Genomic DNA, 57,671 nt, shown 5'->3' with positions numbered 1-57,671 from the left:
CTTCTTTTCCCGCAGCGCTTTATAGGAACTGCAGTTTTCGCACTTACCATTTTTCTTCCAGAAACTGTAGCACGGACATCCATCCTGCACATTTTCGCACGTTCCTTTCCCTTGCTGGTAAAATGTCCGCTCAACATCCTCTCCTTTTAACAGACGTACTACCTGAAAAATCTTCTGATAATATTTGATTTCCTGTTCTGCTTCCTGCATGGTCATCCCGTTACCGGATTGCATTACACCTCATCCTCCTGGCATTAGAAATTCAAGTCAATTTTAATCCCCTTCAGATCCTCGTTTACGAGATTGTTCTTTTTAAGAATCGTCTGGATGTGCTGCTGCGCCTCCTCCAGCTTACTCGTACCAGTCTGATCCACCGTTACATCTGCCTCCAGCCTGTCTGCCTCGACAGAACCCTCAATCATCTTCTCCTGCTGCTGTTTTTCCTCTTTCTTTTCGTCAATCTTTTCCTGCTGCTCGTCGCGCTTCTCCTGCGCTTCCTCTGCTTTCTCTTTCTCTTCTTCCTGTTTCTCGTCGATGTGATCTACCGCATCCTGTATCAGCATGCCAAAAGCATCTTTATCGGAAGCATCCAGCAGTTCATCCGCTGCATCCTGCGCTTTTTGCATATCCTGTGATTTCAGCTGGTCGAGCTTTGCATCTGCCGCTGCCTCAGTCAGAGAAGTCACGTTACGCTGCGCCCGGTCTTTCTTGTTCAGAATGACATCCCTTTGTGCATTCAGCTGTAATGCCCTGGTCTGATAATCGGTCAGAGGGGTATTCTGCAGTTCTTTCAAACGGTCTATCTCTTCCTTGGAAAAGTCATCCGTCTGCACACCTTTCTGATAATCCTGATATTTTTCCAGCAGTTCTAAGTCTTTCTGCTCCTGGGAATCCGAATCCACCCCATAACTCTGCCGCGCGATTTCTTTACTCTCGCGAATCTGTTTCAATTCCTCATTACACTCACGGACTTCTTTGAGTTTTTCCTCTTTCTGCTGTGCTATCTGATCTCGCTGGCTTACCGCCTTGTTATCACTGTCCCATGCATCCCGGATCAGCTTCATCGCCTGTTTCCGGGCGCTCTGTTTCTTGTCGCTTGCAGCATTGCCAGTGGTCTGGGCAAACTGCAGATCTCCGGCATATATGGTTCCTTTGTCGGATACTTTGTTTTTGCGCGTTTCATCGTCTCCGATTTCGTATGCATTCATGTTAGCATGTGGTGCCTGAATCGTCAATGACATATGATAATTCCCCCTTTATTTTTACATAATATCATCTTATATATCGGACATTTTCTGGAATTTCTCCATATATCCGGCTAAATATTGTTAATAGGAACTGCTGTCTTTATACTGCTGCTCATCCACCAGATTCTGTTTTAATGTCTTAAATGCCTCATCCCAGGTCTGCCCTGATTCATTTTTTCTGTTAAATTCGTTTTCTTTATCCCTGACATAGTTTTGTATCGGCAGATCGATCCGGTAAACCTTTTGTTCAAACGCCCAGTAATCGTCCTCCGAAGCAAAACCCGAGAGCAGTTTTTCTTTTTGCTCCTTTGTCCAGATACCATCCAGATTCTGTTTTAATTCCTCTACATATGCTTTTACCTGTTCATCGGTTACCTGATATCCATTCTGCATTGCCGCAACATACAGTGCGTTGCGTTCCTTGGCATAAGCAATTGCTTTCTTTTCCGACAATGTCTTATCATATGTAATTTCATAAAACTTCGTATACATCTGTACCTGTTCCCGGGTTACAATCGTATGATTTCCAATGGCACAGATTTCCTCTTTGTCGATACTCTTTGTCACACGCTCTTTGTCGGAAGACGCAAAATAATATACCGAAGCATCCGACTTCTGCAGTGTTTTCAGATAATCGCCAATCTCTTCACAGACATCTTCCACCACCTGTTCAAATGCATCCAGATCCGTCTGCTTTGCACCGCTTTCATATGCCTCCTGTTTGATTTCTTCCTCCGTCTGCGTTCCTGTCTGGCTGTCTATATACTTGCGCACCGCAAGATTCTGACGAATAACCGGCTCCATATTCTTCCAGTAAGCACTCTCGCCACCGAATCCCGCATAAAAATCGCGGATTTCTTTCCGGTTCTCCGCTTTGTTCATCTGTGTCTTCAGCAGTTTTGCATAATCATCATATTCCTGATCCGACACAGTACATCCGTTCTTTTTTGCAAGTACATACAACGTCTTTTTTGTAATAATATCTTTTATAACCTCTTTTTTTGCGGTTTTTACCGTTTCTCCGTTTTCCACACGCAATGCCACTCCTGCCTGGATTTCCTGCTGTGTTACCGGAATTCCCTGGATACGGTAAACCACCTTTGCAGCCTTCCCCGTAAATCTGGAAACAATTGTTCCAAGCCGGAAAAAGGAAGTTCCTCCCCCTACGGACACACCGACTCCCGCCAAAACAAGCATGGCAAGAACTGCTACAGCTGCTCTCCATTTAAAAGAAGCCTTTCTTTGGTGCATGTCATGTTTTGGCTTATATGTATACGCTTCCTCTATAATGTCATCACTGATTTCACCGATTGCATCGGATAATTTTTCGGATTTTCTCATAACACTACACCCTCCTTCTCCAGTTTCTTTCTCAGCTTTTTGCGCAGACGCATCAGTTTTACGGACACACTGTTTTCTTTCATCCCAAACGTTTCCGCAATCTGTGCGACAGACTCCGCATACCAGTACCGTTTGACGAACATCACGCGGCTGCCGGTATCCAGTTCCCGTAAAAAGCGTTCCAGGACTTTCGTCACCTCCTGTTCTTCCCACGGCTCCTGCTCCTGCGCTGCCGGAATACATTCTTCCAGTTCCGCAAGCGATACATCGTAATAGCTGTTGCGCTTTGCCGCCATGTTATGCCGCAGCCTTTTGACGGACAGATTGCGGGTAATCCTGCAGACATAGGAGACCAGCGGATTCGGGGTCTGCGGTGGGATACTGTTCCACACACCAAGCCACGTATCATTAACACATTCTTTTGCATCCTCTTCGTTATTTAAGATCCGGCGGGACAGGCTCTGACAGAGTTTTCCGTATTTCTGCGACAATTCGGCAATTGCCTGCTGTGACCGCTCCTGAAATAAGCGGATGATTGCAGTATCTTCCATGATGATTCCTCCCTTCTGTTGGATGCCAGTCCTTTTAAAGCCACCTGCGGCGGGGACTGGAGCATCTCTTATCTGTATACTACCGGTTTCTGGCGGGATGTGACGGGCAGATGTGTTTTTGTAAAAAAAATAGCATCTAACATTTCTGTTAAATGCTATTTGGACACCAATTTAAATTATATATTACACTGACTTCTTTTTTACAATCTGTAATTCATACCCGAGAGCATCTAAGATACGACTAAATGCCCGAATTGTCGGGATACTTTCTTTCCTTTCAATCCTTGATATAACCTGTTGTTTATTCCCTGTCAGCAAAGCTAATTCCTTTTGTGTAATTTTTTTCTTTTTACGTAAAGAAATCATTTCACCAATCAATCTATACTCTGCACGGGACTCATCCCATATTTTTTTAAACTCCGGATCGTTCTCTCTTTGCTTTTGAATTTCCTGCTCTACATTTACTTGCAAAAAAGGCATATTGACCACTCCCTCTAAATAAACTTCCTGCCTAACATATTTCCTAATTCTTTTGCCCGCTTCCGTACTATATTTGCATCCTTTTTTTCTGTTTTATTTTTCTGTTTTCGACAGGAATGGAGCAGATATATATTTTCCTTATCTACTGTAATATAGAATACACGGTTATTTTTCTGAAAATATACCTCATACACTTTCTTTTCCCATCTTTTAAAAAGAATTTTATCAAATTCTCCTTTTTCCATATGCTGCAGTACGGTATAACCATCAATTTTTTCAGCTTCCGGAAGACTATTAATGTATTCATATATTAAATCTCTTCCCGAATTCGAAAGATAATTGTGTAATATCATATGCTGTCTCCACTTTTGTTTTGTAATTACAAAATACAGCATATATGTTGTATTGTCAAGAGTTATTCTCTGTCTTATATATCTTTTTCACTTAATCTACTACGGTTCATCATTTCTCCTTCGAACAGTTATTCCTAATCAAGTCCTTCCCCAAGAAGTCCCAGCCCCTTGCGGTCCGCAAGACTCTGTGCGCCTTCTTTGACTTCCTCCTTCGAATAATCGTGCTCTTCAAGAAATTCCTCCGGAAGTTCATTCAGATAATCGTAAAATCCGAGTGCTACTTCAAATGTGCCCTCTTCATCTCTTTCTAATTCTTCATACAAGCGATTTTCCGCTTCATTGATTTTTCCTGCATCGACCAGCGCAATCAGCCGGGCATATAAACTGTCCGTTGCTGTATGACGATCCTCTTCCTTATATTCATAGGTCGCGGTGTTTTTCCCAAATAAAATTTTTGCAAGCATGCGGGTCATGTCACGTACCTGCCGCATAATAATATCATTCTCGTATGCCATGATTGTTGATTTCCTTTCTTTTTTGCTGTTGTGCTTCCGGTTATTGTGCCTTTTTAGTAGCTGTATATTTTTCAGAAAACAGCACCTTTTCTATCGCTATATCTTTTGGGCTATTATAAGTTTCCTGTAATTATAAAATTCACGATGTTTGTGCTGGCAAATGGCAAATATGTTTTTTGCTGGTTGATTATGTCCTGCTTTTACTGGCTGGTGGGACATATAGCCTTTTGCTAGTTCCCTATGCCCCGCATAGTCTGATCGGTGGGACATATAGCTTTTTACTGACTTCCTATGTCCCACATAGTCTGGTCGATAGGACATATAGCTTTTTTCTAGCCTACTATGTCCCACCCACACTGCCTCATGGGACTTTTCGCGCCACTTTTCTTGCATATGTCCCTCTCGCACTGTATCATGGGACTTTTTGCAACACTTTTTCTGCATATGTCCTGCTCTTGCTACCTCGAGGGACTTTTCGCGCCACTTTTCCTATATATATCCCACACCCCTCATATTCTTGAAAACCCGGCTTTGATAACCACACTTATTCACTCTTTCTCATCTTATTATACACACTCTCTATATATTATCAATCATCCTACATACTTTGATCTATATATTTATACTGTTGTCCCAATCATATAGAAAAAACACTTTTAATCTTTACAAAAAATATGACCCACCTATTTATGTGAAGCCCAGCAAAAGAGATTTTTTTGCAAAAACCGATACAGTTCCTCATCGCTCCGTATATTTACCCGTTCTGCCCGCAGATACTCCGGCAGACTGTTTTCCTCCGGATACATCCCACAAATATCCACTCCGATCACATCATATTCCGTAACCAGCGTTTTTAATATCTGTTCCAGCATTCCCATTGACATTTTTCCCTGGTCCCAGTTTGTCACTGCATATTTTTCGTCCAGCACATCCTTGTCAATGGAAATATAAACAGGAACTTCATCCGGCAGTTCTTTTATTTTTTCATGTGCCTTTCCGTTTTTTAATTCCTCGTAACTGATTTCAACAAGCTTTCCATCTGTCTCCTGCTGTCTGGCTCCGGACTGTAACTTATCAAGCATTTTCTTCTCCTGCCCGATCAAAACCAGCCTTTGCAGATACGGATTTTCCTGCAATACCTTTTTCGCCCAGTTTCCGCAACTTAAGATATCTCCGCCCAGACTTGCATCCTGCATATCCGTGTGATGGTCAATTAACACCAGCGTAAACGGCTCCTTGATAAAATCCGTCATAATTTTGGAAATATAATGATAATCCCCCGAATCTATAAAATGAATTCCGGATACTCCAGCCGGCGCAATCAGCGCTTTTATTTTTTTTCCCGCATCTCTGCTGCAATACAGACGGCTGCCTCCGATCGCACTGCAGTCATGCCACTCCAGTCCCGGTTCTTTTCGCTTTGGATAACATTGTGTAAAATCAAAGACCATGTTTCGGTTTTTCAAACTTTTATCCTCCCTTTTTCACAGACATTGCAAAACACGTGCGGCACATGCGCATTCTTTGCAATGGCCTGCGATATATTATAAGAAAAAGGGGGGACAGCCTCTCGACTGTCCCCCCTTCTGAATAATTAGCCTTCAATAGAAATATACTTCTTTTCTTCTACCTTCGGTGCTTCCTCTTTCTTTGGAACTTCCAATGTCAGAACACCGTTTTCAAATTTTGCCTTCACGTCATCCTGCGTTACTGCATCGCCGACATAAAAGCTTCGGCTGCAGCTTCCGCTGTAACGTTCCTTGCGGATGTACTTGCCATCCTTATCCTTCTCATCGTTATTCTTACTGGTGGTTGCGGTTACGGTTAAATAACCATCCTTTACCTCACCTTTGATATCTTCCTTCTGGTATCCCGGAAGATTCATTGTTACTTTGTATCCTTTATCTGTCTCAGACACATCCGTCTGCATTGTTCCGTTTGATTTGTATGGGAAACCACCAAAGAAATCATTCATAAAATCGTTACCAAAAATACTAGGCATTAACATAAGTCATCTCTCCTTCCAAATCTTAATCATCTATTTTATTATCAAAGTTTCAAGAGATTATTCATTTCTCTCAACCTCTTTTCCCTTTGTTCATGATATGTTATACCACCGTTTTTAGCACTCGTCAAGTAGGACTGCTAACAATTTTTGTGAAGATTTTGTGAATTTTCTAAATTATTCTGAAAATTATATTATTTTAGCAGAAAGAGCCATCGTTTTCATAGCTCATTTTCATGTAAAATATGCTACATTTATGTTACATTATATAAATATATGAAAAAAATAAAAAATGCTGTAACGAAACACCGTATTTTTACATCAATAAATGTAACCCATATAAATTCCAGAAAAAAGGAGGTCGCACATGCAGGATATGGACGCAGTCTACCGTCAGCATTTTCGCATGGTGTATCAGTACCTGATGTCACTGACACACCAGCCGGATGTTGCGGAAGAACTGGCACAGGAAACTTTCTGCCAGGCTGTCAGCAGTATCCACCGCTATGACGGAAGCTGCAAGATCACCACATGGCTTTGTGCCATTGCCAAAAATCAATATCTGTCCTATCTGCGAAAACACCCACTGCACGAGGATCTGACAGACACCGAAGCGGAACTTCCGCACACACCGTCTGCAGAGCAGGAGGCGCTTTCCTCCGCCGTAAAAATGGAATTGCTGCAATGCCTGCACCAATTCCAGGAACCTTACCGGGAAGTGATCTATCTGCGGGTATTTGGAAATCTCTCGTTCCGGGAAATCGGACAAATTATGGGACAGAGTGAAAACTGGGCGCGCGTGATGTTTTATCGCGGCAAGGAGCGCCTGCGAAAGGAGCTGAACAAACATGAAAAATGATTTGACCTGTGAGGTCGTACAGGATCTGCTGCCAAGCTATGTCGATCACCTGACGAGTGACGTCACAAATACGGCGATCGAAACACATATCCGGGAGTGTACCGACTGTCGCCGGATACTTTCCGATATGCAGACTCCGGAACCCGTGCCCGCAGAAACGGCAACGGATGCTTCAACTATCGACTTTTTAAAAAAGAGCAACAAAAGGAACAAACGTCGGATTCTTGCCGCCATCCTGATCGTGACACTGTTGCTCGGCAGCATCTGGGGATATCGGACGTATTTCTACCCTGCACCGCTGAAAAATACCGCACTGATCGACTATGCGGTTACCGTAAAAGACAATAAAACCATTCAGATCAAAGGATCTTTAACCGATCAGACACTTGGTGTTGCCGGAATCGACTACTCCTGTGATCCGGATCACCCGGAAACCGTCACAATCAATGTCAGAACCAACCGCATATCGGCAGCCGGGCACAATACATTTTCCGATAAAAAGACAGAAACCCATGCCGTAAAAAAAGTATATGTGAACGATCAGATTGCATGGGAGGACGGCACCTCTATTCTGCCGAAAGCAGCACAGATTTATGCCACGATCCATCCATACATCGGTGATATGTCTGCCAATGAAAAAACACTTGCGGCACTTGGCATCTCCAATGTATTTTCGATTGCAAACTTCAAACTGCAGACCACGGAAACCCCTTACGGCTGGACCATATATCTGGATGACGCATTTACAAAAAAACAGCAGACCACAGTTGAAAAAACCATGAAAAACTATGCCATGGTCATTCTCGCCTGCACCAAAAATCTGGGAAGTGTAACGTTTTCCTACACATTGGATGGAAAAACGACAGATTTTACTTATACGAAAGAACAGGGAGAAAATGAATTTCTTGGCACCTGTAACTACTTCCGCAGTTCTGCCACAGAGTTTCAGACACTGCTTGCAAAAACCGGCATCTTAAGCGATCCCGTCTTTTCCAGACTGTCCGGAAACCAGGGATACCGCCTGACGGAGCAGCTCAACAATGTTCCGGATGCGGAAATTACCGGGACGATTCAAAACGAAAAACAAAATATTATTAAGCAATATGAAAGTTATCTGCCGACCAACAGCTGGTCGCCGGGATCAATCAACAAATCATTTTCTTCCGAAAAAGATGCACTCGCTTATATCGGATACAAAAATCTGCGGTCATTTGCCCTCCCACAGAAAGCAGACAGCATTTCCGTCAACGCAACCGCGGATAAAAAAGGAAACATCTGCTACATCTCGCTTTCCGAACTATACAGTTGTGCAGACGGACAGATCAATGTGACGGCCGCCGCCGATCTCTATACAGAATCGTCCAACACCGGTTCCTATATCGATATGGACTACCCATCGTATGAGGAAACGCCGGATGCCGTATCCACCAACGAACTGTACACCACGGTTTCCGGCGATACCTGGCAACTGATTACGACCACCTCTCAGGGTGATGATTTCAATGATTCCATAGACGCTTACCGGACCGAAGACACGATTTTATATGGCATTCACATCAGTTACCCGTCGAACCTGAAAGAAAGCGCACAGGCAGAACTGAAAAAAATTTTAGAAAACGGCATCGGCCAGAACTAAGGGATTTATAAAAAATTAAGAAACCTTTTTCAAAAAGGTATTGAGCCAGAAGAAAATGTTCATTATAATCCATTATAAAACAATAAGGTGAATACCCCGGCCGTATCCGGGAGAAAGGAAACATCCCATCCAGTCTGACTGGATGGGATGAACATTGATAAACATGAAATGGATGATAGCATCTGATATCCACGGCTCTGCATACTACTGCAGACAGCTGTTAAATGCATACAACCGGGAACAGGCCGACCGTCTGCTGCTCCTTGGTGATCTTTTATACCACGGTCCGCGCAATGATCTGCCGGAAGAATATGATCCAAAACAGGTGATTGAACTGCTCAACGCAAAAAAACAACATATTCTCTGTGTCCGGGGCAACTGCGATGCCGAAGTCGACCAGATGGTACTCCAATTTCCCATTATGGCAGATTACTGCGCCATTGCAGACAGTGATACGCTGATTTATGCCACCCACGGCCATACGTATAATGAACAGAACCTGCCTCCACTGCATCGCGGGGACATTCTGCTGCACGGACATACCCACGTCCCGGCATGCGTCCCACACGACACATATACCTGCATGAATCCCGGATCTGTTGCTATTCCAAAATCCGGAAACTGGCATGGCTACATGATTATGGAAAATGGCCGTTTCCAGTGGAAAACAATGACTAACGAAGTTAAAATGGAGTTTGCAGACGGAAAACGCATTCTCTAAACAAACTCTTTTACGGAAGCATAAATGCCTTCTGCATTCAGACCATACTTCTCAAGCAGTGCCACTGCCGGACCGGACTCGCCGAAGCAGTCCTGTACACCGATGTTCTTTACCGGTGTCGGTGCCTTTCTCGAAAGTGTCTCGCATACGGCGGAACCGAGTCCTCCGATGACGGAGTGTTCCTCAACAGTCACGACTTTCCCGCATTCTTTTGCTGCGGCAACGACAAGATCCTCATCGAGCGGCTTGATCGTATGGATGTTGATCACTTTTGCATCAATGCCGTCTGCTGCAAGTTTTTCTGCGGCTGCGAGCGACTCGGACACACATAAACCGGTCGCAATGATTGCCACATCTTTGCCTTCCCGCAAGGTGACACCTTTACCGATCTCAAATTTGTAATCCGGACGGTCATTGATGATCGGAACTGCCAGACGGCCAAAACGCATGTAAACCGGGCCTTCGTGTTCATATGCGGCTTTTACTGCTGCTTTTGCCTCGATATCATCACTCGGATTTAAGATGACCATGCCCGGGATGGTGCGCATGAGCGCAATATCCTCATTACACTGGTGCGTTGCACCGTCTTCACCGACGGAAATTCCGGCATGGGTTGCACCGATTTTTACATTCAGGTGCGGATAACCGACCGAGTTTCGCACCTGCTCGAATGCACGTCCTGCTGCAAACATGGCAAACGAACTTGCAAACGGAACTTTACCGGTTGCGGCAAGGCCTGCTGCAATGCCGATCATGTTACATTCTGCGATACCACAGTCAATGTGGCGCTCCGGAAATTCCTTTTTGAAGATTGCAGTCTGTGTTGCCGCTGCAAGATCTGCGTCTAAAACATATACATCATCATGCTCCTTTGCCAGCTCTACGAGAGCGTTTCCGTAGCTGACACGGGTTGCGATTTTTGTTACTTCTGACATAATGCTTCACCTTCTTTCTTCAGATCTTCCATTGCGATCGCATATTCTTCATCGTTCGGCGCTTTTCCGTGCCATCCTACCTGATTTTCCATGAAAGAGACACCCTTTCCTTTGACCGTATGCGCAATGATTGCGGTCGGCTGTCCCTTGGTGTTTCTTGCCTCTGCAAATGCAGCGGCGATCTGATCCATGTCATTGCCGTCTGCAAGGTCAACCACATGAAAATTGAATGCTTTGAATTTCTCGTTGATCGGGTACGGAGAGCATACCTGATCCACCGGTCCGTCGATCTGCAGTCCGTTGTTATCCACGATCACAACGAGGTTATCCAGTTTGCGGAATCCGGCAAACATGGCAGCTTCCCATACCTGTCCTTCCTGAATCTCTCCATCTCCGAGCAGTGTATACACACGGTAATCGTCCCCGGAAAGTTTGGCGGACAATGCCATGCCGACTGCTGCGGAAATTCCCTGTCCTAAGGAACCGCTCGACATATCCACACCCGGAATGTGCTTCATGTCCGGATGTCCCTGCAGATACGAACCGAGGTGACGCAGTGTCTTTAAATCCTCGACCGGGAAATAGCCGCGCAGTGCCAGTGCGGAATACAGTCCCGGTGCAGTATGGCCTTTGGACAGTACAAAACGGTCTCTGTCCGGTTTCTTCGGATCTTTTGGATCGATATTTAATTCTTCAAAATATAAATAAGTAAAAATATCAGCTGCGGAAAGCGATCCGCCCGGATGTCCGGCTTTGGCTGCATGGACGGCAGTCACAATGCCTTTGCGTACTTCATTTGCCTTCAGCTGAAGCTCCTGTTTGTTCATGTTCGTTCCTCCGTATGCGTGAACATCAGCCCATGAAAATTGCCTGCGGCAATGGGCTGACGCTACATTTCAGATTTTCTTCGAAAATCTGAAATATTACTCCCCAAAAACTGCCTTATAGTCTGCCTGGAATTTTTCGATTCCCTGATCGGTAAGCGGATGCTTTGTCATCTGCTCGATTACCTTGTAAGGGATGGTCGCAATATCGGCACCTGCAAGTGCGCAGTCTGTTACATGGATCGGGTTACGGATGGATGCTGCAATGATCTCTGTGTCATATCCGTAAATATCAAAGATCTCTGCGATCTGGCGGATCAGTTCGATACCTGGCTGGCTGATGTCATCTAATCTGCCAAGGAATGGGGATACATAAGTAGCTCCTGCGTTTGCTGCAAGGATTGCCTGATTTGCGCTGAAAATCAGGGTAACGTTTGTCTTGATGCCCTCGGAAGAAAGTACCTTTACGGCTTTAAGTCCCTCTACGGTCATAGGAATCTTTACAACCATGTTTGGATGGATGGCTGCAATCTCACGTCCCTCTTTGATCATGCCCTCTGCATCTACCGTTGTTGCCTTTACCTCGCCGCTGATCGGTCCGTCAACGATGGATGTAATTTCTTTGATGACTTCTGTAAAATCTCTTCCCTCTTTTGCGATCAGGGATGGGTTTGTGGTAACTCCACAGATAACACCCATATCATTTGCTTTCTTAATATCCTCTACATTTGCTGTATCCACGAAAAACTTCATAATAAAATACCTCCATTTTTATTTACGTTTGTTTTTATCTGTCAGCCTTAATATAGCACAGTTCAAAAGCAAACGCAAGTATAAAACAAAAGAGAATAAAAGTTAGTGCAAATAAATAAAAGGCACGGATACGGTTCTCTGCCTTTTGACAGAAAACGTATCTGTGCCTTTTTATATCAAAACAGCTTTCTTTATGATGGAAACCTTTTATATTCCAAGCACTCCTGCAGCACTGCGCAGTTCCTCGGCTGCCCGCTGCAGCTCAGCCGCCTGCTCTTCGGACACATTTCCCGGCTTTGTACGGCTGACCAGTTTCTTTACATAAGAAAGGCTGCTCTTGATCTGGTGACGCGCACCACTGTCGATGGTCTTTTTCTTCTCTTTATAAGCTACTTCCACCTGACGGATCAACGTGTCGGCCTCGCTTCGCGCATCAATATAAGCTTTTCTCTGCCCGTCTGTTGCTTCATATTCCGCGGCTTCTCTTATCGCGCGGTCAATCTCTGCGTCTGACAAATTAGAACTTGCCGTGATTGTGATCTCCTGATGCCGTCCGGTTCCCAGATCCTTTGCGGAAACCTGTACAATACCGTTCGCATCAATATCAAACGTTACCTCTATCTGCGGCACACCCGCCGGCGCCGGTTTAATGCCCCGCAGCTGGAACCGCCCAAGCAGCTTGTTGTCTCTGGCAAACTGACGCTCGCCCTGCAGTACTTTGATATCCACAGATGTCTGGAAATTTCCGGCAGTTGTAAACACTTTACTGAACCGTGTCGGAATCGTGGTATTCCGGTCAATCAGCTTCGTTGAAACACCTCCTACCGTCTCAATGGAAAGCGAAAGTGGTGTGACATCCATCAGGATAATCTCTGCCGCCTGTGATCCTGCCATCAGCGCACCGCCAAGTTTTCCACCCTGCACAGCCGCTCCCAGTGCCACACATTCATCCGGGTTTAAGTTGCGTGAAGGTTCTTTTCCTGTCAGTCTGCGCACTTCCTCGAACACCGCCGGTACACGGGTAGACCCGCCTACGAGAAGCACCATGCCAAGGTCTGCCGCCGTGATTCCGGCATCCGAAAGCGCCTGCTGCACCGGCCCTGCCGTGCGCTCAATGAGATCCATCGTCAGTTCCTCAAATTTTGCACGCGTCAGGGTCATTTCCATGTGCTTTGGCTCACCCTTTACGGTCGCAATAAACGGCAGGTTGATGCCCGTTGTGGAAGAGGAGGACAATACCTTTTTTGCCTTTTCCGCCTCCTCACGCACACGCTGCATGGCCGTCGCATCTTTCCGCAGATCCACACGCTCCGTGCGCTGGAATTCCGATACCAGATACTCCGTGATGCGCGCATCGAAATCATCCCCACCGAGGTGATTGTCTCCCGCGGTGGCAAGTACTTCGATGAGGTTGTCCCCGATTTCAATAACCGATACGTCAAATGTGCCGCCACCAAGATCATACACCAGAATTTTCTGTGGCTCCCCGTGATCCAGTCCGTATGCCAGTGCCGCAGATGTCGGCTCGTTGATAATCCGAAGAACATTTAATCCGGCAATCTTTCCGGCATCCTTTGTCGCCTGTCGCTGGGAATCACTGAAATATGCCGGTACGGTAATCACCGCATCCGAAACTGTTTCCCCCAGATATTCCTCCGCATCTTTTTTGAGTTTGCGCAGGATCATCGCGGAAATCTCCTGCGGCGTATACTGTTTGCCATCTATTTTTGCCCGGAACGCACTTCCCATCTCACGCTTAATGGAGAAAAATGTCCGGTCTACATTGACAGCTGCCTGTCGTCTGGCAGCATCTCCCACCAGACGCTCTCCGTTTTTGGTAAATGCCACAACCGATGGTGTGGTCCGCGAGCCTTCCGCGTTTGTGATCACAACCGGCTGATCATTTTCCAAAACAGCGACACAGCTGTTTGTGGTTCCTAAATCAATCCCAATTACCTTACCCAAGGTCTCTTCCTCCCTACACTTCGTGATATATACAACTGTAAGGCTGGAAATGCCATGCGTCAAGGTTTCCGGCAGATATTTCACTTATTGTTTATACTTTTCATAATTCCTTCTGAATTACCACATCTCCGTGATACATCAGGAAGCGAAGCCCCACGGTCTTTTTGAGATCTCCATGTCCATGGTGCTTCATGTTTCCTGCCACAACTGCAATATTGGCATCTCCCTCTGTATTTGTACGGTCAAATGTAAACAGCGTGGAATTATGGTATTCCACCACCTCCGTATCCACTCCCAGATAATCCGACAATTCCGCACGCGCCCCGATCCGCAGGATATGTCCTCCTGCAATTGCGACACCCCCGTCAATTTCTTTTTTGCTCTGTGGGATTACCACACCGTCGCAGAGTATGATCATTTCTGCATCCATAGATTCGCCTCCTTTTTGACTCTTTTTTCGTTATATAAAAGAAGAGCTTCCTCTTATCCGAGAAAGCTCCTTTGCTAATCACCTGTTCTGTTTACGCCTACTGTAGCAGAAAACGATTGGAAACGCAAGTACACTCCCGTACCTTTTTCATACTACAAAAATACCAACTGCCAGTATTCTTCCTGTATACTCTCTGTTCCCGGCAATCTTTGGTACAAACCTGAGTGCATACTTTTTATCTTTTATTTGTGCAATAGCCTCATCCGGTGTATGATCTACCTTTAATTCCAGAATCATACAATCAGCAGTTTTATCACTTCTGTGTTATGGGCAAATTCAAGTATTTTTTCCATCACCTGAATCCGGTATCTTTTGAAAAAAAGAGCTGATCATGTTCGCCATAATTGTCTTTCCGAATCTGCGTGGTCTGGTGATACAGATATGACGATTTCCCGCACTTACATACGGAAACAGTTCCCTGAGCATAAGTGTTTTATCCACAAAATACGCGCTTAAGCACTCACTTTTATACAAAGTATATGGAGTTATGCTGTTCAAATATGTTCCCATAGTGTTGGCTCCTTTTCAACATAATTATCTTTTTCTGTATATTTTATTATACATGATGGCAGATATTTTTACGAGCCAATTACAAAATTTACTGCAACTGAATATGTCCACTCTTCATCCAATATACCTCATCACACAGTGAATACCCAGTCAGTCTCTTCCGTCACTACTTTATGGTATGTGACTGTACATGCTTCTTTTACCTATAACGGAACTTTACAGTAAAAAGAAAGCCGTGATGCATCCTGATATGCACCACGGTTTTTCATACCCGTAAATATCATAAATCTCCGGCATATAATTTTATTGTGTCAGGCACCACATGTTTCACAACTTTTCGATGTCCGTAACCAGCATATCAACCTCGTCCTCCGTTGTTGCCCAGCTCGTACAGAAACGCTGCGTATCACCTTCGTCTTCAAAATAATACTTTTGCGCAAGCTCCTGCTTCTGCTGCTCCGTCAGAATAACAAACTGCTGGTTGGTAAAGCTCTCCACCGCAAACGGAACACCCTTGTCCTCAAACGCTTTCTTAATCTGCATCGCAAGCACATCGGCGCGCTTCGCAGCCTCAAAATACTCGCCGCTCTCCAGCATCGTTGCAAACTGCAGTCCCATCAGCCAGCCTTTCGCAAGTACTGCACCATTCTGCTTCATGTAGGCCTTAAAGCGATACTTCAGATCCTGCGCAGTAATAATGAGCGCCTCGCCGAACAAAGCGCCACACTTTGTTCCGCCAATATAAAATACATCCGTCAATTCCGCAAAATCCTTCAAAGTAAGATCATTTTTCTCCGATCCAAGTCCATATCCCATGCGCGCGCCATCCACGAAAAGATACATCCCATATTTTGTGCACACATCATGGATCTCCTTAATTTCCTTCTTCGAATAAAGTGTACCTTTTTCTGTCGGGAAAGACAGATATACCATCTTCGGTTCGGTCAGATACTCCGGCTCGTCCTGATCGTAATACGCCTTGGCGCAAGCGGCGATCTGCTGCGCGGTAATCTTGCCATCTGTATTCGGAAGTTCCAGAATCTTGTGTCCGGTGTTCTCGATGGACGCCGCCTCGTGACAATTGATATGTCCGGTATCTGCAGCGATCACGCTTTGCACCGAAGATAATGCAGCAGCGATCACGACATAATTCGCCTGCGTGGCTCCCGGAATGAATTTGATCAATGCATCGTCATTATCGACCAGCTTCTTTATGATGGTTTCCGCTTTATCGCACCACTCATCTTCCCCGTATCCGGCGTAGCTTGTGCTGTTCGTTGCGCCAAGTTCCTTCAATATGGATGCAAATGCTCCATGGTTGTAATCGTTATTAAATCTTATCATTTCTTACATACTCCTGTTCAATTAGAAAAGGCATCAAATAAAATGGTTTCAGTAACAAGTTTTCTTCCTTTCCAACATCCTTCTGCGACAATAAATATATATCATGCACATTTTTCGAAAACTTTTTATCGAATACCTTTATCGACTCATGTTTTCCAGATCCAGATGATTTAATTTCGAAAGCGTTCACTTTGCTTCCTTCCGAGATCAGGAAATCCACTTCATAATAATGCGTACTGCCTGACTTTTCCCATGTGTGATAGAAAAGCTCTCTGCCAGATGCCGCGATCATTTGTGCAACCAGATTTTCATATAAGAATCCGAGATTAGCCGGTAATTTGTCAGAAAGCAGCTTTGCGTACACATCATTTTCTGTCACCGGTCGATCCATAAACATCAATGTAACAAACAATCCTGTATCTGCGAGGTAGAGTTTGTAACTGTCAAAATCCTTTGTGTCTGCTAAACTCACACGTGGATCGGTTGAATTATAACACGGCAAAATTGTTTTTGAATCAATCAGCTCATATAATAATTCCTCTGTTTTTGCTTTACTCTTCTTCCCGATTGCTGTTGAAATCCGATATTTTTTTGAATCTTTGGCGAGCTGCGCCGGAATCGAATGATACAATGCAGAAATTCTTCCAGACGCATCAATTTTCTTAAAATCATCTTCATACAATGATATGATCTGTCTCTTGACCATATCAATTTCCGAGAAATTCTTACCTTCCGTGTATGCTTCTACCGCCTGCGGCATTCCCCCAACAGCCATATAAATACGCAGATCTCGCATTAATTTTCGATTCGTTGCCTGTCCGATTGCAGATCCTGTACCATAAATCTGGCGCAAGAGTTCATAATTACCTCCTGTGGCATCACAAAATTCTTCATAGTCCATCGGATATACCTGTATCTTCATCTCCTCCGACGGAATCAAAATGTCTTTTACATTTTTCTTAATCGAGATTAGAGATCCCGTTTCCAGATAACTATATCTGCCATCTGCCACCAGATGCTTGATAGCCTGCCTTGCCTGTGGAAAAAGCTGTACTTCATCAAATATGATCAATGATTCATGTTCGTATAAAGTCACTCCTGTTTCGGCCTGAAGACGCAAAAAGAACATATTTAAATTTCCCACATCCTCAAAACAACTGCGTATATTGTCCGTTGTCTTTGAGAAATCAATCAAAAGATAAGACTTGTATTCATTTTGCCCAAAAGACTCCGCGATCGTTGATTTACCGACTCGTTTGGCCCCCTCTAGCAAAGCCGCATATTTGTCTGAGTATTTTGCTTTCCATTCTAACAATCTGTCATATGCTTTCCGTTTAAAATACATCATTACCTCCCAAATATATCCTTGTTATAACATGAACCGGGCATTTCTTCAAGATTATATTTTGCGTTTTTGTCCGTTTCTTCAAGATTTTCATCAAAAAAAGCACCCTTGTCTGATATGATACCTCTAAAGTAGACAGATTAAATATTTATTGTGTCAGGCACCTCTGATTTCTGATTTCAGGTGCTTATTACCTGAAAATGAATATTTTTTAAAAAGTGGGAATAGAATAATGACAGAAGATACAGATTGTGTTAATATTTGTTTGAAAATTATATTACCGAAAAATAGAAAAAATTCGAAAAGTGGGAATAGGGGATGGCACCATGCAGCTTATAGTAAGAAAAAAGTATTTAGATGAACTGATTGAATTGTATGGGACACCAGATATAAAAGTTATCACGGGGATCAGACGAAGCGGCAAATCCGTATTGCTGCAAGAGTTTGTTACATACTTGCAGTCATTAGAGGAACCGATAAATATTGTAATGATAAACCTTCAGGAATTAGAGTTTGATTATTTGTTAGAATATCACGCACTGCATAAGTACATTCTCGATCAATACAAAGAGGGAATGACGAATGTTTTATTGATAGATGAGGTTCAGTTGTGCCCTCAGTTTGAGCTTGCAATCAATAGTATTTACGCCAAAGGAATCTATGATATTTACATTACCGGTTCAAATGCATTTTTGCTGAGTTCAGATTTGGCAACACTTTTTACCGGAAGAACGATGGAAATAAAGGTATATCCATTTTCTTTCATGGAATATCTAACTTATTATGAAATTACAGATGGATATGACGATGCATTTGATCAGTATGTCCGAACTGGTGGCATGCCGGGGGCTTATGTATATAAGACTGAGGATAGACAGTATGACTATGTTAGAGATGTGTATTCAACCATTCTTGTCAGAGACTTGGTAGAAAAGTATAAGATAAGAAATAAATCAGAGTTTACCAATATATCAGAATTTATGATGGATAATATTGGTAACTTACTTTCTCCAAATAATATCAGCAAAACCTTAAACAATGACCGAAGTGAGATAACCCGAAAGACGGTATCGAAATATATTGGTTATTTGGAAAATGCTTTTCTGTTCTATGAGGCAAAACGGTATGATTTAAAGGGGAAAAAATACCTAGCGAACAATAGCAAGTATTATCTTTGCGATTCATCATTCCGTTATGCAGTCAATGGTACACGAAACATGGATTTTGGAAGAGTTTATGAGAATATTGTTTATCTAGAGTTACGCAGAAGAGGATATGAGGTATATGTTGGCAAACTCTATAAAAGAGAAGTGGACTTTGTAGCTAAGAAACGTGAGGCACAAATATATATTCAGGTAAGCGATAATATTTCGGATGAAAAAACATTTGAAAGAGAACATTCACCACTGCTTGCAATAAGGGATGCATATCCTAAGATGATAATTGCAAGGACGCATCATGAAACCTATGATTATCAAGGTGTGCAAGTTGTTGATATTTGCAGATGGTTACGGGAATAATATCATTTCCTAGCGGAACAGCGCTCCGCTCATGCGGAGCGAGTGCTCTGTTTTTGCGGAATATGCAGCTATCGAACAAAACTTCGAACAACTGGCTTAATGGCATTGCCTCTGACAACAATGTGATCATTTCTGCACCATAGATTCGCCTCCCTGATCCTTTATGATTTATACAGCAAAAAGAGCTTTCTCTTATCCCGAGAAAGCTCCTTTGCTAATCATCTGTTCTGTATAAGCCTACTGTAGCAGAAAACGATTGGAAACACAAGTACACTCCAATACCTTTTTCATACTACAAAAATATGCCATTTCTTATTCTTTTTCTGATAACTTTGACATCATTTATTTTCCTTCGACGGTAAAACATGTCCATTCTTCATCCAATATACCTCATCACACAGTGATTGGATATCCTCCGGATAATGGGATGCAATAAGAACCAGCTTTCCACGCTTCTTTTCCTCCAAAATGCGCTTGCGGGCCTCCTGCACCGAATCTGCATCCAGCGCGCTGAGCGGTTCATCCAGTATCAATACTTTCGGATCTTCCAGAAAAGCCATGGAAAGTGCAAGCTTTTGCTTCATACCGAGCGAATACTTCCCCACCGCCTTCTTATCCGACGGGTCTAAGCCAAACATCTCCAATACCGTGCGAATGCGCTGATCATCTGCGACTTTCCGATAGGCCGCAATGATTTCCAGATTCTTTTTTGCTGAATAATATGGTATGTACTCCGGACGCTCAATGATGAAACCAACATCCTGCATCAGATCCTTCTGTTCCCTGCCATCTACCAGAATGGTCCCGGAAGTCTTGTGCATCAGTCCCAATAATACCTTGAACAATACCGTTTTTCCACTGCCATTATCTCCGACAAATCCATAGATATGACCGGATTCCAGTGCCAGGTTAATGTCTGTCAGAAGCGATACACCCTTTATTGTTTTGTTAATATTATTCATCTCGATCCTCATCGCCCAAATCCCCTTTCCTGTAATAAAGCATAATTCCTGCTCCGGTGATGACACATAAAAGAATGCCCGCAATAATACCATAGCGCATCCATGGCATAAATTCATCCGATTTTAGACAGGTTGTAAACAATGGTGTTATGGTAGCCTTTGATATACGAATATAACTGCGTTTATTTCCAATCGGATGTGCTGAATTCCAATAAGTAAATACATCATTCATATATAGTTTTACATAGCCTGCAATCGCTGCCAAAAGAATAACAATCCCCATTCCATTGCGCGTTTTACCAGTAATTAATGTTACCAGTAAAGCCAGCAATCCCAGAAAAATAAACCCAATCGTACTTCGCAAACAGATTAATCCTGCTACAAGCAGTGTTGGATATTTGCCTGCTCCAACCGGTATATTAATCCATGTAATTGTAGATAATCCATTGGCTGCAAGCTGTCTTTGCTGGATATCCATAAATTTAGGCCATGCCAATGAAAAGTCATGAAACCAGATCCCCCCAACAAGGATGGTAAGCATTACAAACCAAATAACATAAAGAATCGAAAAGGCTATAATTTTTCCTATGGCATACTTTGCCGCCCGCATACGGGACTGACACCGCATCATGGTCTGCCTTTCTATAAATGCATCCTTAACGATATCTGGAATCAATAATATATATCCAACAAAAAAGACTGAAAGATAAAATGAAAAATAACTGAATGTATGCATTAACAATAAAATAACCGTCATTCTTCCCACTTGTTGCCCGGATGACTGAATATAGTTATTGGATACCTGTTCAATCAACGAAACAACGAAAAGTAGCGAAATAGCAATTAATTTTATTCGAAACACCGGTTTGCGAACAACCGCCCCTATAGTTTCTCTCATACCTGTCTGATCTCCTCTCCGAGATAATACCGAACTACTTTAGATTCCATCCCTTTTCCAATACATAGCATTAAAATAATCAAAAAGATCACAATGCACCGGCTTAATAAGTTTCCAAATGAAATATATGCTCCTGTTATGTTATAAAAATATGCCAGCACATTTGCGGCAACAGAATCTCTTCCAAACAACAGGGAAATTGCATAAAGTCCCCCACACCCGGTCTCCATAATGATCATTGGCATTGCATATACAAGAACCCGTGCATCTGATACAAATGCAATTATCGCTCCTAACAACCCAAACAAACATCCCGTCAAAAAGAAGCTGACCATTCCCAACAATACAAGTTCAACGTGTCCTGCTGATTTTGTAAGAATATGGATGCCAAAATAAACCGTCTCGCTTTCCGATCCAAATTCGGGTGTAAGATACACTTGCATTGCATCTTTCCATAATGGATTTTGTCCTATCCCAATGTCTGTCAACAGATATAAGCTTATCAGAATAGCTACCGCAAGAAGTCCCCCAAGCAGTCCACTTGCGACAAAATGACTCCAGTAATAGGAATGAAACCCTCTTTTTTGTATAATCTGATAACAATATCCGTCTTTTCGCTCATCTATTATCGTTCCAGCATATGCTATTACTCCAATAAATGGGAAAAAAGTAATAAACAGATCCATTGATAAAATACCGATACGAACAGCAAATGGAGCCATCGAAATTGAGTCCAATTTCCAGTCAAACGTTCCATATCCATTATAATATTTTTGTAATGGATATATGATGTCAAGTGTAAGAAACACTACAAAAACAATTGTAACTACCCCAACAATGCCCCAAAACCGCTTACTGCAAAATCCCCTACGGATATCCAGCCACAGCATAGAAGCAGTGGAACCTTCTTTTTTCATTATTATTCTCCTGTGTTTGAATATTTAATTACTTGTTACATTTTCACGTTAGCATATTCGATTGTGTATGTCAACTATATTTTAGTTTTTCTATATATTGACTTATTATCTTATTTAATTTACAATACACTCAAAATAAGGAAAAGCCTATGAACAACAAAAGTAACTTCCGGCGCGGTTCCGTCGAATTGTTAATTTTGCATCTGCTCAGCCAGCAGGACTATTATGGTTATGAAATATCCACCCTGATCCGGGAACAGACCGATGGATACCTGAATATTCCAGTTGGTTCTTTGTATCCCGCCCTCTACAAATTAATAGATGCCGGATATATTTCAGACTACAAAAAACAGGTGGGACGCCGTCAGGTGAATGTTTATTATCATCTGGAAGACAGTGGCCGCACGCATCTGCAACAACTTTTGGAGGATTATTACGCGACTGCCAATGCAATCCAACAGGTATTGAAATATACGGTTACACAGTAGAAAAAAGGGGGATACAATGACCAAGGATAAAATTACGGATGAATATATAAAGGCTGTGCAGAAACAGTTTAAGCACTACCATGCCGCAGACACAAGATTTATTTCTGATTTGAAAGACGCTGTCATTTCTTATGCAGCGCAACAGGATTCTCTCGATTATGAACAGCTTGTCTCACAGTTTGGAGATCCACAGGAACTGGTAAACGATTATTTTTCGGAGCAATCAATTGATAAGCAAAAAAGAAGCCTGCGCTTTTCACGAAATGTCAAAATAACCTGTACCATTGTAATTTTGATTGTCTTGGGGTGTACTGGCATTTTCTTTTATACTCTCAATCATTTAGCCCAAGAAGAGAGAAATGCTTTTATTCACCGAGAAATCATTATTTTAAAGGAGGATGATACCCAATGAAAAACCAGTTAAATTCTTCATCTCTTTATTACGTTCTCCTGCCAACAAAAAACCGTGATGCATCCTGATATGCACCACGGTTTTTCATACCTGCAAATTATAAATATCTGGCATATATCCCCCCCCGGCTCTGATTTCATATCCCTGAGACAATGGAATCATGGCTCCATGCATATTCTACCGATAGATATACCTTTTCCCCTTTATATTCATAAAATTTTTGTTCTTTTCCATCCAGAAACAATCTGTCATAGTCTGTATCAGCTGCACCGCTTGAACCTCTGATAATTCCCATATCACTGATTCCCTCAATTGCACGGGCCGTAAAAGCATGCGCATACACTTTCTTATTTGACGCATCAAAAATTCTGCAGTCATTATAATCCGTACTGTTTTTTATATAAACAGCTAATTCATATTCTCCATCATTATCCCAGTCTGCCACCAGAAATTCTGCCCACTGGGGCCGATACCCTTCTTTTGTCAATGTTTTTATAAAAGAATTCTTATCATATTCTTTTCCTTTTTCCACATCAAAGAATGTTTGATTATCTGAAAAAATTTTCTGTATCTTCTGCGGAAGTTTTTCCAGATCCTTTTGTGTAGAATGAACCTGTTTCCAATCCTCTTCCTGTGTTTCCGTAGATAAGACAGCTGTTTCTGTATTATTTTTCTGTTCTTGATCTGCAGGAGCTTTGCAACCCGCAAATAATAAACAGACCGTTATAATAATTACCGGTAATGCTTTCTTTGACATTATTTATCCCTTCAAATCCAATTAAAAATTTTTTAGAGCATCATATATTTTTTTTGAATATGCTCGTCTTTGTGCATATTCTTTTTGTTTTGGCTTCTCTACATTACCTAAAAATGCATCTGACACTTTATTATCATATGTACTTAAATATTTTAGAATTTGAAGCTTTTGGCCCACTCAATCATATCTTCCTTTGTATAGTTCCGAGTATTCAACGCTAATATATATCCTGTTTTTTTATTTTCCTTTACTAAATAAAGTACCCAATACTGCCCAGTCTGATCAATTTCTAAAATATTTGTTCCGTTATTTTTTTCCTTTTCCAACGCGGCAGCTGAATATAAATCATAATCTACTTTAATTAAATATCCCGGAGCACACAGTCCATCAACTTGCCCATAATCTTCTACATTTGAATGATTATTGAAATATACCTGTTGTATCTTCCCATCTTTTATCTTTCCCCAATCATCTGATGTGTTGAACTTTTGAATATATCCTGCTGAAATCATATATTTAGCACAAGTCGCCTCTGAGCCAACCTTATATGCATTTGGTGTAAAAAACAAAGTATTATCCACCTTATTTTCAACCCAACCGTCTAACAATTGATATTCAAAATCAGATTTTTGATCACTTGTTTTACCACAACCACAAAGACATAAACTTAATAATAGTCCAAGTATAAATAATTTATGTTTATTTTTCATCATCGTTCTCCAACGTTCAATATCTTATATTGCATCCTTTTGATCCTTATGCTACCTTATATCCTACCACAGCTATTATCTTTCGCCCTTTCTTAATAAATGCAATCTTCTTTCCTTCATTCTGTAAATCTTCAACCGCTATTTTTATATTTTTCTCTAACTCATGGATTTGTTTATATTTTTCGACGTAATAACCATTCGTTGCTGCATTTACATTGTTAATTTCATTAACAAATATAGTTTCCAACTGTTCCAAGTCAATTTTCTGCTTTGGTACATAAGAAAAAATATCTAATACACTATATTCTTCCATTCATCCTCCAAGATATCATCATTGCTTGTTATGTTTTCACGTTAGCATATTCAATTATCTATGTCAACTATATTTTAGTTTTTCTATACATTGTTTTATTATCTTGTTTGTTTTATAATACGTTTATCTAATTAGATAAGGAGAAACCTATGAACAACAAAAGTAACTTCCGGCGCGGTTCCGTCGAATTGTTAATTTTGCATCTGCTTAGCCAGCAGGACTATTATGGTTATGAAATATCCACCCTGATCCGGGAACAGACCGATGGATACCTGAATATTCCAGTTGGTTCTTTGTATCCCGCCCTCTACAAATTAATAGATGCCGGATATATTTCAGACTACAAAAAACAGGTTGGACGCCGTCAGGTGAATGTTTATTATCACCTGGAAGACAGTGGCCGCACGCATCTTCAACAACTTTTGGAGGATTATTACGCGACTGCCAATGCGATCCAACAGGTATTGAAATATACGGTTACACAGGAGGAAGAAGGGGGAGACAATGACCAAGGATAAAATTACGGATAAATATATAAAGGCTGTGCAGAAGCAGTTTAAACACTACCATACCACAGACGCAAGATTTATTTCTGATTTGAAAGACGCTGTCATTTCTTATGCAGCGCAACAGGATTCTCTCGATTATGAACAGCTTGTCTCACAGTTTGGAGATCCACAGGAACTGGTAAACGATTATTTTTCGGAGCAATCTATTGATAAGCAAAAGAAAAATGTGTGTTTTACATGGAATATAAAAACGATCTGTATCATCATTACCGTTTTCGTTTTGATATTCTCATCCATATATATCTACAACATAAATGTACAACACAAAAAGGAATTAGATACTTTTATACAAAAAGAAGTAACTATATTAAAGGAGGACCCTCAATGATAAAATCAGGTAAATTTATTTCTGCTTTATTACTTTCTTCTGCACTTATATGTGCCACAATACCCAGTCAGTCTCTTTAGGCTCAAACCGTCACAGTTACAAAAGAAGCCATTTCCGATGATCTCTACTGTGTGACAGAAATTGTTGAAACGTCAGGTTCTGGAATTCAGCCTTTTTCAGCTACCCAGACCAAAAGTGGAAGTAAAACACAACGTTATGTAAATTCTTCCGGCACTACTTTATGGTATGTGACGGTACATGCTTTTTTTACCTATAACGGAAGCACTTCTTCCTGCACAAGCGCTGATGTTACCGCAGAAAGTAATTCTTCGGCATGGAAAGTTACCAATAAATCGAGTTGGAAATCCGGGAATACCGGATATGCTTCTGCAACAGGCTCCCATATCCTTTCCAATTCCGAAATCACTTCAACTACGCGTACTGTTTCCATTTCCTGTACCAAAAACGGAACTTTACAGTAAAAAGAAAACCGTGATGCATCCTGATATGTACCACGGTTTCTCTACATAATTATCTAAAATTTTTAATCACACAGGAATGTTTCTTTGTCTTGGTGCTATAATTGATTCCAACCAGAAGAACCTCCCCATCATATCCCAATTTTTTCACCAACTGCGTATAATTCTTTTCTTTGATCTGTGTAATCGCTTTTTCTGCAGATTTGTCCCATTTCAACTCGATCAGTAATGCAGGTTTATTGTTGCCTTCAACAAATGATCTGACAGCTGAATTGCTTTCACCAGTTCCTGACGTCTGCCGTTTTTGATTGCACGAATAAACTCTTCCCTGATTTCTTCGTTTGGAATATACACCTCTTTATTGTCTGCATCATATCCCAGATATCCCAGATGCACCAGTAAAGTAAGTACATCATCCCGGCTTTTCATGGAAGTCATGTCATTCTGAAACGACCCGATATCGACCCGGCAACGCTTTCCTCCAAGCATATCGACCAGACATTCCTTCAGACCATCAAAATTTAAATCTATATAAATTCGCAGTGATTCATAAGTTTCTGTCTGTGTCCAGTAATTACTGTATTTTCCGCAAAAAACTGCCTTTATCACCGAATTTGGATTATACACATGCCCGATCTCATCAAAATAATACCCATCGTACCATCTGCGCATTTCCTCATAATCCATGTGATGACCGGTACACAGCTTTTTTACCTCATCCTCTGTAAAACCAACATAGGGTGCCAGCGGTCCCGGCTCAAGCATCGTAAATTCGGTAAAATCGGTAAGGGCCGACTGCGTTCCATATTTTTTGATCGGTAAAATTCCCGTCATATAAGCTCCACACAAAAAACGGGAAACCTGAATTCCCTTGAACAATGCGCGCAACAACTGAATATATGTCTTTTGCAGTTCTGTATTTTCCGGCGCTTCACGGAACAACGCATCCCACTCGTCAATAATAATCAAAAATTTATGCCCGGTTTTTACACTGATTGTAAGTAATATTTCCGGCAAAGAAACGACTTCCTCTGTCACACAATCCGGAAAGGCTTCCCGTAATTCCTTTCCAATGTCACGCTGCAGATTCAAAATTGTATCCTCTATATTCTGTGCATTGGAAATAAACCACGCCATATCCCAAAACAGGACGTCACAATTATTACGATATTTATTGTACCACTCTTTCTCTTTCTCCTTTGTCTCCTCCGGCGGATTGGCTACGCGCAAATGTGCAAACAGTTCCCCCGCATCTGCTCCCTTAGAATAAAATGCGGAAAGCATCTGTGCAGCATAAGATTTTCCAAATCTTCGTGGTCTGCTTGAACACAGCATATTTCTGGAAGAGTTTAATACCGCATTCATATAGGTAATCAATCCGGTTTTATCCACATAATCTCCGGTTTTCATAATGGATGCAAATCCATCCGCAGATGGATTCAGATAAATTCCCATACCACGCACTCCTTCCTAATATCCGTAAATATCATAAATCTCCGGCATATATACCCCCGGCTCTTTGTATACAATGAGTGGTTTTTCCACCGTCAGACGGGATTTGCCGCCCCGCAGCCCCTCTATCAGCACCATATTCGGCTCCTTATCCACAAACGGATAGACCAGCCGCATGCGCTTCGGCTCGATATGATATGCCACCATCTTACTGAAAATTTCCGCAAGGCGGAAGGGTCTGTGTACCATGTAAAATCGTCCGCCCTGCTTTAACATCTTTGCGCTTTCACGCAGGATATCATCCAGATCGCAGAGAACCTCATGCCTTGCAATCGTCTTGGCATTGGCATCATTCTGGATTCCATGCTGCCCGATCATATACGGCGGATTCGTTGTGATTACTTCAAACGATCCGGCTCCGAAACGCGCAGAAGCCTCCTTGATATCTCCGGTCACAATCGTAATTTTCTCTTCCAGATGATTGTAGGCGACGCTTCGCGCCGCCATATCTGCACTCTCCGGCTGAATTTCCAGCCCGGTAAAATGTTCCCCTTTGGTCTTTGCCTCCAGCAGAATTGGTATGATCCCGGTTCCGGTACCCAGATCCAGTGCCCGTTCCCCGGGCTTTACTTTTGCAAAGCCGGACAGCAGCACTGCATCCATGCCAAAACAGAACCGTCCCGGATCCTGAATGATCCAGTATCCGTTTCTATGAAGTTCATCCAGTCGTTCATGACTGTGGATTGTCACCTCGTTTTTGTTCTCCACGTTCGTTGTTTCCACCCTGATAATTCTTTCTGTCGTAGTTTCGATGCCGCCGGAAATTCCGCTCTCCGCGGTATTCGCGTTTTTCTCCGCCCTCGCCACTATTTTCACGGTCGGCATTCTCTCTGCGGTCACGATTATAGTTTCTGCCACGGTAATTGCTGCGTTCCCGGTACTCGCGTTTCTCACCGTTGTCATTCCGGTCTCGGTATTCGCGCTTTTTGCCGCGATAGTTACTGCGGTCACGATACTCGCGTTTCTCGCCGCTATCGTTTTTCTCACGATTCTCACGGCTTTCGCTTCCGACATCCGTCTCCGGTGACGCATCGTTTTGCTCTCTGCGGTATTTGCCACGGTTGTTTTCCCTGCGGTTCTCCCGCTGCGGACGTTCGTTTTCTTCCTCCGTGCTTCCGTTATCCTCAAGCCCTTCCAGCTCTTTCATTTCCTCATCCGTTACACGGACATCCCTGCGGCGCCGCGGTGTAAACTTCAGATCATCTACTGCATATTCCTGCAGTTCTTTTTCTTCTCCGTTATCCACAACAACCTTAACCAGCTGACGCAGTACATTAACACCGGACACTTCTCCATGCATTCCGGTCGGTGTGATTACCGAATCTCCCACCGACGGCAGACGGCTGTTTAAGTATTCGTATGTTTCCTGCTCGTTCTTCAGACAACACATGAGTCTGCCGCATACACCCGAAATTTTTGTCGGATTTAAGGACAGATTCTGTTCCTTTGCCATCTTGATGGATACCGGTACAAAATCGGTCAGATAAGATCTGCAGCACAGTTCCCTCCCACAGATTCCGATACCGCCAAGCATCTTTGTCTCATCGCGCACACCAATCTGCCGCAATTCGATACGGGTGCGGAACACCGAAGCCAGATCCTTGACCAGCTCACGGAAATCAATTCGTCCGTCTGCCGTAAAGTAGAACAAAAGCTTATTGTTGTCAAATGTATATTCCGCTGCAACCAGTTTCATATCCAGCCCGTGCTTTGCAATTTTTTCCTTGCAGATCACGTAGGCTTCCGCTTCTTTTTCTTTATTTTTTTCTATAACTTTTTCGTCATCGTCTGTCGCAATACGGATCACCGGTTTCAAAGGCTGGACAACCTTATCGTCATCCACCTCTTTGGGTGGGATCAACACTGTTCCCATCTCTATGCCACGTGCCGTTTCCACGATGACGTGCATCGCCGTCTCCAGATCATAGTCCAGCGGGTCAAAATAATAAATCTTTCCCGCACGCTGAAAACGGATTCCTACCACTTTTATCATATTAATTCTCCTTAATTGTCAGTAACAGCAGCTCAATCACAAGATCGAAATTTACATTTGCCGAAATCCGGACTTTCGCTGTCTCGAGTGCACGGATGATCGTCTCAATTCCCTGATACGACCGCTTTGCTGCCTGTTTTTTTATGTCATAAACCTCATCCTTAAAAATGAGTCCGTTTACATCATTGGTTGCTTTCATGTAAAGTACATCGCGGAACCAGATCATCATGAGGTCAAAATAATCATTGACCGTCAGCTTATACTCTGCAATCTGCTTTACTGCTGCTGTCATTTCATACAGATCAATATCTTCCAGACGCTTCATCAGCTGCAGCACCGATGCTTTCAGTTCCCCAAATTCTTCGGAAGATGCCAGCTGAATGGCTTTCCCTACATTTCCCTGGGAAAATGCGGCACAGACATCTGCCTGGTAATCCGGAATGTGATACGTTTTCATCAGGTAAGATTTGATCACATCTTCTTTTACCACTTTGAGATTCAGTGTAATGCAGCGCGATAAAATCGTTGGCAGAAAACTGTCCGCATTTGTGGTCAGAAGCAGGATGACCGCATATGCCGGCGGTTCCTCGATTGTTTTCAGCAATGCATTCTGTGCCTGCTGGTTCATTTTTTCCGCCTCATCCACAATATACACTTTGTAGCGGCTGCTGTATGGTTTTATCACAATATCGTTATTGATCTGGGTACGGATATCGTCCACCCCGATGGTATTCGGCTTTTCGTGGGATACATAGATGATATCGGGCTGATTATGATCCACCGCCTGTTTGCAGGAGCGGCATAAAAGGCATGGTCTTGTCCCTTCTCCCTCACATTGCAGTGCCATGGCAAAAGCCTCTGCAAGCATCATTTTTCCGGAAAGCTTTGGTCCGTTAAAAATATATGCATGGCTGACTTTGTCGAGGGCAATTGCATTCTTCAAATGCCCGATGATCTGTTCATGTCCAATGATGTCTGAAAATCCTGCCATAGCCATCCCCTCCTTGTATCTGTCTAGGTCAAAATATCAAGCAAAAGTCCTTTAATTTCCCCAATACGGTCCAGAATCGAAATATGATCCTTTTCGTCTGCCACCAGTTCGCCTGCCAGTTCATCCAGATTCTTATCGATCAGGCGGATAATGCCATATACCCGGTGGCGTCCCCTGCGGTCAAGAAAATTTTCCCTTGAAAACCGGTGGGAACGGTAAACTACTTCATTCAGAAAGTCTTTTATCAGTCCACGGTACTTTTTCATATCCCGGATGTCCATGTGCTCCGCAAGACGGTTTCCCTGCGCCGTAATATCACTGAGCAGTTCATCCACTTTTGCCTGCAGATCCGCATCTGTGATCGCACTTGCAAGTGTAAACTTGAACGAGCCGTCGCCTTCTACTGTTTTTGTGGCCTCCGGTACCTGATTGACCGCGGATATATCGTTTACTTTTATCGCCATATAGAAATCCTCTTATCCTGTTTCTCCATCCCGGACATATCCCGCCGGATATATTCCGTGATCTCCCGGATGGTTCCTTCCATATCCTTATTTATAAACCGTCGTGTGATGCCTGCCTCTGTCAGTTTTTCCTCGGAAAAATCGGCTGCATCCGCAAGAAATCTCCGGCACATTTCCTCATACTGCGGAGTTTTCTGCTGCCGCTCCCTGGCAATCGCCCGAAGCAGCCGCTCGCCATCCTCCACTTCTATATAAATCGGCACTACCTGTGAGCTTCCAAAGTATCTTTGTATTTTCTGATACCCTTCCAGTGTCACAATATACAGATAACTGTGCGCCGACAGGTCAATTCTTCCATCATCTACCGTAAAATATTTCCAGATCCCATAGACCGTGTGATATGCCCGCAGCTCGATCACCTTGCCTGCGCTTTCCAGCTGCTGTACATGTGCCTCATCCGTAAACACATATTCCCGTCCATCCGTCTCTCCCTCCCTGCGGGGGCGGGTGGTATACGGTACAATGCGTAAAAGTGCAGGATTCCCCTGCTGCATAATCCGGCTGTAGATACTGTCTTTTCCGGAAGAACTCTTTCCCATGACACAATAAATTTTGCCCATTGATCTCTTTCCTCTAGTATAATATATTTGCCGTCATTTCACAACGTTTATACACGTCAAATCCGGCAGTCCCTCTACCTCAAGGCCCAGCCGGATACAATGCCGGATCGTTTCTGCGGTCTGCACGTCAATCGCTTCGCCAGGCACAAGAATCGGAATTCCGGGTGGATACAGATACACATAATCCCCGCTCACCGCTCCTGTGGCTTCCTCCAGCCGGACCGTTTTTTGTTCTGCGTCCAGTGCCTGATCAATCGTCATGACGGTTTTTTGTTCCCGATAGATCTCCCGCGGTGAAATCACTCCGGTCTCTTCCTTCTTACGGACCGTTCCGTCAATACATTCCAGTGCATCCGAAAGCCGCGCAAACCCTTCGTCCGTATCCATAATGGAAGTCATGGCAACTACATAGTTTCCGCTTGCCATCTCCATCTGCAGACCATATTCCCGTAACAATATTTCCTGAAGGGCCTGTCCGCTCATGCTGTTTCCGGTCAGAATCAGAAGTTTTCCCGGATCAAATGAGAACGCCTCCTGTTTTGAAAAATCGGAGGGCTGTAATACCTGCAGTGTTTTCAGATTTTTGGCCTTATCCCGAAACTCTGCAAGCCTTCTGCTGTATGCAGCAAACAGCATTTCCCGGTCTTTTTCTATGATCTGCAGACTTTTTTCAATCCCCGCCATCAGAAGGTATGACGGAGAACTTGTCTCATAAATCCCCAGAAATTGTGCGACCTTTTTCTCCGCGATCCGGTCGGAACACAGATGCAGCAATGCGGTCTGTGTAAATGCGGGAAGTGTTTTGTGTACACTCATAATCACGGCATCCGCGCCAAGCCTTGTGGCATTTTCCGGAAACTCCGGGGAAAACCCGAAATGTGCTCCATGCGCTTCATCCACGATCAGCGGAATCCCATATGCATGCACGATATCCGCAATGTTTTTGATATCCGATACGACCCCGTCATATGTCGGGGAAGTAATGACAACGGCCCGGATATCCGGTGTCTGTTTTAGCTGCTTTTGCACCATCTGTGGTGTTACCTGCCCCTGGATGCCGTAGGCGGTATCTTCCGGATACAGATAAACAGGAACCAGCTGCCGCAGATACATCGCGTGATATACCGCTTTGTGACAGTTTCTCGCCACAAGGATTTTTCCACCCCTCGGAACTGCTGCGCTGATCGCCGCAAGAAGCCCGCAGGTGCTTCCGTTTACCAGATAATACGTTTTTTGTGCACCATACAGATCTGCCGCTTTCTGCTGCGCCTCCTGCAGGATTCCAGTTGCATGGTGAAGATTATCAAATCCTTCAATTTCCGTAATATCAATGGCATAGGGATTGGCAAAAGGCAGGAATGCACGTTTATGCCCTGGCATATGAAACGGATAGATGTCCGATTGTTCCAGTTCATTCAGTTTTTGTTCCAGCATATTTCCTCCACTATCCTAAGAACCGGCCAAGTTCCGGCATCCAGTCATCAAAAAAGATCTCATTGCGGCAAAGACTCTCCCAGATCGGGGACACAAACACCAGAATCAGATCGATTGCGTCTTCCCAGGGAACCTCTGCCAGCCCATGGTTACGCAGATACTTTTCCCAGCGCTTGCGCATATATGTGTAAGCCCGGTATCCGTCCAGCTGCTTTAATCTCTGCTCTTTTCGCATCTTCGGGGATGCAGCGGTAAGCACCGTCAGTTCCTCCAGCACATAACGCCCGCTGAGCGGCTGTGTCCGGAGCAGCCGGTATGCATCATAATAACTTCCCATGCTGCCGATCAGTTCCAGCTTGTCCATGATCGCAAACAGATCATAGCTCAGTTCACTCTCCGGCGAATACACCAGATAGGAAATTGTTCTGCCTCCGCCCACTGCAATCAGTTCTTCTTCTCTTGTTCCCGGAATCTGGCTGACCGCACCAAAACTGTAGATCTCAATATTTAGCGGAACTTTCATATCAAAATACCCGGCGATCATGCTAAGCCGGATTCCGCCGCTCAATGCCGTTACCGTACCTTCCCAATGGATTTTCTGTGCATTTTCTTTTGCAAAAAGTGTTGTTTTGATGTGTTCGCCCATTGCGATGGATAATCGCTGACCGGGCTGCAGTTTGTCCGGCGTGAGTTCTTCCTCACTTCCTTTATAAAAAAAGCGGATGCGCTTCTTGGCGCGCTGCCGGTATGCTTCTTCTCCCAGAAGCGGCAGGCTCATCAGCCATAAAAATTCACGGTATGCAGACGTACTGACACGCAGCATCAGATCTTCCACCGCATATCCCCACAGGAGATCCGCAAATGGAATGGAGAGCATTTCGCTTCTCTTTTTCAGTTCTGTTGCCTCACATACACCGACTTTCATTACAGCCACACTCCGATCAGACTCTGTACCTTTCCTGTTACTTTTCGCGCTCTGGCATATTCCATCAGCATGGAAATGTCTTTATCATTGTCCCGGATATAGGACTGGATCGCCTCCCGGAAAATCGCCCGGTCAAGCTTTGCCTCATATTTCAGGCAGTCACAGATCATCCGTTCCTTATCATAAATCTGAAACGTCAGTCCATTCTGCTCAATCGTTGTGGAACCAAGTTCCAAAGCGTCCGGCTCTGTATAGTATGGGATTACTTTCGGATAATCCATCTTAAACCGCGACTTGGATGTATTTTTATCCACCGCTAAGTGCCATCCGTAAGGCTTTTCCCGGATATATCCATACGCATAGAGTGCACTTTCCATGCACAGACGCGCATCCGGAAACAGCCGTGCGATCAGTTCTTCCTCGGAAAAGCGGTCGATCCGGTCGGTATAATAACCGTTTTTTATCCGCACCAGTGTCCCGGCTTCCACAAATTCCAGAATCTTGCGGTAATCCACATCAAGTGCCGCAAATTCTTCCTTTTTTACGATGCCGCCTTTTTCATTAATGAAAGCGCGCAGTTTTTCCAATGTTTCTTCTGATGATTTACTCTTTTTTGTATTTGTCGACATTTTCCGCTCCATAAAAATTAACGTGGTATTTCACTTCGTATTCTACCTTTTCCTGTGGAATTCGTCAAGAAAATAGTATATAGTAAAGATAATCTGAAACTGTAACAAAGGAGATCCCATTTTGAATCAGAAAAACCAGCTGCGCAAAAATCCTTCTCGCGAGACATGCGAAAGCATCATTCGCCGGATTCTCATGACCGAACTTACCCAAAACGGAAAAAACCGGCACTTTCGAAAAGCTACCGATTTTATGAGTTATTTTGAATCTCTGTATCCGGCATCGGATGCCCTGACCAAACAGGTGCAGCGCGCCGTCCAGTCTTTGCATATGCCGAAGGATGCCGATGGATTTTTTATTGTGGACAAGACAGCTGCACAAGTGGAACAGGAACAATGCCTTGGGAAATTATTTGCAGATGCAAATGTCTCCCTCCATCCAATGGAACAGGTAGAGACCGTTTTCCTGTCCGTACCCTCCCATATGCAGGAACTTCTGCTGCATACATTCGAACAGAGTGATCTCTTTGCCGGACAGATTCTTACCATCGTTCGCACCAGTAATGGTCTGTTAATTTACACCGAAGACAAAAAACAGCTGCTTTCATTATTAAATCGTCTGATAAATCAGCAATAATTTTGTAATGTCGTTTATGTGTCAATTTTATAGTTTAATGCCTTTAATTTGTCTTTATTTCGGTTTAGTGTATTTATTTTTGTCTTTTTGTACATTTCTGTCCTTTATGGGTTAATGTAAAGCATGCCGGATGATCCACTGTTCCTCCGCGGATAACCGGAACAAATCCATGATTCTGCAATCCAGCCGTTTCTGGCAAGTCTCTGCTGCCTCTTTTCCCATTCCACAAATCAGCGGCTCGGTCATCGCTATAATTTCATTCTGTATCGCTTTCCCAACACGCGGAATCGGAATATGCTCCATATGCGCCCGCAATACTTTTATGGAATGGAATTCCTTCTGATAAACAAACTGAGAAACACTGGAATTTAAAATTGCCAGAATATATTTGATCTGCATTCCCTCGATCTTTGGGATCACAATGTTGCAGCTATTCAAAGAAAGCATCTGCCGGTCATCATAAGCCACCACCAGCTGATTGCTAATAAAACGGTACAACAGTTTTTCCGGTGCCCGGTATATCTCCAGAGGTGCAACCTGCTGAAACTGTTCCGGTTCAAACCGCAGATACTGTTTTGCCGGATTTATGTGGTATTTGCAAATATCTGTACCTTTCAGTACCATCTCCGAATGTTGCGTTTTCTCTGCGGAGAGAAACTTTTTGTTGTTTCCGGTAACAATGCCAAGTGCAAAATCTGCATGATCGGCCAGATAACAGACGGGAATGGAATTTTTTATTTTCTCCAGCACACGATACTCTTCATCTGTCATCCGAAAACTGAAATTTTCCGGCACTACCGTCCGCTCCATAGCAATGGTATATGTACGTGTCCGGTCTTCTATCATCATGCCTGCCGTTGACAAAGGCTTTCCGGTCGCAATAAGCTGCAACAGGATGCAGGGACACTGTACCCCGTCAAACATATCTCCCAGAAACGTAAGGGATTTTACAGAACTTCTCTGAAGCAGAATTGTGCGGATACGCATATGTGCCTTTACATTTAAGACCGCTTCCGGCAGCACAAACGCCAGCGTTCCATCCGGAACAAGAATCTCCAGAGCCCGTTCGATAAAAACATCATAGGACTCGGTATTTCTTCCGGAAGCCGTGGCATATCTGGCCTTTAACACTGCTTTGTCTTCATTGGAAAAAGCATAGCCCCACGGCGGATTTCCAATGATGGTATCAAATCCTGTTCTGTCATATTCTGTGAGAAAATTCTTCTCTGTAATATGTTCGCAGATCTCCTCAACATCCGCGTCCGGATATTTCAGAGCCATATTGAGTCGTGCGATACGGATACTCACCGCATCGGTATCCGTGCCATAAATATCTGCCAGATCCACACTTTCCGGCAGCTGAAGCAGGAAATTTCCGGTGCCGCAACACGGATCTAACACTTTTCCCATATGTTCGATATCCAGATGGGAAATCAGTTTTTTTACAACTTTTGTGGGTGTATAGTATGAACCATGCGCTTTCCGGCTTCCCATATTTTTACAGGAAAGATATATAAGTCCCAGAATGTCTTCTCCCGGCTCCCAGATGTATTCATGTGCAAAAAATGCCGGATATTTCTGACAGAAATCCATTGCCCTTTGTCTGTCACCAATCAATGCATCCAGTAAGATGTCATATTTCCCTATAGAAATTTTTCCCTGCAGATATTGGAAAAACAATGGTTTCTGCCCGAATAACTGCAACGCACAGTCTGCCACAAAATAGGATATCACATCCGTGGTCAGCAGAATTTGTTCCCATGTTATCTCGGAGAGCAGTTTCTGCAAAACGGTAAGGTTCTTGCAGTTTTGGGAAACATAAGAACGATATAACGCATTTCCGGAAACATATTTTTTATTTCTGCGGCTTTTTAATGCCACATTTTTTCCTGACCGGATTTCATTTTCTATGATTGCAATATGCTTTTCATCAAAATAGGGCACCCCGTTTTTTATATATTGGGGAGTTATCTTTCCAAGTTTTACCCAGTTACGACCGGTAGCAATTGATATGGATAACTGCTCACATAACTCTTTTAACGATTTGTCATGCAATTTCAAATTCTCCTGGTTACCTGCTTTTTAAAAATGCCCGGCAGTAGGAACCTGCCGGGCATTTTCTTATGTACTCTATAATTTCTATCTTGGGTCCGGACGATGCTTCATATCACGGATCGGAATATTAGCAACAAGTGCCGGTACCGTTCCGTTATTGGAATCGGACTCTGTCTCGGTGATTTTTACATCAAGCGCCTCCGCATCAATATCCATGTAACGTGAGATCACTTCAATAATGTCATTCTTCATCATCTCCATCATCTCGGAAGAACAGTTGGCACGGTCAGAAACCAGCACCAGCTTCAGGCGGTCCTTTGCAACGTTGCCGGAAGTCTTCTTCTTAAATAAATCCATTATTCCCACAATAAGTACCCCCTCTAATTCTTCTTAAAAATGTCCTTCAGCTTCTCAAGTACTCCCTGCTTCTCATTCAGATTCAGGAATGGAACTTCTTCTCCCATAATACGGTGGCAAATATTGGAATATGCCTTTCCTGCCAGACAGTTGGTTCCAACCAGTGGCTCACCACGGTTTGTGGAAATAACAATCTGCTCATCATCCGGTACGGCACCGATCAGGTTTACTGCCAGAATATCGGTTACATCATCTACCGTCATCATCTCACCGCGTTTTACCATATCCACACGCAGACGGTTTACAATCAGATCGATCCGTTTCATCTCGTTTGCCTCAAGGAGTCCTACGATACGATCCGCATCACGGATCGCAGATACTTCCGGTGTCGTAACAACCAGTGCACGGTCCGCACCTGCTACCGCATTCTTAAATCCCTGCTCGATACCGGCCGGGCAGTCCAATAAAATATAATCAAACTCTTCGCGAAGCTCATTGATCAGCGCAACCATCTGCTCCGGTGTGACAGCATCCTTATCTCTGGTCTGTGCGGAAGGAAGCAGGCATAATTCCGGATATCTCTTATCCTTGATCAAAGCCTGACGGATACGGCACTTTCCTTCTATAACATCTACCAGATTATATACAATACGATTTTCCAGACCCATAACCACATCCAGGTTACGCAGTCCGATATCGGTATCAATCATTACAACTTTCTTGTTTAACTGTGCAAGACCTGTACCAATGTTTGCTGTGGTTGTGGTCTTACCTACACCACCCTTTCCTGATGTGATAACGATTACTTCGCTCATGAAACTTATTCCTCCTACGTCCCTAAATGTTATTTAATATATTTTTGGTGATTGGCTCAATATAGATATTTCCATCTCTTGCAATGGCGATCTGTGCTTCCACTTCCGGTGTCTTTGACCGACGGAGTGTACGACGTTTCGGTTCCGGCTTGTCCGGACTCTTTGCGATCAGATCCCCAATCTGAATCTGAATCGGCTGCATATCCAGCGCAAAAATAAAACAGTTACGATCCCCCATACATCCTGCCTGTGCGTTACCTTTTAATGCCCCAAGAATCACAATGTTTCCCTGGGAAATAATTTTGGCTCCCGGATTGACATCGCCAATGATCGTGACACTCGATTCACTCGAAATCACCTGTCCCGACCTTAAAGTGCCACGATAAAACTGCTCCGGCCCGTTTCCTGCTGCGGCATTCTCATACTGCTGCTGTACGGCATCGTAAAACGCCTCGACCTGTTCTTTCATGACAGCTTCCTGTCTTGTTCCATTTTCAACGATACACAGGATTTCAATCGATGTGTTGCTTTCAATTGCTGAGATGATCTGCTGTTCTTCCTCTTCCGAAAGTTTTCTTCCTTCAAAGGACAATGCCAGTTTTGCATTTTTAAAAAATGTACTGGATGCTTTGAACTTTTCGACAACATCCTTCAATAACTCATCAAACCCAATCTCCGGGTCTAAGACAAGATTAATTCCGTATTTATTACTTTTTATCGTAACAGATTGTGACATGGTAACCTCCAATTTCATTATTAAAATGAAATTCATCAATTGTAATTATACCTGTTTGCGGCAAATACGCAAGCATTTTCGCTTTATTTGAACGATTTAAAAAAACCTGTCCTTCCTGCGATTGTATTTCTTTCGTTTCTTCTCACGAAAACGCATTTTATCATTTTTTTTCGTTTTTCTCTGATGACGGATCACATAAAAATTATCATATGCCCGTTTTGCCAGAAACAACAGAACCACTGCTGCGACAATAACCACTCCCGCAACAATGAGCCATGCAGGATCGATCCGTATGACACGTTCATTTTTCTTCTGCCCGCTATCGGTATTGACGTAATAATTATCTTTTACCTTTGCTCCGGTTTTTACTATATCCACACTGCCGACCTCATGACCGGCATATGTGTATGCAAGCCTTGCAACTTTCTTTTTTCCTTTTGCAGATTCTGTCTTTTTATAGGATACATCGGAAAACTGTGCTCCTTTTGGCATAATGATATAAGCATCCTCGTCCAGCTTTACATAAGGTTCACTGTTGTTCAAAACCCCGTAATTTTTTCCGTTGTCCTTTGCCAGACCCGCATCGTTTTCCGAAATATTCAGCGCCTGGAAATTTTCAAAGCAGTAATCAAATAATTTTCTGGTATCCGTATAATGATCCGGTGTTGCCGCATCCATCACCACACACACCAGAGTAATTCCGTCTTTCTCCGCAAAAGACACCAGGGTATTATTCGCCACTGTCGTGTAGCCGGTTTTTCCGCCAGTACAGTATTTGTACAAATGAGAGCTGTCCCCGCGAAACGGGTAGATCATTTTATGGTGATTGTGACACGGATATTCTGCCTTGCATTTATTGGTCTTCGGAAGTGTATAGCTTGGACTGCCTGCGATCATCCGGAACGTCTCGTTTTTGTATGCCTCTGCGGAAATCAGTGCCATATCATACGCGCTGACCCAGTGATCTTCATCCGGCAGACCATTACAGTTATTGAAATGCGTATCCGTACATCCCAGTTCCTTTGCGCGCTTATTCATCAGATCGATAAACGTCCGGTAATCACCACCCAGTTTCTGCCCCACATGCTCCGCAACCGCATAAGCACATTCATTGGCAGACTCCAGCATAACCGCATACAGACACTGCTCCATCGTCAGTTTTTCTCCAAGATTCCGGGCAATATGGGAAGTATCTCCCTCATTTTTAAATACCGCATCCGCAGAAAACGTAACGACCTCATCCATATCACAGTTTTCGATTGCCAGAAGAACCGTCATGATCTTTGTGATACTCGCCGGATAATGTTTCTCGTGACTCTTCTTTTCATATAAAACGGTGCCGGTATTGACTTCCATCACAATGGCACTTTTGGACTGCGTTTTTACCCCGTCCGGCCAGTACTCATCTGCACGCACAGACAACGGTAACATGAGTAAAACCGTGCATACGGCAAGAAAAAATGCTGTTACACGGGTGTATTTTTTTATTTTCATAAGGCTCCCCAATTCTTCATTTTCTTATATTTATAATACCATTATTTCCATAATCGTTCAATTTTTATTTGCCGAACGGACGAAATTTGTATATAGTAATAGTATTCTTACAGTTAGCAAAACTGAATTTATCTTTTCCAAGGAGAAATTACTATGAGACTAAGAAATATACCGGGCGCCAATGAAGCTGTGGCAGCCAGCCCATATTGTATACAGAATGCAGCAGAACACCGCGGACAATGGCATGCCTTTTTTGAAAATGACCATCCGATCCATATCGAAATCGGCATGGGAAAAGGCAGATTTCTGATGGATCTTGCTGCGTTACATCCCGAAATCAATTATATCGGCATCGAACGTTACACCAGTGTACTGCTGCGCGCAGTCCAGAAAATGGATACCCTGCAGCTTCCAAATGTTCATTTTCTGTGTGAAGACGCCGCAAAACTTCCGGAAATTTTTGCACCGGAAGAAGTTGACCGGATCTATCTGAATTTTTCCGACCCGTGGCCAAAGGACCGCCATGCCAGACGACGACTGACTTCCCATGAATTTTTAGACCGCTATGACCAGTTTCTTACAGCCGACGGACGGCTGGAATTTAAAACAGACAATCCGGACCTGTTTACGTTTTCTCTCGAGGAAATCGAAACTTCCGACCGCTGGCATCTTAATGCCTCCACCCGTGATCTGCACCATGATCCATCCATGAATGAAGGAAATATCATGACCGAATACGAAGAAAAATTTTCTTCTAAGGGTAACCCGATATGTAAACTGATCGCCTCCCGCTAAGGAGGCGGTTTTTCCGTTATCCTACTTTCCCAAAATCCGCCGGTTTCTGTACTTCCGGTACAGCCGGTAACAAAACCGTGCTTCTTCCTGTGAGATCTCTTCTTCGGAAAAGACCGCTTTCTGCACAATGCACAGATACTTCTTCCAATCCTCCGCCGGAACGGACGGATAGGTTGTCATCAGCTTTTCCAGATAGTCCCCATCCGTCTTCATGCCAAAACTTCGCGGATGTAATCCCCGGTAAATCCGCTGGTTAATCCGGCATACCGCATGACGATTCTGCCGGTTGCGCAGTTCCATAAGCAATTGTTCCCGGTAAATGCGCAACCATTTTGTCACCAGAACCAGCATCAGAACAACAGCAAGCAGCGTCAGACTCACCGCAGAAAATACTTGCAGATTTCGCCTGTTGTTCTTTTTCTCATTATTTTTTACCGGCCGCTTTGTCTCCTTCTCCGTCATCTGACTTTCTGTCTTCTGCTGTGTTTCCATCTGTGTTTCTGACGGCGATTCGTTTTTCGTCTGCATTTGCGTCTGCGGATTCTGCTCCGCCGCATCTTTGTGCTCTTCATGCCGCTGTTTCCACGTATCGCGCAATTCCGGAGTCGTCGGCAGCTTTGCACTGTCATTCGTATAGCCCGGGGTCATTTCCACCGGCACCCATCCGATATTTTCCAGATAAATTTCCACCCATGCATGCGCATTGTAGTCCGGCACATCTGCCTGATAGCCTTTCTTTTCTTTATGAAATGCCGACGGTTCCACCACATATCCCGATGCATAACGCGCTGGAACTCCCAGACTTTGTAAAATCAGCGCACCCGCGCTGGCAAAATGCATACAATATCCCTCATGTCCGGTTTCCAGAAAATAAGCAATGGTATCTTTCCCCTGTGGGATGTGATTCAGATATAAGTTATAGGTATTTTCGTTCCCCAGCCAGTTGGCAACCTGTGTCGCAAGATTCTGCCGGATGTTGTTGGTTGTTATCTGTCTTTCTGCCCGTCCGGAATTGTTTCCATCCGTATCCGCCAGCCAATCCTCATCGTATAACCCGCCTGTTTCCATCTGATCCGCCACATAGGTGCCGTTTTCCTCATACACGCCATATCCGATACTTTCCAGAGCCAGCCTTCGTGTAATAAAATCTCCCACTGCCGGAACATCCGTGGCAAACTTACGGTATCTACTGTCAGCATAGGCATCATACCATTGCTGCAGATCCGTATCTGTTTCTCCGTGGACCATACAAAACCTGTCAAAAACATCGCGCAGATCCGTATTTTCATTCAGTCCCTCAAAAGAAACCTTTCCCGTTGCCCTCTTTTTACCTACCACCGTATCATCCCTGAGCCAGACCTTCCCACCGGCTGTCTGCGAATCTGAAAAATACGGCATATACGCGTTTTTTAACCCCAGTGCCCGATAGGAAATCTGATACGAAACCGTCTGTGTTTCATCCTCTGCCAGCTCACTCGAACGGATGTATTTTACAAGTTCACCGGCATTCTGCTGCATTAACATTGCAACATCACTGCGATGGTATCCCGCCTTATCCACTTCGTGCGCAAACGTTTTCCCTTCATTTACCCATGTACCGTTCTGATATGTGCCACTGGCAAATGATTTCAGATACAGTTTGCCCGCCGGGGCTTTCGATGCTTCTATCGAAAATACGGTTTTTCCGGTATAGTCCGGTGTTGTATTATCCACATGTTCCCGCGATCCCTGCAAAGTTATCCCCGAAAACGTCAGGTTTTTCACACGTTCTTCCACCTGTCTCTGAAACGCATAAAACTTCGGTGACTTTTTCGGAATCTGCTTTGCCACACCAGAAAACGCATAGCTGCTCACCGAGACAAGAATCACGGCAAACACACCGGCTGCAGCATAGGACAGTAGCTGCATCCATACATGGGTACGACCGTCAGCCACCCTTACATCCATGTGCGTCCATGGTGCCGCAGACACCAGCACGGTTCCCACGAAAAAGAGTGCAATTCCACTCCAGCCCAGTCTGGCATTGACCAGAAGAGCAACCGACAACGCTGTTATATCCGGAAGCAGCAAAACCAGCCGCACACCGGTCACATATCGAAACATCAGACTTAACAGCACAACAACTGCCAATAAAAACGCCAGCATATAAGTATACCGCATCTCCGTCCCGGCCCCGGTCATATAATTTGTTCCATACTGTTTATTCCAATATGACAGATATGCCTGAAACAGCATTTTTCCGCTCTCTGTCAGTTTTCTCCGATGAAAAATTCCAAACAGTACGAGTGCCGCCGGATATCCGATTTCAAGCACAACCTTGCAGACCCTCTGATATTTTCCGGTCGCAGGAACTCCCACGATAAACAGCACAAGACTTACCAGCATGGCCACCTGCAGTTTACCAAGCGCACGGATCGGCAGCTGCCATCCGAATGCACTCCGGAAAATCGCAAGCATTGCATAAAGCAGTAGTTCCACAGCAACCGCCTCACAGATCAGCCGGATACCGGTATTGCCAGACAAATATGTGGTTTTATTCCCTCTCCTGTCCTTCCTGTTCACAATACCAGCTCCATTTCTTCCAGCTTCTGTCTCCAGTTATCTCCACCAAAATCCGCAAGTGTCTGTCCATCCAGCACAAGAAAAAGCTCCGGTGTCAGTTCCAGCCTGTGTACCGGGTGCTCGCAACGATACTGCTGCTCATATCTCTGTCGCAGTGAACCGGCCGTTTCCTTCTGACATTCCATAAACTGCATCAAAAACAGATACACGCTTTCCTCATCCTCGACGCGCAACCGTTTGATTTCTGTTTCCTCCTGCCATGCCACATAATGCGGGCAGCCGGCATCCATCATCGAATACACCAGATCTGCCGCAATTGTGAGAAAGGTTTCCGCATAGGCTTCCCTGCTGCGCCTCATATGCCGGCCTTTTCCTGACATCTGTGGCAGCATGTCCAGCAAAAATACCACCGCACAGGCAAGCGGCTGACTGTCCTCCCGCACCAGAAGCCCGTCCGATTTGGCGGAGAGTTTCCAGTGTATGCGCTGCAGGCGATCCCCCGGACGATATTCCCGCACATCAAAGATCTGGCTGACATCTGTTCCCGGCTGAAAATCATCGTAGCTTTCCGCTTCTCCGAAATATCTGCGTACCCGCTCCGACACCTGTACTGCCACCGCATCCAGTTCCGGCAGCACCTGTATATCTGCAAACCTCTTTATTTTTTTATGCACATAAAACAGACCGGTCAGATCATAAATCCGTACTTTTACAAGCTCATACTCATAACTTCCCACATGAGAAAGCACGACACGCTTTTCCATGCACTGCATTCCGCGCATCAGTCCGGCACCGTTCCACCAGAAATTTCTGGCATACCCGGCAAATGTATTTCTACAGCGCACACGGTAACGCACTTTTGCTGCCGGAAACAACATGGTCTGATCCACGGTAAGCTGTACCGTAACTTTTTTCCCTTTTTCCGCCACGGTAAGCGGAATCCTGATATCTGCCGTGATATGTCTGCAATAAATCAGCAGATACAAACATGCAAGCAGCATCAGTACCAGTTCCGCAAACCCAATCAGCCCAATCGCAATGTTTCCATAGATCAGCGCAATATAAAATGTGACAAGCGTCACCCCTGTTCCAATCAGAAAACTGCCCACGTTTATCCCCTAAGTCTTTTGTATGTTGTTGGTTTGTCCACATCCGACAGAATTTCCTGCAGGGTGGCATCGACTGTCACATGTCCGATCCGTGCCTTTGTGTTGAGCACAATACGGTGTTTTGCCACATCCGCAAAAATATCCGTCACATCATCCGGAATCACATAATTTCTTCCCTGCAAAAATGCCCATGCTTTTGCCAGCCGCACGCATGCGATCGTGCCACGGGGACTTACCCCCAGCTCAATGTAAGCATTTTTTCTGGTAGCCTCCATCAGCTGTACGATATATTTTGCAACATGATCATGCACATAAATCTGTTCCACATACTGCTGCATCTCCCACAGCTGCTCTGGAAGAAGAACCGGCTGCAGATCCTCCGCTTTCGTCATCGTTTTTCCCTGGGCAATTTCCATCTCACTCTGCAGATCCGGGTACCCCATGCTCATGCAGGTCATGAACCGATCCAGCTGTGATTCCGGAAGAAGCTGCGTTCCCGCACTGCCTTTGGGATTCTGTGTTGCAATGACAACAAACGGCTGCGGCACTTTTCGACTCACACCATCCACCGTTACTTTGCCCTCCTCCATCACCTCAAGAAGCGCGGACTGTGTCTTTGGCGAAGTCCGGTTGATCTCATCCGCAAGAAACAGATTACACATGATCGTTCCCGGATGGTACACAAACTGTCCCGTCTCTTTCTGGTACATGTTAAATCCTACAATATCTGCCGGAAGCACGTCCGGTGTAAACTGTACACGGTGATCCAAAAGTCCCATGACGCGCGAAAAGGCGATGGCAAGTGTTGTCTTTCCCACTCCCGGCACATCCTCAATCAGAATATGCCCTCCTGCAAGAATTGTAGCAAAAGCTTTGGTAATACAGGCATCCTTCCCCGCAATCGCGCGTTTGACCTCTGCCAGAACCGCGGCTGCATACTCATATACTTTCTCCATATTTCCCCCTATGGTTTCTTTCTATAATTATTTGCATTTTATATAATAAAAAAACCCCCAACGAATCACATTGTTCGTCAAGAGTTCTTTTGCCATTTGATTCAATCAAAATAAGCTTTGCGAGTGCGCGATCAGGGGTTCGAACCCTGGACACCCTGATTAAGAGTCAGGTGCTCTGCCAGCTGAGCTAATCGCGCATTTTTAAGTTGTTTGTTTTTTGTCTTTCCTTAAGACAAGAGTTATTATATAATAGGAGTATTAAAAAAGCAAGCACTTTTTTTATTTTTTTTAAATTTTTTTAAAAGCATATTTGAAAGGAACAATTTAACATGAAAGTAGAAGAAAGATTACTAAAATATGTCAGCTATTGGACAACCTCCGATGAATCCTGCAGTGACATTCCAAGCAGTGAGCGTGAGTTCACGCTTGCAAAAGCCTTAAAGCAGGAACTGGAAACTCTCGGTCTTACCAATATACTCCTCACCGATCACTGCTATGTATATGCCAAGCTTCCTGCCACACCGGGCATGGAAAACTGTAAATCCATCGGCTTTATCGCTCATATGGATACCGCCCCGGATTTTTCCGGAAAAGATGTCAGACCACAGATCATTCCCGACTATGATGGCGGGGATATCTTATTAAAAGGAAGTCAGGACGTCTTAAAGGTAAGTGATTTTCCATCCCTGGCCTCTTTAAAAGGAAGAACCCTGATCACGACAGACGGTACCACACTTCTGGGCGCTGATGACAAGGCAGGTGTTGCCGAAATCATGACAGCCGTGGAAGAACTGATTGCAGAAGGTACACCACACGGGGAACTCTGGATCGGATTTACGCCGGACGAAGAAGTCGGTGCAGGTGCAAATCTGTTTGATCTTGCTATCTTTCAGGCAGATTATGCATACACGGTGGACGGCGATTACGAAGGCGAAGTGGCTTACGAAAATTTTAATGCCGCAAGTGCCATCTTTCATATTAAAGGTGTAAATGTTCATCCGGGCGAAGCAAAAGACATTATGGTCAATGCGGCACTGGTGGGATGTGAAATTGTTTCCCGGCTTCCGGAAGCGGAAACGCCGGCACACACCAGCGGCCGGGAAGGATTCTATCATCTGACCGATATGTCCGGAGATGTGGCTTCCGCCACCCTTTCCTTTATCATTCGTGACCATGATAAAACCACATTTAAGAAACGTCTGCAGAATCTGCGTGACCTTGCACAATCCATGAATCAGAAATATGGACCGGAAACCGTCACGCTCGACATCGAACATTCGTATGAGAATATGCTCTCTGTCATTGAAGATAAAATGGAAATCGTGGATCTGGCAAAACAGGCAATTGCCTCCGAAGGTCTGACACCGCTCTCCCGTCCGATCCGTGGCGGTACAGATGGCGCAAGACTGTCCTTTATGGGATTGCCGTGCCCGAATCTCGGCACTGGTGGCTATGGTTTTCACGGACCATACGAACACATCTCTGTGGAAGGCATGCAGACAGCTGTCCGCATTTTAAAACATATTGCCACCCATCCCATTCGCAAATAAATGAATCTGCAAAAAACCGTCCGCAGTCTGATGAATCTCAGATTTCGGACGGTTTTGTTATTATTTATGAAGTTTTAGTTTCCCTGCATATTTGCGGATTTTGCCAGTGCAGGTTTCTGAAACATCCGAAACAGACCAATCTGTTCCAGCGCCTTCGTAATAGCGAAAAAGATCACCGAATCTATCGGCCACATAATCAGATTCTTCAGTGCACGCGCCGGAAGAATCACCATAAATGCCTGTCCATATAACACGGTCAGACAAAGCGTTGTCAGAATCACATTACAGATCAGCATAACTACAAATTTCGCTGCCAATACGCGCCATATGGTAAGCTTTTTCTTGTAAAAAAAGCAGCCATACAGGATTCCTGCCAAAATGACAACCAGTGTCAACTGCGGGCAAAATGGTCCGGTCGGTTTCATCATATACTTGATGATATCCAACGCACCATGAAAGATTCCTCCAACTACCGGTCCAAACAGATAATCAATGATACCATTTGGAATACCAGAAAAGCCGATACGGATAAACTGTCCATATTCAATGGAGAAAAATCCTAGAATCACAGCAACTGCGGCAAGCATTGCCATGGTAGTGATGGTTCTTACCGCTTTTAATTCACGGAAAGAATCGGTGAACAAAGTAACGAATTTTTTCATAAAAAAATTACCTCCTTTGCAGACCTCACCGTACTACAACTGGAGATAATATTATCTTCGGATGCAGCGGGATGCGACTCATGTACCGCAAGATTCTCTTTTCGTCCGGGTGACAACTCCCTGTTCATCCGGCACTTAACGCACATGTGTCTACTCTGCTTTAAACTATTAAATTGCAACGACCTAAGTATAACACAATGGAAAAAAAATGCAACTATTTTTTTTCATTGTATGGCATTTTTATAGCAAAACGCCATCTGTCACACGTTTTTACGTGGAACAGATGGCGTCCGTTGCCTGTTATTTTATTCTTTTCAGGTTCCCATACTTGCAAACAGGGCAGCTATCTCATCCGGGCTTAATGCCTTATTGGGATCTGCCGGTTCTTCCGGCTGAAGAGGTGCTTCTTTTACTGCTTCCGGCTCTTCAATCGGCTCGGGAATATCCTCCGGTTCCACCGTTTCTTCGACAGGTTCCCCGGCTTTATCCGCATTGTCGTCATTGCCCATATTTGCAAACAGGGCAGCTATTTCATCCGGGCTCATGGCGCGGTTTGGATCGGACAGATCCGGCATCGGCGAAAGTTCTTCCTCCGGCAGGTTCTCATCATTCGCTTCCTCAACAATCGCATCCTCCGGAATCGGGTCCGGTTCTACCAGTTCTTCTGCTTCCTCAATGGATTCTTCCGGGTCCGGCGGGATAATCTCATCCGCTGCCATGACCGGAGGCTCTTCCTCCGGCTCAAAACTCTCTTCTTCCGGTATATCCGGCAGAATCTCCGGGTCCGGCTCCATACTTTCTTCCGGCTCCGGTGAAATCTCCGGCTCCGGTTCCATACTTTCTTCCGGCTCCGGTGAGATCTCAGGCTCCGGCTCCATACTTTCTTCCAGATCCGGCGAAATCTCAGGCTCCGGCTCCATACTTTCTTCCGGCTCTGGTGAGATCTCCGGCTCTACCGGTGTTTCTTCCACATGATTCTGCGGTGCCGGCTGTGGCTCTACAGGTGTTGCCACAGGTACAGAAACCTGCGGCTGGGAAACAACCACTTTCTGACTGTTCATAATGGTCTGATTCAGGCGCAGTTCCATATCTTTCATTGCAATAATGATTTCCTGCAGCTTTGCGGCTATCTCTTTATCCTGTGAATGTTCCTGTTCTTTTCCATCCTTCTGCACCGAAGAAATTTCATCCTTACAGACTGAAAGAATCTCGTCCTTATAAGCACCCGCAACTGTACCGAACCCATCCATTCCTTTCTGGAACGTATCAAACCGGTCGATCAGCTGTTCGTATGAATTCATCAATGCATCGGTATTCTCATGGGACCGCTTGATAATTACTTTCGCTATTCCCTTCTGTGCATTGACAATTTCCTCTGTCGGAATCTTAGATGCCTCTTCCATATATGCAAGCTTCACCGATATTTCCTCAAAATATTTTTTCAGCATGAGATATGATGCCTTTTCCGACTTGAAAATACTCTCATACTGTTCCTCTCTCCGGGCATATTTTGTCTCATATACTGAAATCACGCCTCTGATTGCAACATACAGGCATATCAGATCTGCTGCTGCCAAAACAACCAGAACAATAAACATCTTCGGGAAATTGACTATGGCATACAACTCTGCCATAAAAATAAACGCAAACAAAAGTATCCCGAAAATCATCTGCATCCTTGCTTTCGAATCTTTATTCTTCATATGATACCGCTCCTTCCATGAGCCCGCTATTCTAACCACTATGCAAAATAAGCTCTAGTATGTTATATTTTACCATATTGTGTCGATTCTCACAAGGTTTGTTGTTTATTTCTGCCTTCTATAATACGTCATTTACAATCTGCTCTGCTGTCAGATGATTCTCTTTTAATACCTCATTTACATCATACCGGTCAAGGAATTCTTTTTTCAATCCGTAATTATAGACTTTCATATCACTGCTTCCATAAAATCTTGCGATTTTTTCTCCGAAACCACCATTCAGGATGCCATCTTCCAGTGTAACTACCGTGTCATGGTCTGCCTTCAGCTTCTCCAGCAGTCCCTTATCCAGTCCGGTAATATAATACGGGTTGATTACCGTTGCATGAATACCTTTTTTCTCCAGCATTTCTGCGGTCTGCAGTGCCAGGGAATAAAATGTTCCGAGTCCGATCAGTGCAATTTTGCTTCCCTTTTCCGTTACCTCATAGGTGTTGAGCTGGCTCCAGTCTTTTGTGACTTCTCTGCCATCCGAAATCATGTCTCCGCCCGGAAGTTTGATCGCAACCGGCATTTCCTTCTGCTCCACACTCCAGTCAAGCATTGACAGATATTCTTCCTTTGTTGTCGGTGCCAGATAAACCAGTCCCGGAATATTAGAAAGCATCGGAATATCCTGCAGTCCCAGATGGGTAACATCCGTCATGCCAAATACCGATCCCGTATACACAACAATCGTTGCCGGATTCCCGTCAATACACAGATCCTGTGAAATCTGGTCATACGTCCTCTGGATAAAGCTGGAATACACACCATATACCGGCTTTCCGCCACCTTTGGCAATTCCGGAAGCAAGTGCTACCGCTGTCTCCTCCGCGATTCCCACATCTACAAACTGCCGGCCGGCCTGTTTCCTTTTCTCCTGCGTAAATCCGAGAATCGTCGGGGTTCCGGATGTAATTGTAACAACTGTCGGATCCTTTTTCATCTTTTCAATCAGATATTCACAGGTCACCGAAGAATAATCTTCCACTTCCGGAAAATGGGATTTTCCGGTCTCAATATCAAATGGAAGATGCCAGTGCCATTCTTCCTTATGCTCTTCTGCCGGTTTATAACCTTTTCCCTTTAATGTATTAATGTGGACAACAACCGGTTTCTTACTGTCTTTTACCTGTTTGAAAGCCCCGATCAGTTCCCTTAAGTCATTTCCATGATCCACATAGACATAATCAAGTCCCATGGCTTTAAATAAATTGCACTCTGCCTGTCCGTTTGTCTCGCGGAGTAATTTCAGATTTGAATAAAGTCCTCCATGGTTTTCTGCAATTGACATATCATTGTCATTTACTACAATGATCATGTTGCTGTCTAATTCTGCCGCAAAATCCATTCCTTCTAAGGCTTCTCCTCCGCTTAAAGAACCGTCTCCGATAATTGCGATCACATTTGCACTTTCCCCACGAAGATCCCTTGCCTTTGCCAGACCGCATGCCAGACTGACGGATGTAGAGGTATGTCCGACCGTAAAATGGTCATGTTCACTTTCCTGCGGACAGCTGTATCCCGTCACGTCGTCGTAATGTTCTTCATATAAATAGGCATCTTTTCGACCGGTCAGCATCTTGTGCGGATAGGTCTGATGGGAAACATCAAATACCATTTTGTCCTTTGGGGACTCAAAAACATAATGCAGTGCAATGATTGCCTCTACCATGCCAAAATTCGGGCCAAAATGCCCGCCGTGAATACTTGCCCTCTTTAATAATGCATGACGCATTTCTTCTGCGAGAGCTGTCATCTCTTCTATATTTAATTTCTTCACATCTTCTGGTCCGTTAATCTTTTCGATATACATATAATAAATTCTCCTTCCGATTTTATCTATCATAATATACCACTTAAAGTTAACTTTAAGTCAAGTATTTTTTATTTAATTTTCAACTTTTTGCTTCAAACCCTCAATTGCCTGAGCCACTATACCTGCGTTCTTAAAAAGATGTAAATAATGTAATGATAAAAGGGGCAAAAGGTATCATTTCCCACTGAAATGCAATTTTTATGTCATTCGCATTTCTTGCGATCCGCTTGTTGTTCCGATATAATTATGCTATGATTGTGCTTTGATTGGAGGAAACCATTTTGAGCGAATATTATAAGTTTTTTCAAAATAAAAAATGTGAATATTTTCCATGCCATAAAGGAATTCCGGAGGCGGACTTTAACTGTCTGTTTTGTTATTGTCCCCTCTATACACTCGGGAAATCCTGTGGTGGAAACTGTGAATATTTAAAAAATGGTATCAAATCCTGCATAAACTGTGGCTTTCCCCATCACCGAAAGAACTATGATAAGGTCACGAACCGCTTTCAGGAAATTGCAGCCGTTATGGCAGCTTCCGATAAGGAGGATGTATCCCATGAAATGTAAACTTACTCCCGGATTATCCTCCGGTGACTGGAACGAATTTTGCAGCCGTTTCCATTTCCCTCCGGATGACCTGCCCCATATTCAGGCAATTTATACGGCACTTCTTCCCCTGGTTGAATCCTATGCATATTACTCTCTGGATCAGGATTTAGACGGGGTTTCCCTGCCTCACTATGCCTATGGGTTTGTGACGCTTGGAAACGGAGTGGATGAACTGTCGGAATTATATCTGAACCATGAACAGATCCAGGAGGCTTACATTGTGGACTGCATCAGCCTGATGCTTTTGTCAAAGGCTTATGAAGAGTTTGCACATGTGGTAGAACGTCAGAGCCGCCTGTATCTTGCAGAATTATCTTTTCTGGGAGATACCTATTCCCTTGACCTGCTCCCACAGATTTATGGGCGGCTTGCCCCGGATGGCATCCAGCTTACCGAGGGGCAGATGCTCCGGCCGCTTAAGACAGCAACGCTGATCCTGCATCTGGATACAACAACACACGCCAATCTCAAGCAATTGTGTAATACGTGCGCAACCTGCCGGAATTTTTCCTGCCCGTCGAGAAAGGTCACGGCTCCGCATTTGCCGCATACTTATGGAGCCATGCAGATATTCCATACAAAATAATTATTTTTCAATTGATAAGTCAGCATTTTACCGTGCTTTTTTCAAAAGTTCTTCCGCTGTAATACCAAACAATTTCTTAGTTGCTCCACCCACCCGACACGGACAATCTCTGCTCTACACCTTGTGCTTCCAATATAAATGAAACCGATATGGTGAACTGATTAAAATGCTTCTGTTTTTTATAACTGATGATTGAAGAAATATAAACAAAAGCAAGGGGGTTGAGAGTAACCTCGAATCTGAAAACCTTATCTTTACAAGTTTGAGGTTTCGAATGATTATTAAGATAAAAAGATGTAAATAACATAATATTAGCAGTTGACTTTAACATTATTAAATGATAATATCAATAATATTAAAGAAAGGGGTTGGTAATGAGACGAAAAGCGCAAGAATGGATATACAATTTAAGTGATGAAGATATCACATTTATAAAAAATTTTGTTATGTCATCTGGCTCTTTAAAAGAGGTTGCAAAATTGTATCATATAACATATCCTACCGTGCGATTGAGACTTGATCGACTTATACAAAAAATGCAAATGAATGATCAAATAGAAAATGACGCTTATATTTCATTAATTAAAAAAATGGTAATAGATGATCAACTTGATTTTGACACAGCAAAAATATTGATAAAAAAATACAGAGAGCAAAAAGGAGAATAAATGAAATTTTCTACAATTTTATTCATCGTAATAATAATGGCATTAACCATTATTTGTGTACGTTTTTTAGAATCATATTTAAATAAAAAAAGAAGAACAACTACCGTATCATTAACACCAATTATTTTTCTTGTTCTTTCAATCGTATTAATTATAGTGTATCTTAATTTTGAACCAGAAAGTTTTGAACGCGTTGAGAAGCAGGGGTTATTGACACTCTCATATAGTTTCGTTTCCGAAAATCAGATGTCTATAAAGGATAAGATACATAATTGTATCATTATCTTTATACTTACAAATATTCCTGCTGTTATATCAATTTATAATCGGATAAAAAGAAATAGAACGATTACGCGCAAAAAGAAAATAAATGAAATGAAATTGCGGGAATTATAATGTTCATCTCTATATATTATATATAGTTGTGATGCCGTTGGATATTATAGTGGAAAGCACTGGACAAATGCAAGTGCTTCTAATGCAAGCGTAGATTCTGACTTTGTTATATATACATATAAACTTTCTGGACAAAGTAACAAAACCACATGTACTTCCTCCTGTATTACCTTAAAATGTTCTGGAAATCTTGATACTTATGTTGGAGTTGGAAATGTAGGAATTGTAAAGATTACATCTCAAACTTATTCGAGTAAAACCAATTTCTATGCTTCAAGTTATTTATAATAATGAAAAAAAGATATATAGTGATACTCGTTTTGCTTATACTGATCTTACTCTATAATAGATATGGATCTGGTGTCTAAAATCATTTAAGTGCACAGGTAGACAGTATTTCAATTGAGGCAGTATGAAAAACTTATCCAGCGCGAACGATTAGAAATTGTTCGCAGATAATAAAACAATTTAATAAAATATAATTAGTGCCTGCTGAGTAAGCAGACACTAATTATAAACTTCATTATTCATTTGAGTTTTACAATGGTCTGAACCTTATTTTATGCCGGTATCCAGCAAAGATCTTTAAATCATTGACAAAAAATTACGCAATGGTATTATGAAAATACAAAACGCAATACCGTGTAGGCGGTTTGCCAAAGTTAGTTTTAAAAAATAACCGGTCTTTGGTAGGGGCGGTTATTTTTTATGGTTAGAAAAGATCATTACGATCAGATTGATAATAGCAACAATCAGTATGCAAAACTGAAAATATTGTTCCCCACACATGACTTTGATTTTGTGTTTACTCCTTTACAGATTTCTTGAAAAGATGGAGAAATTAAATTTTCTTCCATATATTTTACAATATACTCATACACATTTCTCTTTCTTTATCCGTAAGTTCATTGCTTAGCTTTTCTCCCATTTGCTACCTCCCTATATGCCTATACAATAAAACATGTGTTCGATTATATCAAATAAAAATTATTGCCAAACCATCCTCAACTGTCCGACCTGCTCCTCCACAATCCGCCCCAACCTCTGCTTCATGACTCTCTGCACAATCCGCCGCCTCCGGTAAAAACAATTCCGGCTGATTTGGAAAATTCCGTAGTGCACATTCACTTTATTTCTTGTGTATTTTTGTGTATTTTAGTTGACTTTTGTGTAATATTGTGTATGATATAATTAAAGGAGGTACATAATGAATCCAAGGCAACAAACGATTAAACAACTCAGTGCTTCCAAATAGGAGGGTTACTATGAAATATATTTATACAGCTTTGTTTACACCTATCGAGGACGGATCTGGATACTACGCAAAAGTCCCTGATCTTCCTGGATGCATCACTACTGGCAATAGTCTTTCTGATGCAATTGACCAAATTACCGATGCAATGAGCGCATGGCTTGTTGTTGCAGAGGATGAAGGCGAACCGATTGCTCCTCCATCACCACAGGAAAAATTAAGTGTTGATGCCGGCACAATCTGTTCCCTGATTTCCGCAGATACCATTGAATATCGTGCCCAGACAGATACTCGCGCCGTTCGAAAAAATGTTTCTCTTCCAAGTTGGATGGTCCGTCTTGCTGACAAGCGCGGAATCAACTGCTCACAAGTCCTTCAGGATGCCTTACGAACACTTCTTGATAACTCCACTATCGCACATACTCATTAACATTATCCCTTAAAAACCAGTTATCTATATGGGTAACTGGTTTTCTCATAAAACAAAAAATGCCTCTCCATCAACCATAACACGGTTATTTATTGTCTTGAAATCTGGAGCATCCCTGCCTATAACCATAAATATAAAAACGAGCAGCAAAACCGGATTTACACCAGTCTGCTACTCGTTTGATGATTATAATATTTTCTTTTCTTGTGCCATTGCAACCAGTTATCGGACAAATGGCAGGAACGTAATGCTATACTTTATTTTCCAAACCGGCTGATTTCTTTCGCATATGATATTTCCGTTTTTCCTCATACATTTTCTCATCCATATGCATTAAAAAAGTTTCTGCATCATCTTCTGTCCCAAATTCCGTGTATCCCATAGAAACACTTAAATGAAACGGTTCTATTCCGGATTCATTAAACCGGGATAGATTATGGTTAATCTCCTCCATTGTCGCTAAGACACGCTCCGTATCAACACCTGACAGCAGCACAATAAACTCATCTCCCGCATACCGGATTGCCATACCATCATCCGGTATGGATCTGATGAGTATATTTCCCAACGTACAAATAGCCTTATCGCCCGTACTATGACCTAAATTGTCATTAATACACTTGAAATCGTTTACATCCATCATGATTCCATATAAGGATTTATGGCTTGCAATTTTCTTTTCCGCAAGCACCGCATTAAAATATCTCCGATTATATAATCCGGAAAGCTCATCCATATACAAACTCTCTGCGTATGACTGCATCTGCACAAATATCAATGCGACCGCAACCAGCACCCATGATGATGTAATTCCATAAAAAAGGAACTGGAGAACTACACCTGCAAAACAAGGACCAACGAAATAGATCACCGGGAAAAAATTCAGGTTAACCCCTTGTTTTTTGGAATGATACACCAGATAGATACTGTAAGCAAAATATATGACAAGCGAAATATATCCCACCAGCACACCGGCAGTTCTCTGGTATACATTCTCCCCGGATATTTTAAACATAATCCCTGTTCCAAACAGATTACATAAAACCATAATTACTTCTACCAGCCAGGGAAATATCTCCACTCCTGCTTTTTGAACCATTCTTTTATAATTTCGATAGATACGCAATTCCACGTACATACACCAAAGCATACCCATACTGACTGTCCCAATAAAGCATATGCTGTTAGAGATATAATTAATCTGCCGGCTGCCAGTAAACTGTTTTCCATCTACGAGAAAAGCAATGGTTTCAGACAATGCACCCACTAAATTTACGATTGCTATTCCATCATATATTTTATCTCCCACATGAAGGCTCTCTCTGTTCTTTCGTCTACAAAACAAAAGGAACCACATCATTAACACGGTCAAGCCGTTTGCCATTAATATTTCTTCTAAAACGATGATTGTTATCCCCTCCATCATTCACGGTATGAACTCATTTTTACTAAAATGAGCTCTATCATTATACCAAATGAAAACCGGTTTTTGTCTTTTTCGACATGAATTACAGTTTTTTTAACGTGAACGATGATTTTTTATGTTTCATCACTTTTCACAGGCTCAATAGTCATCCGAGATTCCCGTTTTGTAAACGAGTTTCACATTTTGAAAGCGACCTTCAAATTTTGTACCCGGCTTTC

At 43.3% G+C, this 57,671-nt stretch carries 63 protein-coding genes, 1 tRNA gene, 1 pseudogene and 1 riboswitch (1 of these 66 running past the window's edge); of the genes and pseudogenes, 17 read left to right on the top strand and 48 right to left on the bottom strand.

Annotated elements, in window-relative coordinates; genetic code table 11:
* From M72_RS00320 to M72_RS00275, 9 genes are all read right to left on the bottom strand, one after another.
* Window positions 1-234, bottom strand: the 5' end (the start) of a protein-coding gene (locus tag M72_RS00320; protein ID WP_055066764.1) for a diguanylate cyclase domain-containing protein. The gene continues 1,740 nt to the left of window position 1, outside the view; only the first 234 of its 1,974 coding nucleotides appear in the window; its start codon is at window positions 232-234; its stop codon lies beyond the left edge, outside the window.
* Between the two features lie 20 nt (window positions 235-254).
* Window positions 255-1,241, bottom strand: coding sequence for a hypothetical protein (locus M72_RS00315; protein WP_055066763.1), 987 nt, complete (start codon window positions 1,239-1,241; stop codon window positions 255-257).
* 87 nt (window positions 1,242-1,328) lie between these two features.
* Complete coding sequence (locus M72_RS00310; RefSeq protein WP_055066762.1) at window positions 1,329-2,588, bottom strand: hypothetical protein; 1,260 nt, start codon at window positions 2,586-2,588, stop codon at window positions 1,329-1,331.
* Window positions 2,585-3,139 carry an RNA polymerase sigma factor gene (locus M72_RS00305; protein WP_155176774.1) on the bottom strand — a complete coding sequence of 185 codons (555 nt, stop codon included), beginning with the start codon at window positions 3,137-3,139 and terminating at the stop codon, window positions 2,585-2,587. The genes M72_RS00310 and M72_RS00305 overlap by 4 nt, the downstream gene beginning before the upstream one ends.
* A 183-nt stretch (window positions 3,140-3,322) precedes the next feature.
* Window positions 3,323-3,619, bottom strand: coding sequence for a helix-turn-helix domain-containing protein (locus tag M72_RS00300; RefSeq protein ID WP_055066760.1), 297 nt, complete (start codon window positions 3,617-3,619; stop codon window positions 3,323-3,325).
* Window positions 3,620-3,633: 14 nt separating this feature from the next.
* Window positions 3,634-3,972: a type II toxin-antitoxin system RelE/ParE family toxin gene (locus M72_RS00295; protein WP_055066759.1), complete on the bottom strand. Its 339-nt coding sequence runs from the start codon at window positions 3,970-3,972 to the stop codon at window positions 3,634-3,636.
* A gap of 134 nt (window positions 3,973-4,106) precedes the next feature.
* Window positions 4,107-4,487, bottom strand: a complete 381-nt coding sequence (locus M72_RS00290; protein ID WP_022045744.1) for a DUF6483 family protein — start codon at window positions 4,485-4,487, stop codon at window positions 4,107-4,109.
* A 683-nt stretch (window positions 4,488-5,170) separates the two neighbouring features.
* A complete protein-coding gene (locus M72_RS00280; RefSeq protein ID WP_055066757.1) occupies window positions 5,171-5,953 on the bottom strand; it encodes an arginase family protein in 783 nt (260 codons plus the stop codon).
* Window positions 5,954-6,081: 128 nt separating this feature from the next.
* A complete protein-coding gene (locus tag M72_RS00275) occupies window positions 6,082-6,495 on the bottom strand; it encodes an Hsp20/alpha crystallin family protein (protein WP_022045741.1) in 414 nt (137 codons plus the stop codon).
* Window positions 6,496-6,859: 364 nt separating this feature from the next.
* Between M72_RS00275 and M72_RS00270 the strand changes: the two genes are divergently transcribed.
* The 3 genes from M72_RS00270 (at window position 6,860) to yfcE (ending at window position 9,708) form a co-directional block, all read left to right on the top strand.
* Window positions 6,860-7,351: an RNA polymerase sigma factor gene (locus M72_RS00270; protein WP_055066756.1), complete on the top strand. Its 492-nt coding sequence runs from the start codon at window positions 6,860-6,862 to the stop codon at window positions 7,349-7,351.
* Window positions 7,341-8,987: a DUF4825 domain-containing protein gene (locus M72_RS00265; RefSeq protein WP_055066755.1), complete on the top strand. Its 1,647-nt coding sequence runs from the start codon at window positions 7,341-7,343 to the stop codon at window positions 8,985-8,987. Before M72_RS00270 ends, M72_RS00265 begins: the two co-directional genes overlap by 11 nt.
* Before the next feature lie 163 nt (window positions 8,988-9,150).
* Window positions 9,151-9,708, top strand: coding sequence for a phosphodiesterase (gene yfcE / locus M72_RS00260; protein WP_055066754.1), 558 nt, complete (start codon window positions 9,151-9,153; stop codon window positions 9,706-9,708).
* Here the strand turns inward: yfcE and M72_RS00255 are convergent.
* The 9 genes from M72_RS00255 to M72_RS00220 all read right to left on the bottom strand — a co-directional run bounded on the left by M72_RS00255 (window position 9,705) and on the right by M72_RS00220 (window position 17,877).
* Window positions 9,705-10,643 (bottom strand): transketolase family protein, encoded by a 939-nt coding sequence (locus M72_RS00255; RefSeq protein WP_022045737.1) that lies wholly within the window; start codon window positions 10,641-10,643, stop codon window positions 9,705-9,707. The two genes, yfcE and M72_RS00255, sit on opposite strands and share 4 nt — an antisense overlap.
* Window positions 10,631-11,470 carry a transketolase gene (locus tag M72_RS00250; RefSeq protein WP_055066753.1) on the bottom strand — a complete coding sequence of 280 codons (840 nt, stop codon included), beginning with the start codon at window positions 11,468-11,470 and terminating at the stop codon, window positions 10,631-10,633. Before M72_RS00250 ends, M72_RS00255 begins: the two co-directional genes overlap by 13 nt.
* A 96-nt stretch (window positions 11,471-11,566) precedes the next feature.
* On the bottom strand, window positions 11,567-12,220 hold the full coding sequence (gene fsa, locus M72_RS00245; protein WP_022045735.1) for a fructose-6-phosphate aldolase: 654 nt from the start codon (window positions 12,218-12,220) through the stop codon (window positions 11,567-11,569).
* Between the two features lie 207 nt (window positions 12,221-12,427).
* A complete protein-coding gene (gene dnaK / locus M72_RS00240; protein ID WP_055066798.1) occupies window positions 12,428-14,185 on the bottom strand; it encodes a molecular chaperone DnaK in 1,758 nt (585 codons plus the stop codon).
* 100 nt (window positions 14,186-14,285) lie between these two features.
* Window positions 14,286-14,615 (bottom strand): hypothetical protein, encoded by a 330-nt coding sequence (locus tag M72_RS00235; RefSeq protein WP_022045733.1) that lies wholly within the window; start codon window positions 14,613-14,615, stop codon window positions 14,286-14,288.
* Between the two features lie 147 nt (window positions 14,616-14,762).
* The gene (locus tag M72_RS16995; RefSeq protein WP_176694752.1) at window positions 14,763-14,912 is read right to left on the bottom strand and encodes a hypothetical protein; all 150 of its coding nucleotides are present in this window, start codon (window positions 14,910-14,912) and stop codon (window positions 14,763-14,765) included.
* Between the two features lie 39 nt (window positions 14,913-14,951).
* On the bottom strand, window positions 14,952-15,185 hold the full coding sequence (locus tag M72_RS00230) for an AAA family ATPase (protein ID WP_055066752.1): 234 nt from the start codon (window positions 15,183-15,185) through the stop codon (window positions 14,952-14,954).
* A 327-nt stretch (window positions 15,186-15,512) separates the two neighbouring features.
* Window positions 15,513-16,529 (bottom strand): threonine aldolase family protein, encoded by a 1,017-nt coding sequence (locus M72_RS00225; RefSeq protein ID WP_055066751.1) that lies wholly within the window; start codon window positions 16,527-16,529, stop codon window positions 15,513-15,515.
* On the bottom strand, window positions 16,516-17,877 hold the full coding sequence (locus M72_RS00220) for an ATP-binding protein (RefSeq protein WP_243142538.1): 1,362 nt from the start codon (window positions 17,875-17,877) through the stop codon (window positions 16,516-16,518). The genes M72_RS00225 and M72_RS00220 overlap by 14 nt, the downstream gene beginning before the upstream one ends.
* Before the next feature lie 323 nt (window positions 17,878-18,200).
* Here M72_RS00220 and M72_RS00215 point away from each other — a divergent pair, with 323 nt between their 5' ends.
* The gene (locus M72_RS00215; RefSeq protein ID WP_055066749.1) at window positions 18,201-19,394 is read left to right on the top strand and encodes an ATP-binding protein; all 1,194 of its coding nucleotides are present in this window, start codon (window positions 18,201-18,203) and stop codon (window positions 19,392-19,394) included.
* A gap of 338 nt (window positions 19,395-19,732) precedes the next feature.
* Here M72_RS00215 and M72_RS00210 read toward each other — a convergent pair whose 3' ends face one another.
* The 3 genes from M72_RS00210 to M72_RS00200 are packed head-to-tail and all read right to left on the bottom strand — an operon-like array spanning window position 19,733 to window position 22,171.
* The gene (locus M72_RS00210) at window positions 19,733-20,356 is read right to left on the bottom strand and encodes an ABC transporter ATP-binding protein (protein ID WP_055066748.1); all 624 of its coding nucleotides are present in this window, start codon (window positions 20,354-20,356) and stop codon (window positions 19,733-19,735) included.
* The gene (locus tag M72_RS16990) at window positions 20,349-21,254 is read right to left on the bottom strand and encodes a hypothetical protein (protein WP_055066747.1); all 906 of its coding nucleotides are present in this window, start codon (window positions 21,252-21,254) and stop codon (window positions 20,349-20,351) included. The genes M72_RS00210 and M72_RS16990 overlap by 8 nt, the downstream gene beginning before the upstream one ends.
* Window positions 21,251-22,171: a hypothetical protein gene (locus tag M72_RS00200; RefSeq protein WP_055066746.1), complete on the bottom strand. Its 921-nt coding sequence runs from the start codon at window positions 22,169-22,171 to the stop codon at window positions 21,251-21,253. The genes M72_RS16990 and M72_RS00200 overlap by 4 nt, the downstream gene beginning before the upstream one ends.
* 149 nt (window positions 22,172-22,320) lie before the next feature.
* Between M72_RS00200 and M72_RS00195 the strand changes: the two genes are divergently transcribed.
* Together M72_RS00195 and M72_RS00190 are read left to right on the top strand one after the other, a co-directional pair.
* A complete protein-coding gene (locus M72_RS00195) occupies window positions 22,321-22,659 on the top strand; it encodes a PadR family transcriptional regulator (RefSeq protein WP_055066745.1) in 339 nt (112 codons plus the stop codon).
* A 16-nt stretch (window positions 22,660-22,675) separates the two neighbouring features.
* Window positions 22,676-23,071, top strand: a complete 396-nt coding sequence (locus M72_RS00190) for a DUF6120 family protein (protein ID WP_022045795.1) — start codon at window positions 22,676-22,678, stop codon at window positions 23,069-23,071.
* Window positions 23,072-23,207: 136 nt separating this feature from the next.
* On the opposite strand, the gene M72_RS00185 is transcribed toward M72_RS00190, so the two are convergent.
* The 3 genes from M72_RS00185 to M72_RS00175 all read right to left on the bottom strand — a co-directional run bounded on the left by M72_RS00185 (window position 23,208) and on the right by M72_RS00175 (window position 24,851).
* Window positions 23,208-23,828 (bottom strand): hypothetical protein, encoded by a 621-nt coding sequence (locus tag M72_RS00185; RefSeq protein WP_055066744.1) that lies wholly within the window; start codon window positions 23,826-23,828, stop codon window positions 23,208-23,210.
* 152 nt (window positions 23,829-23,980) lie between these two features.
* Window positions 23,981-24,541 (bottom strand): hypothetical protein, encoded by a 561-nt coding sequence (locus tag M72_RS00180; RefSeq protein ID WP_141652670.1) that lies wholly within the window; start codon window positions 24,539-24,541, stop codon window positions 23,981-23,983.
* A 43-nt stretch (window positions 24,542-24,584) separates the two neighbouring features.
* A complete protein-coding gene (locus M72_RS00175; RefSeq protein ID WP_055066742.1) occupies window positions 24,585-24,851 on the bottom strand; it encodes a hypothetical protein in 267 nt (88 codons plus the stop codon).
* Window positions 24,852-25,000: 149 nt separating this feature from the next.
* Between M72_RS00175 and M72_RS00170 the strand changes: the two genes are divergently transcribed.
* From M72_RS00170 to M72_RS16985, 3 genes are all read left to right on the top strand, one after another.
* Window positions 25,001-25,369: a PadR family transcriptional regulator gene (locus M72_RS00170; protein ID WP_055066741.1), complete on the top strand. Its 369-nt coding sequence runs from the start codon at window positions 25,001-25,003 to the stop codon at window positions 25,367-25,369.
* Window positions 25,356-25,748 carry a DUF6120 family protein gene (locus tag M72_RS00165; RefSeq protein WP_055066740.1) on the top strand — a complete coding sequence of 131 codons (393 nt, stop codon included), beginning with the start codon at window positions 25,356-25,358 and terminating at the stop codon, window positions 25,746-25,748. The genes M72_RS00170 and M72_RS00165 overlap by 14 nt, the downstream gene beginning before the upstream one ends.
* A 131-nt stretch (window positions 25,749-25,879) precedes the next feature.
* Window positions 25,880-26,230, top strand: coding sequence for a hypothetical protein (locus M72_RS16985; protein ID WP_055066739.1), 351 nt, complete (start codon window positions 25,880-25,882; stop codon window positions 26,228-26,230).
* Between the two features lie 49 nt (window positions 26,231-26,279).
* Here the strand turns inward: M72_RS16985 and M72_RS17435 are convergent, their stop codons facing one another.
* The 10 genes and pseudogenes from M72_RS17435 to M72_RS00115 form a co-directional block, all read right to left on the bottom strand.
* A complete protein-coding gene (locus M72_RS17435) occupies window positions 26,280-26,444 on the bottom strand; it encodes a hypothetical protein (protein ID WP_261291770.1) in 165 nt (54 codons plus the stop codon).
* 5 nt (window positions 26,445-26,449) lie between these two features.
* Complete coding sequence (locus tag M72_RS00155; protein WP_055066738.1) at window positions 26,450-27,682, bottom strand: AAA family ATPase; 1,233 nt, start codon at window positions 27,680-27,682, stop codon at window positions 26,450-26,452.
* A 15-nt stretch (window positions 27,683-27,697) separates the two neighbouring features.
* Complete coding sequence (locus M72_RS00150) at window positions 27,698-28,462, bottom strand: tRNA1(Val) (adenine(37)-N6)-methyltransferase (protein WP_055066737.1); 765 nt, start codon at window positions 28,460-28,462, stop codon at window positions 27,698-27,700.
* A gap of 400 nt (window positions 28,463-28,862) precedes the next feature.
* Window positions 28,863-29,732: pseudogene (locus tag M72_RS17775) on the bottom strand (PSP1 domain-containing protein); the annotation flags it as partial.
* Window position 29,733: 1 nt separating this feature from the next.
* Complete coding sequence (locus M72_RS00140; protein WP_055066735.1) at window positions 29,734-30,723, bottom strand: DNA polymerase III subunit; 990 nt, start codon at window positions 30,721-30,723, stop codon at window positions 29,734-29,736.
* 23 nt (window positions 30,724-30,746) lie between these two features.
* Window positions 30,747-31,187, bottom strand: coding sequence for a YaaR family protein (locus M72_RS00135; RefSeq protein WP_055066734.1), 441 nt, complete (start codon window positions 31,185-31,187; stop codon window positions 30,747-30,749).
* Window positions 31,178-31,807, bottom strand: coding sequence for a nucleoside/nucleotide kinase family protein (locus M72_RS00130; RefSeq protein WP_055066733.1), 630 nt, complete (start codon window positions 31,805-31,807; stop codon window positions 31,178-31,180). Before M72_RS00130 ends, M72_RS00135 begins: the two co-directional genes overlap by 10 nt.
* A gap of 33 nt (window positions 31,808-31,840) precedes the next feature.
* Complete coding sequence (locus tag M72_RS00125) at window positions 31,841-33,241, bottom strand: aminotransferase class I/II-fold pyridoxal phosphate-dependent enzyme (RefSeq protein WP_055066732.1); 1,401 nt, start codon at window positions 33,239-33,241, stop codon at window positions 31,841-31,843.
* Between the two features lie 10 nt (window positions 33,242-33,251).
* Window positions 33,252-34,175, bottom strand: a complete 924-nt coding sequence (locus tag M72_RS00120) for a hypothetical protein (protein ID WP_206541791.1) — start codon at window positions 34,173-34,175, stop codon at window positions 33,252-33,254.
* Window positions 34,166-34,795, bottom strand: coding sequence for a type IV toxin-antitoxin system AbiEi family antitoxin domain-containing protein (locus M72_RS00115; protein ID WP_055066730.1), 630 nt, complete (start codon window positions 34,793-34,795; stop codon window positions 34,166-34,168). Before M72_RS00115 ends, M72_RS00120 begins: the two co-directional genes overlap by 10 nt.
* Window positions 34,796-34,916: 121 nt before the next feature.
* Between M72_RS00115 and M72_RS00110 the strand changes: the two genes are divergently transcribed.
* The gene (locus M72_RS00110) at window positions 34,917-35,429 is read left to right on the top strand and encodes a hypothetical protein (protein WP_055066729.1); all 513 of its coding nucleotides are present in this window, start codon (window positions 34,917-34,919) and stop codon (window positions 35,427-35,429) included.
* Between the two features lie 111 nt (window positions 35,430-35,540).
* Here M72_RS00110 and M72_RS00105 read toward each other — a convergent pair whose 3' ends face one another.
* From M72_RS00105 to M72_RS00085, 5 genes are all read right to left on the bottom strand, one after another.
* Window positions 35,541-37,484 carry a TaqI-like C-terminal specificity domain-containing protein gene (locus M72_RS00105; protein WP_055066728.1) on the bottom strand — a complete coding sequence of 648 codons (1,944 nt, stop codon included), beginning with the start codon at window positions 37,482-37,484 and terminating at the stop codon, window positions 35,541-35,543.
* 84 nt (window positions 37,485-37,568) lie between these two features.
* On the bottom strand, window positions 37,569-37,850 hold the full coding sequence (minE, locus tag M72_RS00100; RefSeq protein WP_022045712.1) for a cell division topological specificity factor MinE: 282 nt from the start codon (window positions 37,848-37,850) through the stop codon (window positions 37,569-37,571).
* Window positions 37,851-37,864: 14 nt separating this feature from the next.
* On the bottom strand, window positions 37,865-38,656 hold the full coding sequence (gene minD, locus M72_RS00095) for a septum site-determining protein MinD (protein ID WP_055066727.1): 792 nt from the start codon (window positions 38,654-38,656) through the stop codon (window positions 37,865-37,867).
* A 22-nt stretch (window positions 38,657-38,678) separates the two neighbouring features.
* Window positions 38,679-39,392, bottom strand: coding sequence for a septum site-determining protein MinC (gene minC, locus M72_RS00090; protein WP_022045714.1), 714 nt, complete (start codon window positions 39,390-39,392; stop codon window positions 38,679-38,681).
* Window positions 39,393-39,488: 96 nt separating this feature from the next.
* Window positions 39,489-40,886, bottom strand: coding sequence for a D-alanyl-D-alanine carboxypeptidase family protein (locus tag M72_RS00085; RefSeq protein ID WP_055066726.1), 1,398 nt, complete (start codon window positions 40,884-40,886; stop codon window positions 39,489-39,491).
* Window positions 40,887-41,039: 153 nt separating this feature from the next.
* Between M72_RS00085 and trmB the strand changes: the two genes are divergently transcribed.
* Complete coding sequence (gene trmB / locus M72_RS00080) at window positions 41,040-41,681, top strand: tRNA (guanosine(46)-N7)-methyltransferase TrmB (protein ID WP_055066725.1); 642 nt, start codon at window positions 41,040-41,042, stop codon at window positions 41,679-41,681.
* A gap of 21 nt (window positions 41,682-41,702) precedes the next feature.
* Here trmB and M72_RS00075 read toward each other — a convergent pair whose 3' ends face one another.
* The 4 genes from M72_RS00075 to M72_RS00060 form a co-directional block, all read right to left on the bottom strand.
* Complete coding sequence (locus tag M72_RS00075; RefSeq protein WP_055066724.1) at window positions 41,703-44,204, bottom strand: transglutaminase-like domain-containing protein; 2,502 nt, start codon at window positions 44,202-44,204, stop codon at window positions 41,703-41,705.
* Between the two features lie 35 nt (window positions 44,205-44,239).
* On the bottom strand, window positions 44,240-45,352 hold the full coding sequence (locus M72_RS00070) for a DUF58 domain-containing protein (protein ID WP_055066723.1): 1,113 nt from the start codon (window positions 45,350-45,352) through the stop codon (window positions 44,240-44,242).
* Window positions 45,353-45,354: 2 nt separating this feature from the next.
* Window positions 45,355-46,308 carry an AAA family ATPase gene (locus M72_RS00065; protein ID WP_055066722.1) on the bottom strand — a complete coding sequence of 318 codons (954 nt, stop codon included), beginning with the start codon at window positions 46,306-46,308 and terminating at the stop codon, window positions 45,355-45,357.
* Window positions 46,309-46,432: 124 nt separating this feature from the next.
* Window positions 46,433-46,505: transfer RNA gene (locus tag M72_RS00060), tRNA-Lys, on the bottom strand.
* A 132-nt stretch (window positions 46,506-46,637) separates the two neighbouring features.
* Here M72_RS00060 and pepT point away from each other — a divergent pair.
* Window positions 46,638-47,858: a peptidase T gene (gene pepT / locus M72_RS00055; RefSeq protein WP_055066721.1), complete on the top strand. Its 1,221-nt coding sequence runs from the start codon at window positions 46,638-46,640 to the stop codon at window positions 47,856-47,858.
* A gap of 74 nt (window positions 47,859-47,932) precedes the next feature.
* Here the strand turns inward: pepT and M72_RS00050 are convergent, their stop codons facing one another.
* From M72_RS00050 to M72_RS00040, 3 genes are all read right to left on the bottom strand, one after another.
* Window positions 47,933-48,520 (bottom strand): folate family ECF transporter S component, encoded by a 588-nt coding sequence (locus M72_RS00050; RefSeq protein ID WP_055066720.1) that lies wholly within the window; start codon window positions 48,518-48,520, stop codon window positions 47,933-47,935.
* A 62-nt stretch (window positions 48,521-48,582) separates the two neighbouring features.
* Window positions 48,583-48,680: riboswitch (THF riboswitch) on the bottom strand.
* A gap of 154 nt (window positions 48,681-48,834) precedes the next feature.
* On the bottom strand, window positions 48,835-50,223 hold the full coding sequence (locus tag M72_RS00045; protein WP_055066719.1) for a hypothetical protein: 1,389 nt from the start codon (window positions 50,221-50,223) through the stop codon (window positions 48,835-48,837).
* Window positions 50,224-50,341: 118 nt separating this feature from the next.
* Window positions 50,342-52,081 carry a 1-deoxy-D-xylulose-5-phosphate synthase gene (locus M72_RS00040; RefSeq protein WP_055066718.1) on the bottom strand — a complete coding sequence of 580 codons (1,740 nt, stop codon included), beginning with the start codon at window positions 52,079-52,081 and terminating at the stop codon, window positions 50,342-50,344.
* 284 nt (window positions 52,082-52,365) lie between these two features.
* Between M72_RS00040 and M72_RS00035 the strand changes: the two genes are divergently transcribed.
* The 4 genes from M72_RS00035 (at window position 52,366) to M72_RS00020 (ending at window position 54,345) form a co-directional block, all read left to right on the top strand.
* Window positions 52,366-52,653: a cysteine-rich small domain-containing protein gene (locus M72_RS00035; RefSeq protein ID WP_055066717.1), complete on the top strand. Its 288-nt coding sequence runs from the start codon at window positions 52,366-52,368 to the stop codon at window positions 52,651-52,653.
* Window positions 52,643-53,281 carry a hypothetical protein gene (locus tag M72_RS00030; RefSeq protein ID WP_055066716.1) on the top strand — a complete coding sequence of 213 codons (639 nt, stop codon included), beginning with the start codon at window positions 52,643-52,645 and terminating at the stop codon, window positions 53,279-53,281. Before M72_RS00035 ends, M72_RS00030 begins: the two co-directional genes overlap by 11 nt.
* A 374-nt stretch (window positions 53,282-53,655) precedes the next feature.
* The gene (locus tag M72_RS00025) at window positions 53,656-53,949 is read left to right on the top strand and encodes a DUF2089 family protein (protein WP_022044781.1); all 294 of its coding nucleotides are present in this window, start codon (window positions 53,656-53,658) and stop codon (window positions 53,947-53,949) included.
* The gene (locus M72_RS00020) at window positions 53,950-54,345 is read left to right on the top strand and encodes a hypothetical protein (RefSeq protein ID WP_055066715.1); all 396 of its coding nucleotides are present in this window, start codon (window positions 53,950-53,952) and stop codon (window positions 54,343-54,345) included. It begins immediately after the preceding gene.
* A gap of 699 nt (window positions 54,346-55,044) precedes the next feature.
* Here M72_RS00020 and M72_RS18160 read toward each other — a convergent pair.
* A complete protein-coding gene (locus tag M72_RS18160) occupies window positions 55,045-55,134 on the bottom strand; it encodes a putative holin-like toxin (protein ID WP_405560071.1) in 90 nt (29 codons plus the stop codon).
* Between the two features lie 476 nt (window positions 55,135-55,610).
* Here M72_RS18160 and M72_RS00015 point away from each other — a divergent pair, with 476 nt between their 5' ends.
* Complete coding sequence (locus M72_RS00015) at window positions 55,611-56,027, top strand: type II toxin-antitoxin system HicB family antitoxin (protein ID WP_022045946.1); 417 nt, start codon at window positions 55,611-55,613, stop codon at window positions 56,025-56,027.
* 250 nt (window positions 56,028-56,277) lie between these two features.
* Here M72_RS00015 and M72_RS00010 read toward each other — a convergent pair whose 3' ends face one another.
* Window positions 56,278-57,336, bottom strand: a complete 1,059-nt coding sequence (locus M72_RS00010) for a GGDEF domain-containing protein (protein WP_176694751.1) — start codon at window positions 57,334-57,336, stop codon at window positions 56,278-56,280.
* Window positions 57,337-57,671 lie beyond the last annotated feature (335 nt).

It is taken from the genome of Roseburia faecis (assembly GCF_001406815.1).
Classification (GTDB): domain Bacteria; phylum Bacillota; class Clostridia; order Lachnospirales; family Lachnospiraceae; genus Roseburia; species Roseburia faecis.
The sequence above is the reverse complement of the archived record's forward strand: the minus strand, read 5'-3'. Positions and strand labels throughout refer to the sequence as shown.

Coding starts and splice junctions, on each gene's coding strand:
- M72_RS00315 (WP_055066763.1), bottom strand. CDS start 1,241: ATGTCATTGACGATTCAGGCACCACATGCTAACATGAATGCATACGAA.
- M72_RS00310 (WP_055066762.1), bottom strand. CDS start 2,588: ATGAGAAAATCCGAAAAATTATCCGATGCAATCGGTGAAATCAGTGAT.
- M72_RS00305 (WP_155176774.1), bottom strand. CDS start 3,139: ATGGAAGATACTGCAATCATCCGCTTATTTCAGGAGCGGTCACAGCAG.
- M72_RS00300 (WP_055066760.1), bottom strand. CDS start 3,619: ATGCCTTTTTTGCAAGTAAATGTAGAGCAGGAAATTCAAAAGCAAAGA.
- M72_RS00295 (WP_055066759.1), bottom strand. CDS start 3,972: ATGATATTACACAATTATCTTTCGAATTCGGGAAGAGATTTAATATAT.
- M72_RS00290 (WP_022045744.1), bottom strand. CDS start 4,487: ATGGCATACGAGAATGATATTATTATGCGGCAGGTACGTGACATGACC.
- M72_RS00275 (WP_022045741.1), bottom strand. CDS start 6,495: ATGTTAATGCCTAGTATTTTTGGTAACGATTTTATGAATGATTTCTTT.
- M72_RS00270 (WP_055066756.1), top strand. CDS start 6,860: ATGCAGGATATGGACGCAGTCTACCGTCAGCATTTTCGCATGGTGTAT.
- M72_RS00265 (WP_055066755.1), top strand. CDS start 7,341: ATGAAAAATGATTTGACCTGTGAGGTCGTACAGGATCTGCTGCCAAGC.
- yfcE (WP_055066754.1), top strand. CDS start 9,151: ATGAAATGGATGATAGCATCTGATATCCACGGCTCTGCATACTACTGC.
- M72_RS00255 (WP_022045737.1), bottom strand. CDS start 10,643: ATGTCAGAAGTAACAAAAATCGCAACCCGTGTCAGCTACGGAAACGCT.
- M72_RS00250 (WP_055066753.1), bottom strand. CDS start 11,470: ATGAACAAACAGGAGCTTCAGCTGAAGGCAAATGAAGTACGCAAAGGC.
- fsa (WP_022045735.1), bottom strand. CDS start 12,220: ATGAAGTTTTTCGTGGATACAGCAAATGTAGAGGATATTAAGAAAGCA.
- M72_RS00235 (WP_022045733.1), bottom strand. CDS start 14,615: ATGGATGCAGAAATGATCATACTCTGCGACGGTGTGGTAATCCCACAG.
- M72_RS16995 (WP_176694752.1), bottom strand. CDS start 14,912: ATGATTCTGGAATTAAAGGTAGATCATACACCGGATGAGGCTATTGCA.
- M72_RS00230 (WP_055066752.1), bottom strand. CDS start 15,185: ATGGGAACATATTTGAACAGCATAACTCCATATACTTTGTATAAAAGT.
- M72_RS00225 (WP_055066751.1), bottom strand. CDS start 16,529: ATGATAAGATTTAATAACGATTACAACCATGGAGCATTTGCATCCATA.
- M72_RS00220 (WP_243142538.1), bottom strand. CDS start 17,877: ATGATGTATTTTAAACGGAAAGCATATGACAGATTGTTAGAATGGAAA.
- M72_RS00215 (WP_055066749.1), top strand. CDS start 18,201: ATGCAGCTTATAGTAAGAAAAAAGTATTTAGATGAACTGATTGAATTG.
- M72_RS00210 (WP_055066748.1), bottom strand. CDS start 20,356: ATGAATAATATTAACAAAACAATAAAGGGTGTATCGCTTCTGACAGAC.
- M72_RS16990 (WP_055066747.1), bottom strand. CDS start 21,254: ATGAGAGAAACTATAGGGGCGGTTGTTCGCAAACCGGTGTTTCGAATA.
- M72_RS00200 (WP_055066746.1), bottom strand. CDS start 22,171: ATGAAAAAAGAAGGTTCCACTGCTTCTATGCTGTGGCTGGATATCCGT.
- M72_RS00195 (WP_055066745.1), top strand. CDS start 22,321: ATGAACAACAAAAGTAACTTCCGGCGCGGTTCCGTCGAATTGTTAATT.
- M72_RS00190 (WP_022045795.1), top strand. CDS start 22,676: ATGACCAAGGATAAAATTACGGATGAATATATAAAGGCTGTGCAGAAA.
- M72_RS00185 (WP_055066744.1), bottom strand. CDS start 23,828: ATGTCAAAGAAAGCATTACCGGTAATTATTATAACGGTCTGTTTATTA.
- M72_RS00180 (WP_141652670.1), bottom strand. CDS start 24,541: ATGATGAAAAATAAACATAAATTATTTATACTTGGACTATTATTAAGT.
- M72_RS00175 (WP_055066742.1), bottom strand. CDS start 24,851: ATGGAAGAATATAGTGTATTAGATATTTTTTCTTATGTACCAAAGCAG.
- M72_RS00170 (WP_055066741.1), top strand. CDS start 25,001: ATGAACAACAAAAGTAACTTCCGGCGCGGTTCCGTCGAATTGTTAATT.
- M72_RS00165 (WP_055066740.1), top strand. CDS start 25,356: ATGACCAAGGATAAAATTACGGATAAATATATAAAGGCTGTGCAGAAG.
- M72_RS00155 (WP_055066738.1), bottom strand. CDS start 27,682: ATGGGAATTTATCTGAATCCATCTGCGGATGGATTTGCATCCATTATG.
- M72_RS00140 (WP_055066735.1), bottom strand. CDS start 30,723: ATGGCAGGATTTTCAGACATCATTGGACATGAACAGATCATCGGGCAT.
- M72_RS00135 (WP_055066734.1), bottom strand. CDS start 31,187: ATGGCGATAAAAGTAAACGATATATCCGCGGTCAATCAGGTACCGGAG.
- M72_RS00130 (WP_055066733.1), bottom strand. CDS start 31,807: ATGGGCAAAATTTATTGTGTCATGGGAAAGAGTTCTTCCGGAAAAGAC.
- M72_RS00125 (WP_055066732.1), bottom strand. CDS start 33,241: ATGCTGGAACAAAAACTGAATGAACTGGAACAATCGGACATCTATCCG.
- M72_RS00115 (WP_055066730.1), bottom strand. CDS start 34,795: ATGTCGACAAATACAAAAAAGAGTAAATCATCAGAAGAAACATTGGAA.
- minD (WP_055066727.1), bottom strand. CDS start 38,656: ATGAGCGAAGTAATCGTTATCACATCAGGAAAGGGTGGTGTAGGTAAG.
- minC (WP_022045714.1), bottom strand. CDS start 39,392: ATGTCACAATCTGTTACGATAAAAAGTAATAAATACGGAATTAATCTT.
- M72_RS00085 (WP_055066726.1), bottom strand. CDS start 40,886: ATGAAAATAAAAAAATACACCCGTGTAACAGCATTTTTTCTTGCCGTA.
- trmB (WP_055066725.1), top strand. CDS start 41,040: ATGAGACTAAGAAATATACCGGGCGCCAATGAAGCTGTGGCAGCCAGC.
- M72_RS00065 (WP_055066722.1), bottom strand. CDS start 46,308: ATGGAGAAAGTATATGAGTATGCAGCCGCGGTTCTGGCAGAGGTCAAA.
- pepT (WP_055066721.1), top strand. CDS start 46,638: ATGAAAGTAGAAGAAAGATTACTAAAATATGTCAGCTATTGGACAACC.
- M72_RS00050 (WP_055066720.1), bottom strand. CDS start 48,520: ATGAAAAAATTCGTTACTTTGTTCACCGATTCTTTCCGTGAATTAAAA.
- M72_RS00045 (WP_055066719.1), bottom strand. CDS start 50,223: ATGAAGAATAAAGATTCGAAAGCAAGGATGCAGATGATTTTCGGGATA.
- M72_RS00040 (WP_055066718.1), bottom strand. CDS start 52,081: ATGTATATCGAAAAGATTAACGGACCAGAAGATGTGAAGAAATTAAAT.
- M72_RS00030 (WP_055066716.1), top strand. CDS start 52,643: ATGAAATGTAAACTTACTCCCGGATTATCCTCCGGTGACTGGAACGAA.
- M72_RS00025 (WP_022044781.1), top strand. CDS start 53,656: ATGAGACGAAAAGCGCAAGAATGGATATACAATTTAAGTGATGAAGAT.
- M72_RS00020 (WP_055066715.1), top strand. CDS start 53,950: ATGAAATTTTCTACAATTTTATTCATCGTAATAATAATGGCATTAACC.
- M72_RS18160 (WP_405560071.1), bottom strand. CDS start 55,134: ATGTGTGGGGAACAATATTTTCAGTTTTGCATACTGATTGTTGCTATT.
- M72_RS00015 (WP_022045946.1), top strand. CDS start 55,611: ATGAAATATATTTATACAGCTTTGTTTACACCTATCGAGGACGGATCT.